Origin of the sequence: Burkholderia perseverans (genome assembly GCF_022870505.1) — a bacterium.
Lineage (GTDB): Bacteria > Pseudomonadota > Gammaproteobacteria > Burkholderiales > Burkholderiaceae > Burkholderia > Burkholderia plantarii.
This window is the reverse complement of sequence record NZ_CP045093.1, coordinates 1,283,577-1,340,617: the sequence shown is the minus strand read 5'-3', so window position 1 is coordinate 1,340,617 and position 57,041 is coordinate 1,283,577. Positions and strand designations below refer to the sequence as shown.

50 protein-coding genes and 1 pseudogene (2 of these 51 cut by a window edge) are annotated in these 57,041 nt (G+C 69.4%); 18 read left to right on the top strand and 33 right to left on the bottom strand.

All coding sequences use genetic code 11. The annotated features are described in order from the left end of the window. The 5 genes from BpN12_RS05635 to BpN12_RS05615 all read right to left on the bottom strand — a co-directional run. Positions 1–580, bottom strand: partial view of a TRAP transporter large permease gene (locus tag BpN12_RS05635; protein ID WP_246794305.1) — the beginning only. Its footprint begins 773 nt before the window's first position; only the first 580 of its 1,353 coding nucleotides appear in the window; the start codon lies at positions 578–580; the stop codon falls past the left edge of the window. A gap of 6 nt (positions 581–586) precedes the next feature. After that, on the bottom strand, positions 587–1,081 hold the full coding sequence (locus BpN12_RS05630; RefSeq protein ID WP_425306290.1) for a TRAP transporter small permease: 495 nt from the start codon (positions 1,079–1,081) through the stop codon (positions 587–589). An 85-nt stretch (positions 1,082–1,166) separates the two neighbouring features. After that, positions 1,167–2,159, bottom strand: a complete 993-nt coding sequence (locus BpN12_RS05625) for a TRAP transporter substrate-binding protein (protein WP_246794303.1) — start codon at positions 2,157–2,159, stop codon at positions 1,167–1,169. Between the two features lie 1,070 nt (positions 2,160–3,229). Continuing rightward, positions 3,230–3,853, bottom strand: coding sequence for a fumarate hydratase C-terminal domain-containing protein (locus tag BpN12_RS05620; protein ID WP_246794302.1), 624 nt, complete (start codon positions 3,851–3,853; stop codon positions 3,230–3,232). After that, positions 3,850–4,731 carry a fumarate hydratase gene (locus BpN12_RS05615; protein WP_246794301.1) on the bottom strand — a complete coding sequence of 294 codons (882 nt, stop codon included), beginning with the start codon at positions 4,729–4,731 and terminating at the stop codon, positions 3,850–3,852. The genes BpN12_RS05620 and BpN12_RS05615 overlap by 4 nt, the downstream gene beginning before the upstream one ends. A 156-nt stretch (positions 4,732–4,887) precedes the next feature. Here BpN12_RS05615 and BpN12_RS05610 point away from each other — a divergent pair, with 156 nt between their 5' ends. Then, a complete protein-coding gene (locus BpN12_RS05610; protein WP_246794300.1) occupies positions 4,888–5,952 on the top strand; it encodes a ketopantoate reductase family protein in 1,065 nt (354 codons plus the stop codon). A 203-nt stretch (positions 5,953–6,155) separates the two neighbouring features. Here BpN12_RS05610 and BpN12_RS05605 read toward each other — a convergent pair whose 3' ends face one another. The 4 genes from BpN12_RS05605 to BpN12_RS05590 all read right to left on the bottom strand — a co-directional run bounded on the left by BpN12_RS05605 (position 6,156) and on the right by BpN12_RS05590 (position 9,891). Beyond that, a complete protein-coding gene (locus BpN12_RS05605) occupies positions 6,156–6,992 on the bottom strand; it encodes a cupin domain-containing protein (RefSeq protein ID WP_246794299.1) in 837 nt (278 codons plus the stop codon). 27 nt (positions 6,993–7,019) lie between these two features. Next, the gene (locus BpN12_RS05600) at positions 7,020–7,646 is read right to left on the bottom strand and encodes a flavin reductase family protein (RefSeq protein ID WP_246794298.1); all 627 of its coding nucleotides are present in this window, start codon (positions 7,644–7,646) and stop codon (positions 7,020–7,022) included. Positions 7,647–7,677: 31 nt separating this feature from the next. Beyond that, the gene (locus BpN12_RS05595) at positions 7,678–8,631 is read right to left on the bottom strand and encodes an amidohydrolase family protein (RefSeq protein ID WP_246794297.1); all 954 of its coding nucleotides are present in this window, start codon (positions 8,629–8,631) and stop codon (positions 7,678–7,680) included. A 78-nt stretch (positions 8,632–8,709) separates the two neighbouring features. Then, positions 8,710–9,891, bottom strand: coding sequence for a porin (locus tag BpN12_RS05590; RefSeq protein ID WP_246794296.1), 1,182 nt, complete (start codon positions 9,889–9,891; stop codon positions 8,710–8,712). A 368-nt stretch (positions 9,892–10,259) separates the two neighbouring features. Between BpN12_RS05590 and BpN12_RS05585 the strand changes: the two genes are divergently transcribed. From BpN12_RS05585 to BpN12_RS05575, 3 genes are all read left to right on the top strand, one after another. Then, on the top strand, positions 10,260–11,627 hold the full coding sequence (locus tag BpN12_RS05585; RefSeq protein WP_246794295.1) for an MFS transporter: 1,368 nt from the start codon (positions 10,260–10,262) through the stop codon (positions 11,625–11,627). A gap of 32 nt (positions 11,628–11,659) precedes the next feature. Continuing rightward, positions 11,660–12,379, top strand: coding sequence for an HpcH/HpaI aldolase family protein (locus BpN12_RS05580; RefSeq protein WP_246794294.1), 720 nt, complete (start codon positions 11,660–11,662; stop codon positions 12,377–12,379). A 191-nt stretch (positions 12,380–12,570) separates the two neighbouring features. Next, entirely contained in the window at positions 12,571–13,332 is a 762-nt protein-coding gene (locus tag BpN12_RS05575; protein WP_042627705.1) for a DNA-binding transcriptional regulator, read from the top strand. A gap of 40 nt (positions 13,333–13,372) precedes the next feature. Here the strand turns inward: BpN12_RS05575 and BpN12_RS05570 are convergent, their stop codons facing one another. The 3 genes from BpN12_RS05570 to BpN12_RS05560 form a co-directional block, all read right to left on the bottom strand. Beyond that, positions 13,373–13,513, bottom strand: a complete 141-nt coding sequence (locus BpN12_RS05570) for a hypothetical protein (RefSeq protein ID WP_246794293.1) — start codon at positions 13,511–13,513, stop codon at positions 13,373–13,375. Positions 13,514–13,701: 188 nt separating this feature from the next. Then, complete coding sequence (locus tag BpN12_RS05565) at positions 13,702–14,304, bottom strand: NADPH-dependent F420 reductase (protein ID WP_246794292.1); 603 nt, start codon at positions 14,302–14,304, stop codon at positions 13,702–13,704. Positions 14,305–14,375: 71 nt separating this feature from the next. Beyond that, positions 14,376–15,110: an SDR family NAD(P)-dependent oxidoreductase gene (locus tag BpN12_RS05560; protein ID WP_246794291.1), complete on the bottom strand. Its 735-nt coding sequence runs from the start codon at positions 15,108–15,110 to the stop codon at positions 14,376–14,378. A gap of 86 nt (positions 15,111–15,196) precedes the next feature. Here BpN12_RS05560 and BpN12_RS05555 point away from each other — a divergent pair, with 86 nt between their 5' ends. Further along, entirely contained in the window at positions 15,197–15,556 is a 360-nt protein-coding gene (locus BpN12_RS05555) for a winged helix-turn-helix transcriptional regulator (RefSeq protein ID WP_246794290.1), read from the top strand. 200 nt (positions 15,557–15,756) lie between these two features. Here BpN12_RS05555 and BpN12_RS05550 read toward each other — a convergent pair whose 3' ends face one another. Then, positions 15,757–16,365, bottom strand: coding sequence for a TetR/AcrR family transcriptional regulator (locus BpN12_RS05550; protein WP_246794289.1), 609 nt, complete (start codon positions 16,363–16,365; stop codon positions 15,757–15,759). 114 nt (positions 16,366–16,479) lie between these two features. Here BpN12_RS05550 and BpN12_RS05545 point away from each other — a divergent pair, with 114 nt between their 5' ends. From BpN12_RS05545 to BpN12_RS05530, 4 genes are all read left to right on the top strand, one after another. Beyond that, positions 16,480–16,632, top strand: coding sequence for a hypothetical protein (locus tag BpN12_RS05545; protein WP_246794288.1), 153 nt, complete (start codon positions 16,480–16,482; stop codon positions 16,630–16,632). A 103-nt stretch (positions 16,633–16,735) separates the two neighbouring features. Continuing rightward, positions 16,736–17,677, top strand: coding sequence for an SDR family oxidoreductase (locus tag BpN12_RS05540; protein WP_246794287.1), 942 nt, complete (start codon positions 16,736–16,738; stop codon positions 17,675–17,677). A gap of 83 nt (positions 17,678–17,760) precedes the next feature. After that, positions 17,761–18,381, top strand: a complete 621-nt coding sequence (locus tag BpN12_RS05535; RefSeq protein WP_246794286.1) for an NADPH-dependent F420 reductase — start codon at positions 17,761–17,763, stop codon at positions 18,379–18,381. A gap of 86 nt (positions 18,382–18,467) precedes the next feature. Then, positions 18,468–18,884 (top strand): nuclear transport factor 2 family protein, encoded by a 417-nt coding sequence (locus BpN12_RS05530; protein WP_246794285.1) that lies wholly within the window; start codon positions 18,468–18,470, stop codon positions 18,882–18,884. Positions 18,885–19,040: 156 nt separating this feature from the next. On the opposite strand, the gene hpaI is transcribed toward BpN12_RS05530, so the two are convergent. Continuing rightward, a complete protein-coding gene (gene hpaI, locus BpN12_RS05525) occupies positions 19,041–19,835 on the bottom strand; it encodes a 4-hydroxy-2-oxoheptanedioate aldolase (RefSeq protein ID WP_246794284.1) in 795 nt (264 codons plus the stop codon). 610 nt (positions 19,836–20,445) lie between these two features. Here hpaI and BpN12_RS05520 point away from each other — a divergent pair. From BpN12_RS05520 to BpN12_RS05510, 3 genes are all read left to right on the top strand, one after another. Then, on the top strand, positions 20,446–22,200 hold the full coding sequence (locus tag BpN12_RS05520) for a S8 family peptidase (RefSeq protein WP_246794283.1): 1,755 nt from the start codon (positions 20,446–20,448) through the stop codon (positions 22,198–22,200). Between the two features lie 320 nt (positions 22,201–22,520). Then, positions 22,521–23,189 carry a cation diffusion facilitator family transporter gene (locus BpN12_RS05515; protein ID WP_246794282.1) on the top strand — a complete coding sequence of 223 codons (669 nt, stop codon included), beginning with the start codon at positions 22,521–22,523 and terminating at the stop codon, positions 23,187–23,189. Positions 23,190–23,440: 251 nt separating this feature from the next. Further along, the gene (locus tag BpN12_RS05510) at positions 23,441–24,397 is read left to right on the top strand and encodes an IS110 family transposase (RefSeq protein ID WP_246794281.1); all 957 of its coding nucleotides are present in this window, start codon (positions 23,441–23,443) and stop codon (positions 24,395–24,397) included. A 16-nt stretch (positions 24,398–24,413) separates the two neighbouring features. On the opposite strand, the gene BpN12_RS05505 is transcribed toward BpN12_RS05510, so the two are convergent. Next, positions 24,414–25,289, bottom strand: a complete 876-nt coding sequence (locus tag BpN12_RS05505) for an oxidoreductase (RefSeq protein WP_246794280.1) — start codon at positions 25,287–25,289, stop codon at positions 24,414–24,416. 246 nt (positions 25,290–25,535) lie between these two features. On the opposite strand from BpN12_RS05505, the gene BpN12_RS05500 reads away from it, so the two are divergent. Then, complete coding sequence (locus tag BpN12_RS05500; RefSeq protein ID WP_246794279.1) at positions 25,536–26,456, top strand: LysR family transcriptional regulator; 921 nt, start codon at positions 25,536–25,538, stop codon at positions 26,454–26,456. Between the two features lie 19 nt (positions 26,457–26,475). Here BpN12_RS05500 and BpN12_RS05495 read toward each other — a convergent pair whose 3' ends face one another. Continuing rightward, positions 26,476–26,769, bottom strand: coding sequence for a DUF1330 domain-containing protein (locus tag BpN12_RS05495; protein ID WP_246794278.1), 294 nt, complete (start codon positions 26,767–26,769; stop codon positions 26,476–26,478). A gap of 292 nt (positions 26,770–27,061) precedes the next feature. Beyond that, positions 27,062–28,102 (bottom strand): LacI family DNA-binding transcriptional regulator, encoded by a 1,041-nt coding sequence (locus tag BpN12_RS05490; protein WP_246794277.1) that lies wholly within the window; start codon positions 28,100–28,102, stop codon positions 27,062–27,064. 1,052 nt (positions 28,103–29,154) lie between these two features. Here BpN12_RS05490 and BpN12_RS05485 point away from each other — a divergent pair. Next, on the top strand, positions 29,155–31,242 hold the full coding sequence (locus BpN12_RS05485) for an arabinofuranosidase catalytic domain-containing protein (RefSeq protein ID WP_246794276.1): 2,088 nt from the start codon (positions 29,155–29,157) through the stop codon (positions 31,240–31,242). A gap of 97 nt (positions 31,243–31,339) precedes the next feature. Here the strand turns inward: BpN12_RS05485 and BpN12_RS05480 are convergent, their stop codons facing one another. From BpN12_RS05480 to BpN12_RS05450, 7 genes are all read right to left on the bottom strand, one after another. Beyond that, positions 31,340–31,564, bottom strand: a complete 225-nt coding sequence (locus tag BpN12_RS05480) for an oxidoreductase-like domain-containing protein (protein ID WP_246794275.1) — start codon at positions 31,562–31,564, stop codon at positions 31,340–31,342. Between the two features lie 87 nt (positions 31,565–31,651). Then, positions 31,652–33,145 carry an autotransporter strand-loop-strand O-heptosyltransferase gene (locus BpN12_RS05475; RefSeq protein ID WP_246794274.1) on the bottom strand — a complete coding sequence of 498 codons (1,494 nt, stop codon included), beginning with the start codon at positions 33,143–33,145 and terminating at the stop codon, positions 31,652–31,654. Beyond that, on the bottom strand, positions 33,135–35,375 hold the full coding sequence (locus tag BpN12_RS05470) for an autotransporter outer membrane beta-barrel domain-containing protein (protein ID WP_246794273.1): 2,241 nt from the start codon (positions 35,373–35,375) through the stop codon (positions 33,135–33,137). Before BpN12_RS05470 ends, BpN12_RS05475 begins: the two co-directional genes overlap by 11 nt. 208 nt (positions 35,376–35,583) lie before the next feature. Next, positions 35,584–36,606, bottom strand: a complete 1,023-nt coding sequence (locus BpN12_RS05465) for an alpha/beta fold hydrolase (protein WP_246794272.1) — start codon at positions 36,604–36,606, stop codon at positions 35,584–35,586. Further along, positions 36,603–37,982, bottom strand: coding sequence for an MFS transporter (locus BpN12_RS05460; protein ID WP_246794271.1), 1,380 nt, complete (start codon positions 37,980–37,982; stop codon positions 36,603–36,605). The genes BpN12_RS05465 and BpN12_RS05460 overlap by 4 nt, the downstream gene beginning before the upstream one ends. After that, positions 37,979–39,121 (bottom strand): alpha/beta hydrolase, encoded by a 1,143-nt coding sequence (locus tag BpN12_RS05455; protein WP_246794270.1) that lies wholly within the window; start codon positions 39,119–39,121, stop codon positions 37,979–37,981. The genes BpN12_RS05460 and BpN12_RS05455 overlap by 4 nt, the downstream gene beginning before the upstream one ends. A gap of 70 nt (positions 39,122–39,191) precedes the next feature. Next, positions 39,192–40,307 (bottom strand): porin, encoded by a 1,116-nt coding sequence (locus BpN12_RS05450; protein WP_246794269.1) that lies wholly within the window; start codon positions 40,305–40,307, stop codon positions 39,192–39,194. Between the two features lie 189 nt (positions 40,308–40,496). Here BpN12_RS05450 and BpN12_RS05445 point away from each other — a divergent pair, with 189 nt between their 5' ends. Further along, entirely contained in the window at positions 40,497–41,426 is a 930-nt protein-coding gene (locus BpN12_RS05445) for a LysR family transcriptional regulator (protein ID WP_246794268.1), read from the top strand. Between the two features lie 77 nt (positions 41,427–41,503). On the opposite strand, the gene BpN12_RS05440 is transcribed toward BpN12_RS05445, so the two are convergent. Then, the gene (locus tag BpN12_RS05440) at positions 41,504–42,217 is read right to left on the bottom strand and encodes a GntR family transcriptional regulator (protein WP_246794632.1); all 714 of its coding nucleotides are present in this window, start codon (positions 42,215–42,217) and stop codon (positions 41,504–41,506) included. A gap of 144 nt (positions 42,218–42,361) precedes the next feature. On the opposite strand from BpN12_RS05440, the gene BpN12_RS05435 reads away from it, so the two are divergent. Next, positions 42,362–43,891 (top strand): MmgE/PrpD family protein, encoded by a 1,530-nt coding sequence (locus BpN12_RS05435; RefSeq protein ID WP_246794267.1) that lies wholly within the window; start codon positions 42,362–42,364, stop codon positions 43,889–43,891. Between the two features lie 33 nt (positions 43,892–43,924). After that, the gene (locus tag BpN12_RS05430) at positions 43,925–45,457 is read left to right on the top strand and encodes an MmgE/PrpD family protein (RefSeq protein WP_246794266.1); all 1,533 of its coding nucleotides are present in this window, start codon (positions 43,925–43,927) and stop codon (positions 45,455–45,457) included. Positions 45,458–45,675: 218 nt separating this feature from the next. Here the strand turns inward: BpN12_RS05430 and BpN12_RS05425 are convergent, their stop codons facing one another. From BpN12_RS05425 to BpN12_RS05390, 8 genes and pseudogenes are all read right to left on the bottom strand, one after another. Continuing rightward, positions 45,676–48,330 (bottom strand): hypothetical protein, encoded by a 2,655-nt coding sequence (locus tag BpN12_RS05425; RefSeq protein WP_246794265.1) that lies wholly within the window; start codon positions 48,328–48,330, stop codon positions 45,676–45,678. Between the two features lie 380 nt (positions 48,331–48,710). After that, on the bottom strand, positions 48,711–49,088 hold the full coding sequence (locus BpN12_RS05420) for a PAS domain S-box protein (protein WP_246794264.1): 378 nt from the start codon (positions 49,086–49,088) through the stop codon (positions 48,711–48,713). Between the two features lie 35 nt (positions 49,089–49,123). After that, positions 49,124–49,813, bottom strand: coding sequence for a YoaK family protein (locus BpN12_RS05415; RefSeq protein WP_246794263.1), 690 nt, complete (start codon positions 49,811–49,813; stop codon positions 49,124–49,126). A gap of 14 nt (positions 49,814–49,827) precedes the next feature. Further along, the gene (yfdE, locus tag BpN12_RS05410) at positions 49,828–51,003 is read right to left on the bottom strand and encodes a CoA:oxalate CoA-transferase (RefSeq protein WP_246794262.1); all 1,176 of its coding nucleotides are present in this window, start codon (positions 51,001–51,003) and stop codon (positions 49,828–49,830) included. 79 nt (positions 51,004–51,082) lie between these two features. Then, complete coding sequence (gene oxc / locus BpN12_RS05405; protein WP_246794261.1) at positions 51,083–52,795, bottom strand: oxalyl-CoA decarboxylase; 1,713 nt, start codon at positions 52,793–52,795, stop codon at positions 51,083–51,085. A gap of 97 nt (positions 52,796–52,892) precedes the next feature. Continuing rightward, a complete protein-coding gene (frc, locus tag BpN12_RS05400; protein ID WP_246794260.1) occupies positions 52,893–54,143 on the bottom strand; it encodes a formyl-CoA transferase in 1,251 nt (416 codons plus the stop codon). 303 nt (positions 54,144–54,446) lie between these two features. Further along, on the bottom strand, positions 54,447–54,785 hold the full coding sequence (locus BpN12_RS05395) for an ArsR family transcriptional regulator (protein ID WP_246794259.1): 339 nt from the start codon (positions 54,783–54,785) through the stop codon (positions 54,447–54,449). Positions 54,786–54,909: 124 nt separating this feature from the next. Beyond that, positions 54,910–56,328 (bottom strand): annotated as a pseudogene (locus tag BpN12_RS05390) (aminotransferase-like domain-containing protein); the annotation flags it as partial. A gap of 165 nt (positions 56,329–56,493) precedes the next feature. On the opposite strand from BpN12_RS05390, the gene BpN12_RS05385 reads away from it, so the two are divergent. Continuing rightward, positions 56,494–57,041, top strand: partial view of an FdhF/YdeP family oxidoreductase gene (locus BpN12_RS05385; protein ID WP_246794258.1) — the beginning only. Its footprint extends 1,783 nt past the window's final position; the window shows 548 of its 2,331 coding nt (coding positions 1–548); it begins with the start codon at positions 56,494–56,496; the stop codon falls past the right edge of the window.

Here is a 57,041-nt window from a genome sequence, read left to right as displayed (position 1 = left end):
TCACCCACAGCACCGGCAGCAGGCCCGAGAACAGCAGGTCGCCGATCGACACGCCGCTCACCATGTGGCCGTTCAGCATGCCGGTGATCCCCTGCGCGGCGAACGCGTAGATGATCATGTTGGTCGAGGTCGGCATCAGCGCGCCGGCCAGCGAGGCATGGGTGGTCACGTTCACCGCGTAGGCGGCGCTGTAGCCTTCGCGCTTCATCAGCGGGATCACCACGCCGCCCATCGCCGAGGTGTCGGCGGTCGGCGAGCCGGACACGCCGCCGAACAGCGTGCAGGCCACCACGTTGGCCATGCCGAGGCCGCCGCGGAAGTGCCCGACGGCCGACTGCGCGAAGTTCAGGATCCGGTCGGCGATGCCGCCATGCAGCATCAGTTCGCCGGAGAAGATGAAGAACGGCACGGCGAGGAACGAGAACGCGTTCATCCCCGAGATGACGGACTGCATCGCGGTGGCCACCGGCAGCCCTTCGGCCAGGTAGGTCGCGACGCACGAGAGCCCGAGCGCGAACGACACGGGCACCCCGAGAAACAGCAGCAGCAGGAAGCTGATGGAAAGGATTGCGAGTTCCATGGTGGATCAGGTTCGGTTGCGCTTGCGCAGCGCAAGCAAGTGCTCGAGCGAGAACAGGATGATGGCGAGACCCGCCGGCATCGGGATCAGGTAGCGGACCGCCTCGGGCAGCCCGATGATCGGGATGCTGTCGTCGGCAGTGGTTTCGGCCATCTGCAGGCAGCCGATGATGATCGCGACCGCGAACGCGATCAGGCACAGATGCTGGAACCCGTGGACGACCGCCTGGCCCTTCGGGGAAAGCCGGCGCACGAACGAATCGAGGCCGATGTGGCCGCCGTCGCGGACCTTCATCGCGGCGCCGAACATCGCGATCACGATCACGAGCAGCAGCGCGATCGGCTCGACGAAATCGGGCGCGTCGTTGAACACGTAGCGCTTCACGACGGCGTAGAACACGAGCGCCGTCAGCGCGACGAGACTCGCGGACGCGATCACCGCCAGCGCCATGAAGAACACGTCGTTCGTGTGCTTGATGAACCTCATTGCTTCAATCCTCATCGGACAGGAAAGGCGGCCGGGCGCATCCACGCACGGCCGCCGGTTCGCGCATGCGGGCCGGCATCGCCGGACCGCACGCCGCGTCTTACTTGATCGCCTGGATTTCGTCGACGATCTGCTTCATTTGCGGGGTCTTCTCGTACTTGGTCCAGAGCGGCTGCATCGCCTTCACGAACGCGGCACGGTCGATCTGCGCGGCCGGCACGATGGTGGCGCCGCCCTTCAGCACGGCCTTGCGCGCATCGCCTTCACGCGCCGTCCAGAGCTGCACGTAGTACGGCACCGAGTCGGCGGCCGCCTTCTTGATCGCCGCCTGCTCCTGCGGGGAGAGCGTGTCCCAGATCTTCTTCGAGAACACCAGCACTTCCGGCGTCATGGCGTGCTGCGTTTCCGAGTACACGTTCGCCACTTCGTAATGCTTGGTTTCGTCATACGACGGCAGGTTGTTCTCGGCCGCGTCCACCAGGCCCGTCTTCAGGCCCGTATAGACTTCCGAGAACGGCATCGGGGTCGGCACGCCGCCCATCGCCTTGATTTCATCGACCATCAGGTCCGACGGCTGCACGCGCACCTTGAGGCCCTTCATGTCGGCCGGCGACTTGACCGGACGCTTCGCGTAGATCGAACGCGCGCCGCTCTCGTAGAAGGTCAGCGCGATCAGGCCTTTCGCCTTGAACGCGTCGAGGATCTTCTGGCCTTCCGGGCCGTACATCACGTTGCGGAAGTGCTCGATGTCGCGGAACAGGAACGGGAACGACGGGATCAGCGATTCCGGCACGATCTCGTTGAACGCGGCGCCGTTGGCGCGAACCATGTCGATCGCGCCGATCCGCACCTGGTCGATCGTCTCGTTTTCCGAGCCGAGCGCGCTGTTGCCGTAGACCTTGATCGAATCCTTGCCGCCCGTGGCCTTGCTGATCTCGTCGCTCATGAACTTGACGGCCATGTTCGTCGGGAAGTTGTCGCTGTGGACGTCAGCCGAGCGGAACGTGCGGGCCTGGGCCGACATCGTGGTCGCCGCGGCCAGCGCCGCGACGATCGCGACCGCGACGCGGGTGCGAGTGAAGATCGTTTTCATGGTCAAGTCTCCTCTGGGAATATCGAGTATTGGGTGGGCGGGCGCCGCCCCCGGCACGGCGTCAGCGCGAGGCCGGACGCGGGTTGTCGAGCGTGGCGGACGTCACCCCGGCGGACTTCGCGACGTTCGGCACGTATGCAATGGCACGCACCGGCAGGCTGTCGCCCTGCTTTCGCCGCATGTCGTCATATCCGGTCACTGCCATCCCCCTGTCGTCGGGCCGTTCGTCGTCGTTGTCGTCAGATCACCATCAGACAGCTCACCCGCTGTCTCACGTCGTACAACTAGGGAGCGAGTCTATCGGGGCGGAACCACGCTTGTACACTTGGTGCATACCCGCAGAGGGTCGATCGTCGCGTTTCTCGAAAAATCACATTTTCCATTTCCATTCAACGATTTATCTCTGTTTTTTGGATTCGTTGCGGGTCGCCGGGCGGCCGCCGCGCCGCAAATTCTTTCGCCTGCCGCGTGCTGGGCAACAACGTTATAAGACGACTGATCTTTGAGGGTTAACCTCGTTCGTTTTTCCGGCCCCGCGCGACGTTCGCTGGCATGGCCGTCAGCGAAGCGGCGTGCCGCACCGCCCGCCCGATCAATGACGTCCGATTTCCGGCTTTCCAAAAGCAATCGAATGCATTTCTGTTTGCCTTCATTGATATCGCAGCGGATGCGTGTGGGGGAGGCGCGGGACGGCCGGGAGGGAGACTGCGGCGTGCCGGCTGCGGCGGCGGTGCCGGGCCGGCATGCGCGCGGGAGCGGAAGAACAGGAGGTGGAGCGGCGCCGATTGGCCACGAGGGTATGGCCGTCAGATCGGCGGCCTGCCAGTCGCGACGCCTGGATTGCCACGATCATGCCACCCGCGTCGCGCTGGAAGACGACACACTTTCGGCACACTGCTCACGATCTCGCCACAATCCTGGCGGTCATTTCGTTACGATGCATTCAACGAGGGACCGCTTTGAACCTCGTTGTATTACGCCGAAAGGTGTTCGGCCGGTGGATCACCCCCTCCGATCCACCGGCATTTTTTTGAATTCATTGCCGGCTGCGCCGGCAGCCCGCGACCCGATCAACCGGCATCGACACGGCCATGCCCGAGCGCGCCGACGATGCCGGGCAGCCGCGCCACCGCCTGCTCGTGCAGTTGCGCATAGAGGCTTTCGCCGCGCGCGTCGATCGCCACCGTGGCCGGCCCGAGCTGCGCGACCTCGAGCGTGAGCAGCCGGAACTGCGAGATGTACTCGGTCCAGTGCTGCGCCGCCACGGCGCGCAGCGCGCGCGACAGCAGGTTCAGGCCGCCGCCCGGAAACGACAGGTAGGCGCAGCCGGCCTCGCGCAGCGCGGCGGCGCTGGCGGCGTCCAGGCCGCCCTTGCCGCCCACCAGGCGCACCCCTAGCCCACGGATCAAGGTTGGCATCCACGGGTTGTAGCGCGTGCTGGTGCTCGGGTTCAGGTACAGCGCGCGCGGCGTGCCTCCGGTTTCGTCCACGTAGGTGCTCAGGTGGAAGAACGCGCCGCCGGCGAGATCCACCGGCAGCGGCTCGCCGGCCTCGATCATCCGCGCCAGCCGCTGGTGGGTTGGCAGCCCGATGCTGACGGTCACGCGCCCCGACAGCCGCACCATGTCGCCGAGCTGCAGCGCGTCCACCTGCTCGCGCGCGAGCGGCAGGCTCAGGTCGTGGATCCGGCTCATGCGGTGCCCTCCAGGAATTCGACGCGGCCGTCGCCGTGAATGCGCGCGGCGGTGCGCCGGTTGATCCAGCAGTTGAAACAGACGGCCACCGGCACGAAGCCGTGGCTCGCCGCGTAGTCGATGTGGACGGCCATCGCGGTGGTGTCGCCGCCGGTGCCCATCGGTCCGAAGCCCATCGCGTTGACGGCGTCGAGCAGCCGCCGCTCCATGGCGGCCAGCACGGGTTCCGGGTTGGTGCGCCCGAACGGCCGCAGCATCTGCTCCTTGGCGAGCCGCGCCGCATAGTCGAAGGTACCGCCGATGCCCACCCCGATCACGAGCGGCAGGCACGGCTGCGAGCCGGCGCGCAGCATGGTGTCGAGCACGAAGCGCTCGATCTGCTCGTGGCTCGGGTAGACGAACGCCTCGATCGCCTCCCAGCGCCCGGTGCCCATCGCCTTCGGCGAGCAGACCACGTCCACGTAGTCGGCCTCGTCGATCAGGTCGAAGCTGACGATCGGCATGTCCTTGCCGGCATGGCCGCGTTCGTGCGTGAGCGGGTTCGTCACCATCTTCAGGATCGGCGGCGAGATGCGCGCGGCCAGCTCGGCGAAGCCGTCGCGGATCGCCGCGCGCACCGGCCCGTCGAAGTTCACGCGCGTGCCGATCTTGATGCTGTAGGTGGGAATCCCGACGTCGCTGCAGACCAGCGAATCGTCGCGCCGCGCGCCGTCGGCGCTGTCGATCAGGATCCGCAGCGTGGTGCGGCCGGTGGGATTCGACTCGCGCGCCTCGGCCCGTTCGAGGAACGCGCGCGTGTCGTCGGGGATCGTCTTCAGCGAGCGCTCGTAGAGCTGCGCGGTCACGCGCTTCAGGATCGAACTGTCGAGTGTGGACATGGGGAGAGAATCATCGGTTGAGGATCGTGCCGCGCGGCGGGCACGATCGCGATTCCGCCAGGAGAAAACCCGGCCAAAAGAGTTCGCCGCCGAATTGGCCGCGCGGCGACAATGCGTTGCACACCCTACGTTGCACATCATGACGCGGAGCCAGGCATGAGCCAGACCCCCTCGCGGCAGGCGCCGCTTTCCACCACCGGCGGCGGCGCGGTGCCGGCGCGCCGGATCGGCATCGTCGGCATCGGCGCGATCGGTGGCCATTTCGCGGCGCGGCTCGCGCTGGCCGGCCACCGCGTCTCGGCGCTGGCGCGCGGCGCGACGCTGCGCGTGCTCGCCGACACCGGCCTGCGCTACACGGGCGCTGGCGACGACGCCGAACGCGTGATCGCCATCGAGGCACACCAGCACGCCGAGGCGATGGGCGAACAGGACCTGCTCGTGATCGCGCTGAAATCGCAGGCGCTGCCGGGCCTGGCCGCCTCGCTCGCGCCGCTGGTCGGCCCCGGTACCGTGGTGCTGCCGGTCGGCAACGGGCTGCCGTGGTGGTTCTGCCTGCCGGCCGGCGGCCCGCTCGCGGGCCTGCGGCTCGCCAGCGTGGACCCCGACGGCGCCATCGAGCGCACGCTGCCGTTCGCGCAGGTGCTGGGCGGCAGCGTGATGGCCTCGTGCAGCTCGCCCGCGCCCGGCGTGGTGCGGCACCACAGCGGCAACCGCATCACGATCGGCGAGCCGGCCGGCGGCGTCAGCGAGCGCGCGGCGGGCTGGGCCGCGCTGCTGAGCGCGGCGGGCCTGACGACGGTGGCCAGCGACGACATCCGCCGCGACCTGTGGATCAAGCTGCTCGGCAACGCCTGCTCGAACCCGCTCAGCGTGCTGACGCAGGCCGGCACCGACCGCCTCGTCAACGACGCCGGCACGCTGGCCGTCTACGAGCGCCTGATGGGCGAATGCCTCGCGATCGGCCGCGCGGCCGGGCTCACGATCGAGATCGACATCGCGCAGCGGATCGCGCAGACGCGCCAGCTCGGCGCCGTGAAGACCTCGATGCTGCAGGACCTCGAGGCGGGCCGCTCGCTCGAACTCGACGCGATCCTCGGCGCGCCGCTCGAATGCGCGGCGCGGCTCGGCATCGACGCGCCGTGGCTGCGCGCGATCGAGGCGCTGGCGCGGCTGCGCGCCGACGTGGCCACGCCGGCTGACGCGGCGCACGCGGCGCCCTGACGGGCGGCCCGGCGCGGCGGCGGTCGAGGCGGCGCGCGCTTGCGCCGGACCTTCCGCATTGCCCGCATGTTCCGCAGTTCCCGCGCGGCGCGTTGCCCAGCTTCGGGCTGCCCCGCTGGCCGAGCAACTGGCCGGGCGCCTCCGCGCACCTCCCGCCGCCTCGCCCGCCCTCGCCCTCGCGGCACGCATCGCCAGCCTCCGCCTCAGCCGCGCGCGTAATCGGCGGCGTTCGCGATCCAGCCCTTGCCGATGAAGTCCTCGCGCGGCGGCGAGAACACGTCGATCAGCAGATGCCGGCCCGCGCCCACGCCTTCGGTGGTGTGGATCAGCTGCACGGGGATCGCGATCATCGAGGCGGCGCCCGCGTGCAGGTGCTCGTCCTCGCGCCACTGGTTCGCATCCGCGCCCCACTGCACGCGCAGGTGGTGGATGAACTCGCCCGCGATCGCGAGCGACCCCTGCTCGAAGTTCGTATGGCTGTGCGGGCTCAGCTTCGAGCGGTCGCGCGCGTCCTGGTACTCGACCCAGTTGATGCTGAGCGTGTCCGACTGCAGCATCTTCAGGCGCGGCTTGTCGGCGGGCGGCACGATCTCGTCGATGCGGATCACCTGCAGCTCGCCGCCGCCGCGCGTGCGCCGGTAGCCGGCGTCGCCGGGCGCGATGCGCGCGTCGGGCGCGGCGTAGTCGCCGTCGTTGCAGGCCGCGCCGGGCGCGAGATCGGCGCGCGTGGAGGCGATCAGCACCGCGCGCCCGCCCGCGGCCGGGCGCACCGCCACCTCGCCCGCCGGCAGCACGCAGACGCTGCGGCCCGGCACCTCGCGCGCCTCGCCGTGCCCGATCCGCACCTGCGCACCGGTTTCCTCGGGCAGCAGCAGCAGCAGCTCGTGTTCGCTCGCGGCGGCGAATTCCGGGCTGGCGGCGCCATCACCGCCCTCGCCCTCCAGCCACTGCACGAAGAAATTCTGGCCGCGCGCGATCGCGCCGGGGCCCAGGTCGTAGACGGCCGTGCGGCGCACGCCGGTTTCGGTTGCCATCGTCATGTCGTGATCCTCTCGATTTCCTTGATATCAGTCGCGGCGCGGGCTCGGCCGGCCCAGCTCGGCGAGGCGCTCCACCACGCCGTAGCGGTTGCCGTCCAGGCGCGTGAGCGGCTCGGCGCGCACCGTGTCGAAGCGGCCGTCCTCGCCCACGAAGCGCGGGTCCAGATGCACGCCCACCACGCGGCCGAACACCACCTGGCTGGCCGTCTCGCCCGGCCCGGTCGGCTCGATCTCGACGATCCGCAGCAGCCGGCATTCCATGCTGGCCGGCGAGGCCGCCACGCGCGGCGGCCGCACCATCACGCTCGGAGCCTTGGCGAGGCCCGCCAGCTCGAACTCGTCGGTGCCGTAGGGCGCGTCGATCGAGCTGTGGTTCATCGGCTCGCGCAAGTCCCAGCTGACGAGGTTCGTCACGAACTCGCCGGTCTCGCGCACGTTGGCGATGGTGTCCTTCTCGGCGCGGTCGGCCGGCGTGTTGCACGAGAACATCACCACCGGCGGCGCGGTCGAGACGAGGTTGAAGTGCGAGAACGGCGCGAGGTTCACCTGGCCGCGGCCGTTGACGGTGCTGATCCAGCCGATCGGGCGCGGCGCGACGATCGCGTTGAACAGCGTGCGCTTGAAGCCGGGCGTGGCGGCCGGATCGATGAACATGGCGAGTGCCCGCGCGGGGTCCGGGTTGTGCTCAGCCACGCGCGCCGCCCTTCACGAACACGCGCTTGCCGGTCTCGTAGAGCACCGCGTGGCGCTCGGCATCGGTCAGCAGCGTGGTGGCCTCGAGCATGCGCTGCACCATGTCGAGATAGGTGCCCGACGAGGTGCCGATGTCGGAGCCCCACATGATGCGGTCCGCGCCGAACAGGTCGACGGCCGCGCGCAGCACCTCGTGCGCGGGCGTGCCGGTCTCGCGGTAGATGTCGAGGTTGATCGAGGTGAACTTGAAGAAGATGTTCGGCTCGGCTGCGAGCGGCGCGAAGCGCGCGTCGAAGCCGAAGTTGTCGTCGTCCACCTCGGGTTCGAGCATGTGGTCGAGTACCACGCGCAGCTTCGGGAAGCGCCGCGCCAGCTCGATGATGACCGGCACCGACGGCCCGCCGCCGCCCAGCGCCAGCACCTCGATGTCCATCACGATGCCGTGTTCGTTGGCCACCGCCCAGGTCTCGAGCGCGCGCGGCGAGTTCAGCCACGGCATGCTGCCGTCCGGCTCGCGCCCGCCGAACAGGCGCACGCCGGCCAGCCCGTGGCGCTCGATGTAGCCGCGCACCAGCCCGGGGGTGGCCGCGTCCTCGGCGTCGAGGATCACGACGGCCGAGAACGTGTCCGGATGCGCGTCCGACGAATCGAGGATGTAGCTGTTGTCGTAGCGGTAGATCATGCGCTTCTGCACGGCCACGGCCGCCTCCACGCCGGCCTCGGCCATCCACGGCAGCATCCGCGCCACGTCGGGCACCTCGTTGATCGGGTTCGGGCCGTGCTTGCCGCCCGGCAGGCCGATCACGCCGGGCAGGCGCGGCGGCGCGTTGGGCGAGCGCTTCATCGGGTTGCGCGGATAGCGCGCCTGATCGTCGGCCACCAGGTGAGCGTGCGAGTCGAACAGCGTCACGCCGGCATGTGGCGGTCGGGCTTGGGTGGAATCCATCATGTCTCCAGTCGGAACGAAAGCGGGTGATTCGTTGATGCGGGTGATTCAGCGGCGCGGCGCGCGGGCCGCGCTGCCTCAGAACAGATGGCGGATGCCGATCGTGAAGCCGGTCTGCGCGTCGCTCGCCGACGGCGTCGCGAAGGTCAGCGCGGCCACCGCGCGATGGCCGGTCGAATCGAAACCGGCGGCCGTTTCGTGCAGCAGCACGCAATACAGATCGGTCCGCTTCGACAGCGCGTAGTCGGCGCCGAGGTTCCATTGCTGGTAGCTCGCGCCGCTCAGGCCCTGGTACGAACTCACGCGCGTGTAGGCATAGGCCACGCCGAGCAGCAGCGCGGGCGTGAGCCGGTACTTGAGGTTCGCCTCGGCGGTGTTGAAGCTGGCGGTCTTGCCGAGTTCACCGGCCGGCGTGACGAGCCCCGCCACCGGCGTGCCGCCGAGGTCGGTGAAGCGCGTGTTGGTGTAGATCAGCCCGGCCGTGAGCTTGCCGAACTCGTAGGACGCGCCGGCGCCAAGCTCGCGCTGCGCGGCGGCGCTCGCGTAGCCGCTGAAGATCGGGCTCGCGAAGTTGTTGCCGGTCGCGCTGCTGGTGGCGTTGTTGCCGAACAGCGCGAAGTTCGGATTCTTCACGTACAGGTAGGCCAGCGCCGCATGGAACGGCCCCTGCAGATAGTCGATGCCGGCCGAGATCATCTCGTTGCGCGTGACCTGCCCGGCCACGCCGCCGAGGCTGTAGGTGGCACCCACCTGCACGCCGCGATAGCGCGGGCTCACGTACTTGATCGCGTTGTTGGCGCGCTCGGTGCCGTCCACGTCGTCGAGGCCGGCCGGGTGATAGCCCCAGCCCGCGCCGCGCGCGGCCCAGTCGGTACCGGACGCGAACGCGCCGAGATAGCTCGACAGCGTCAGGTACTGGCGGCCCAGCGTGACGGTGCCGTAAGGCGTGCCAAGCCCGACGAAAGCCTGGCGGCCGAACAGCAGGCCGGCTTGCAGCGCGCCGGTGGTGGTGGTGAAGCCGTTCTCGAGCGTGAACACCGCCTTGTAGCCGCCGCCCAGTTCCTCGCTGCCGGTCAGGCCGAAGCGCGAGGCGCTCTCGTTGCCGCCGGCGATCGCGGACTGCGTCTTGCCGCCCGCGTTGCTGTTGTAGCTATAGCCGGCATCGACGATGCCGTACAGCGTCACGCTGCTCTGCGCGTGGGCCGTCGTCGTGCAGGCGATCGCGGCGGCGGCGGCGATCAGCGACAGCGAAGTTTTCATGAGGTCTCCTCCGATGATTTGGCCCGTTCGTGGACGGGCGACGGATCGCCGAGCGGAGCGGCTCGTGGAATCGTCCACTCCGTCTCGACGCCTCGTATGGTTCCATGCGAGGCGCCGCGAACCCAAGCGCGTTTCCGGAACATTTCGCAGAGCGAAAAGCGCCGGGCGCGACAGGCCGCATGCAATTGGGGGACGATGCAACGGATTCCGCACCGCGAAATCCTCGGGATTCGCGCTGGAGGGCAAAATCGACGCGGCGTAGTATTGCCCGCCGTGGTCCTGCACGCAGTCAGGCATGACCCCGATAACACGCAGCCGGCCGACGCGCGAGAATGCGCGGCCCGCCCGGCGGGACCGATGGAGGAGACATGGAAATCACCCTTGCCGCGACCGGGAGCGTCGCGGCCGCGAGCGACGAACGCCTGATCCGGCGCGTCTGGTGGCGCATCATGCCGCTGATCCTGATCACCTATCTGGTATCGGTGATCGACAAGATGAACGTCAGCTTCGCGAAGCTGCAGATGGTGCATCAGATCGGCCTGACCGAGACCGCCTACGGGCTCGCGTCGTCGCTGTTCTTCATCGGCTATCTGATCTTCGAGATCCCGAGCGCGCTCGGCGTGCATCGCTTCGGCGCGCCGAAGTGGATCTTCCGCATCGTGCTGAGCTGGGGCGTGGCCACCGTGCTGCTCGCCTATATTTCGTCGGGCTCGATGTTCGCGGCGCTGCGGTTCCTGGTGGGCGCCGCCGAGGCCGGCCTCTATCCCGGCATCGTCTATTACCTGACGGTCTGGTTCCCGCGCCGCTACCAGGTGCGCGCGATCGCGCTGCTCACGCTCGGCAGCGCGCTCGGCAACATGCTCGGCTCGGCGTTCGGCGGCGCGCTGCTCTCGCTCGACGGCGTCATGCACCACGCCGGCTGGCAGTGGGTGTTCATCGTCACCGGCGTGCTGGCGCTCGCGCTCGCGCCGGTGGTACTGACCTGTCTACCTCGCTCGATCGAGACCGCGCCGTTCCTCGACGCCGCCGAGCGCGCGCGGCTCGCGCGCATGGTGGCCGACGAGGCGCCCGCCGCCCATCACGAGGGCAGCGTCTGGACCGTGCTGCGCGACCGCCGCGTGCAGGTGTTCTCGTTCGCCTACACGCTGATGCTGACCTCGCTGTACGGGCTCATCTACTGGCTGCCGACGGTGATCAAGGGCTTCGGCGTGTCGAGTTCGCTCAACGGGCTGTTGACGATGATCCCGTGGGCACTCACGGCCGTGCTGCTGCTCACCGTGCCGCGCCTGCTCACGCGCGAGAGCCGCGTGCGCGTCGCGGCGGCCGCGATCGGCACGATCGGCTGCCTCGCGTTCATCGCCAGCGTGCTGCTGAGCGACCCGGCCGCGCGCTACGCGGCGCTCGTGATCGGCACGCCCTGCACCTCGCTGCTGCTGCCGTGCTTCTGGTCGCTGCCGTCGAAATACTTCAGCGGCCGGCGCGCGGCGGCGAGCCTCGCCGCGATCAGCAGCATCGGCAACTTCGGCGGCTTCCTCGCGCAGAACGCGATGCCGTGGCTCGGCCGCGCGCTCGGCCATGCCGGCTACGCGATGCTGCTGCCGGCGCTGTGCCTGCTCTCGCTCGGCGTGGCCGCGTTCGCGATGGAGCTGGCGAGCCGGCGTGCGAACGCCCACGCTGTCGCTCGCGACGGCGCCGCTTCGGCCTCCCGTCCGCAACAGCCTGATCAGCCGCGCTGATCGCGCGCCGCCCCGTTCAATCGAGACCCGACATGTCCGACACTTCTTCCCGCCGCATCGGCACCTTCGTCAAGACCGGCGCACCGCAGATCGTCGAAATCCTCGGCGGCGCCGGCCTGCACTTCGTGGTGGTCGACGCCGAACACGCACCGTTCGATCGCGGCACGCTCGACCTGCTCGTGATCGCCGCGCGCTCGGTCGGCCTGCCCCTCTTCGTGCGGATTCCCGACATGCAGCCGGCGACGATCCAGTCCGCGCTCGACCTCGGCGTGAGCGGCCTGCTGGTGCCGCACGTCGATTCGGCCGACGACGCGCGCCGGCTGGTGGCACGCACGCGCTTCCTCGACGGCGAGCGCGGTTTCTCCAGCTCGCCGCGCTTCGCCGCCTACGGCGCGCTCGGCATGGCCGCCGCGGTGGCGGCCGGCAACGGCACCACCGTGATCTGCCAGATCGAGAGCCGCGCCGGCTGCGAGGCCGCGCGCGAGATCGCGGCCGTGGACGGCGTGGCCGGCCTGTTCGTCGGGCGCGCCGATCTCGCGCTGTCGTTCGGTCTCGCCGACGCGCGCGCGCCCGAGGTGATGGCCGCCACCGTCGCCGTGCTCGACATCGCGCGGCAGGCCGGCAAGATCCCCGGCGTCGCGCTCGGCGACGCGCGCGAATGCGAGGAGTTCGAGCGGATGGGCGCGAACTGGTTCGTGATCGGCTCCGACCAGGCGCTGCTGCGCAAGGGCGCGCTGGCGATGATGGCGTGACGCGGCGCGAACCCGGCGCGCGTGGCGCCAATTCCGGTGGTGACGCGGGCGGCCGGACAGGAGCCAGCCCCCGGGCGGGCCTCGCGCGAACGCGCGAGGCGGCGGCCGGGCCGGAATGCGATAATCCGCGCGATCGCCGGCCGGCGGCGCGCGTGGTGCCCGCGGCCGGCCCTTCTCGGGAAGATCCAGCGATGCCGGAACGCGATTCGTCGATCCGCGCGGTCGAGCGGGCCATCGCCCTGCTGCGCGCGCTGAACCAGATGCCCGTCTCGACGCTCGACAGCCTGCATCAGTCGACGTCGCTGCCCAAGCCGACACTGATCCGGCTGCTGCGCACCTTCGAGGAACTCGGGCTGGTGGCGCGCGGCGCGCGCCCCGGCGAATACCGGCTGCTCGACGGCGTGAACGCGCTCAACTCGGGCTATCACCACGTCCCGCGCGTGGTGGAGATCGCCGCGCCGCTGGTGCGCGCGCTGACCGAGGAGATCAAGTGGCCGATCGCGGTCGCGATGCTCGACGTGGACGCGCTGGTGGTGCGCTACAGCACCATTCCCTACTCGCCGCTGTCGCTGCTGCATTCATCGATCAACATGCGGCTGAGCCTCGTCGCGCGCGCGATCGGCCGCGCCTATCTGGCGTTCTGCTCGGCCGACGAGCAGGAGATGCTGCTGGAGGTGGTGCGCCAGAGCCATCATCCCGAGGACGCGCTCGCGCACGATCGCGAGGCGGTGCGGGCGATGCTGGACGAGACGCGGCGGCGCGGCTACGCGCTGCGCGATGCGAAGGTGCGGCCCGTGTCGGGCACGCTCGCGGTGCCGGTGATGAAGAACGAGTTCGTGGTGGCGTCGATCGGGCTGACCTGGTTCTCGTCGGCGCTGACGGTCGACAAGGTCGTCGAACGTTATCTCGGCCGCCTGCTCGATGTGTCGCGGCGGATTTCGGAACAGTTGTAGGCGGCGCGGCGCCTTGCGGGCGGCGGGTGGGCGGGCCGCCTCAACCGCCGCCGCCGAGAAAGCGCAGCAGCCAGAGCAGGAAATGGAACACCATCACGAGCAACGCCCACAGGCGCTCGAGCAGATCCCACAGGCCGGCTCGCCAGAGCCCGGACATCGTGTCCGTCCACCATCCGTTCATCGGTTTTCCGTGGTGCGCCCGAAGCGGGCCGGGTTGCTATCTTCGCACGGCGCGGGGATGGCGCTCAGGTTGAGCGGCGGCGGGCCCGACGGCGCGGCCTCGACTCAAAGCCGACGGCCAGGCGTCAAGTCGAATACCGGCCGTCCTTTCTCACGAGGCGGGACCGGATCGGGATTCACGATCTCGGCCTAATCGTCGAACTTCACCAAGTCCTTGAAAATGAGCGGGCCCCAGCGGTTTCCGCGTGCCTGAACCAGCAACCCGCCTTCCGAAAGGCCGCCAAGTGTGACTGGAGCAAATCCAAGTCGTTCGGCAAGCGCACCGACGTCGGTAGCGGCGCCGTCGTCGTCGCTCGCCAGGAACACGACTCTCCTGCCCCGATGAACGGGCGGGTCCTGGGCAAGGACCGCGGCGACCAGGTGGTTGAATCCCTTGACCAGTCGTCCCCCGGCGAAGGCCTTCGCGACAAACCGGGACGACGGCTGCCCTTCCAGCGTTTCAGGAGACACGCCGTAGGCATTGGTCACATCGACGATGGTCTTCCCCTGCCAGGAAGGCAGCGACTTCGCGACATCCGCGTGCGATTCGAAGCGGACCGCCAGAAAGATGATGTCGGCCTTGACGGCTTCCGGCAAGGTTTCGGGCATGATGGTGGGGCCGATCGCGGCCGCATCGGCGGCCAAGCTTGCGGGCTCGCGCGTGGTTGCAACGGACACTTCGATGCCGCTGCGGGCAAACGCCCTGGCCAGGGCCTTGCCGATATTGCCAAAGCCGATGATTGCATATTTCATCAGTATTCCTTCATTTTGATCGCACCCTATGGCGCTCCCGGGAATCGAACGGCGTTATCCGGCGTGACTCGTCAGAGTTGCGCCAGGCCGCCGTCCGCGGCGACTTCGCTCGCGGTCATGAAACTGCTGTCCGGCGACGCCAGAAAAGCGGCTACCGCTCCAATTTCCGCCGGATCGGCCATGCGCTGGAGCGGCGTCATCGCACCGTAGGCCTTCTGGCCTTCCTCGCCCAGCGCCGCCTTGGCGAGTTCAGTCGCGGTCGCCCCGGGCGACAGCACGTTGACGCGGATGCCGGTGCCCTTCAAGTCTTCGGCCCAGGTCCGCGCAAGGTTGCGCACTGCCGCTTTACTCGCGCTATAGGCCGTGAATCCCGGAGCCCCCGTGGTGCCGGCGCTCGAGCCGGTCAGGATGATCGAACCACCGGGACCCATCAGCGGAAGCGCCGCCTGGACCGTAAAGATCGTCCCCTTTACGTTGGTGTCGAAGGTGTCGTCAATGTGCTCGGCGGTGATCCTGCCGAGCGGAAGCGGGCTTCCCGCCCCGGCATTGGCGAAGACGATGTCAAGCGTTCCACGCTCGGCTTTCACCGCCTCGTACAGTCGCCCGAGGTCAGCCGGGTCGGAGACCGAGCCCCTCACTGCGCGAGCGTTGGGGCCGAGCCTGGACACGGCGTCGTCGAGTGCGTCCTGCCGCCGGCCGAAGATGAAAACGAAGGCGCCTTCGTCGATGAAGCGCTTTGCCGCGGCAAAGCCGATGCCGGTAGCACCGCCAGTGATCACCGCGGTCTTTCCGTTCAGTCTGGTCATTTTTTTAAATCCTGAGTTGTGGTTGCGCCAGTATCCAGACCCGGTTACCTTTAAACAAGTATGCACTTTTTGGTAAGTACCTCGACATGACGACACCGCGCGAAATCTGCGATACCGGCTGCGGGCTTAACGCCACGCTCCGAATCATCTCCGGCAAGTGGAAACCGCGGATCCTGTTCTTTCTGCGCGACGGCGCAAAACGCTACGGCGAACTCAAGCGCCTGATCCCTGGCGTCAGCGACAAGGTGCTGATTCAGCAATTGAAGGATCTGGAAGCCGATCGGGTCATGGCGAGGACGGACTACAAGGAAGTGCCGCCACGTGTGGACTACGCGCTGACTCCGCTCGGTCGCAGCCTGGCCGATGCAATTGTCCCGCTCTGCACCTGGGGAACGGAGAATGCGGAGGAAATGGCGCGCATATTCGCGGACCGCGACGCGGCGTAGATGAATCCCGACATCCCGGCTTGATCTCTTGCCCGGATTCATCGAAGGCGGAACGCTCCCATCAGCGATGCGTCATGCTTTGCGACAGCCGGGCTCATTCAGGTTTGCACTACTGATTCACTTGACGCTGAACTTCCCGGCTACGCTTCCGACGCCGGAAAACGCACCTGGGTCAGGTTCAGCTGATCTCCCCCATCCTTTTATTTCGGACCAACCCGGCGCACCGCCTTTGGGACGCCCTTCTTTTTGACGTCGTTGCCGGACCGGTTCGTCAGGATGGCGCTCGTCACCAGGTGAGCAAGATGATCTGCGCGCGGCGCGAATGAGGGCAGATCGGCGAGCCAGCCGAGCGCCGCCATCAAGCCGAACATGTCGTCCCCATTCATATCGGCGCGCGCCGTCCCTTCGGCTTGAGCACGCAGCAACAGTCGCGCACTCGCGGAATGCACTGCTGCGCACGAAGCGTAAAGCGCGGAGTCCGGGTTGGTATGCGCTGCCGCCATCAGCGCGACGACGCCCTTATAGCTTCGGGCAAACGTCATCCATTCGCGGAACCAGGACAGGATCGCTTCGCCAGGTGAACCGGATTTTTCGAGTTCGCCCGCCTTCTGCGTCAGCGCATCCAGATTCGTACATAGCAGCGCTTCGAACAAGGCTTCCCGCGACGGGAAGTGACGAAGCAGCGTTGCCAGTCCGACATTGGCCCGACGGGCGATATCGCGCATCGAGACATCGGCGCCGTCCTCGACAAGCGCCTCACTCGCGATCGTGAGGATGTGACTGTAATTTTTTTTCGCATCGGCTCGCATGGGTGCCTCTTGACATATGGATCAGTGATCCATATATTTGGATCACTGATCGACATAGTACCTCAACCCATCCGAGCCGGAGAGTATGGCGTCCCTCCATGCAAGAGGCTGCGCATGAACGATGCCGGCAGCATCGGGGCCGGCGGCACGACCGCGGCGATTGGCGGCCTTGCCGTCAAGACCGGATGCACCGTCGAAGGGATGAGTCGCGACGTCGGGACGGCGCGCACGCCGGAACACGCCGGGATGTGGTGGCGGGCCTCATGACCCGCGCCGTCGAACGCGCCAGTTTCTCGCCCGGCGTCGGCCTGCCCGGCTGAACGCAGTACCACCACGTCTTACAGCACGGCAACCTGCAAGGAACCACGACATGCACGTTTTAGTCACTGGCGGGACCGGCCATTCCGGTCCGTACATCATCTCCGAACTGATCGCCGCCGGACACGAGGTCACCGGCCTCGCCCGGTCGGACTCGGCCGCCGCGGCGGTGTCCGCGCTCGGCGCGAAGGTGCGCCGCGGCAGCCTGGAGGATCTCGACGGGCTCAAGGCGGCGGCGGCGGACTCCGACGGCGTCATCCACGTCGCGCACCGGCAGGACCTGCTTCCGTCCGGCGGCATCGACGCCGTGGCCGCCGTCGAGCGCCGGATCATGCTCGCGTACGGCGAGGCGCTGGAGGGAACCGGAAAGCCGCTCGTCGTGTCGGGCAGCATCGGATCGCCCGGATGGGAAGGCTTGGGCCGGCCAGCCACCGAGGACGATCCGCCCCTTCCCGGCGGCGATGCGTACAAGGGCACCCTGCGGGTGCGCAACATCGTGGAAACCACCGTGCTCGGCCTCGCCGCGAAGGGGGTGCGATCGTCGATCGTGAGGATTCCGACCATCATGCACAGCACGACCGACAAAGCCGGCTTCCTCCCGCTGCTGATCGGGCTCGCGAAGGAGAAGGGCGTGATGGGTTATCCCGGAGACGGTACGAACCGGTGGCCGGCCGTGCATGCCCGCGATCTCGCCATCCTGTTCCGCCTGGCACTGGAGAAGGGTACGGCCGGCAGGAACTGGCACGCGATTGGCGACGACGGGATTCCGTTCCGCCAAATCGCCGAGGCCATCGGCAGCCGCCTGAATCTGCCTGCCGTGTCCATTCCCGCAGACGTATTGATGTTGCCTGGATATTTTGGATTCCTCTCGAATCTGGTCACGCTGGATCTCCCGGCATCCCATGCCATCACCCGCCGGACCCTCGGCTGGAAGCCCGCCCAGCCCGGCCTGCTCGCCGATCTGGACAACGGCCACTATTTCCCTGCCGGCTGAGTCGATCCGAGGCCGTGTACCGGGCCACAACAGGCCCGGTGGCGAGACGAAGAGCAATCCACCAACTTGCGAGGAAACAACCCATGAGCACGATCAGCATCATCGGAGCAGGCGGCATGGCGGCAGCGATCGCTGGCCGTATCGCCGGGGCTGGCTACACCGTCGAGGTGGCCAGCCGCAACCCCGCCAGCGCGCAGGCGCTGGCCGACCGGCTCGCGGCCGGAGCGACCACCGGGACATACGGCACCGCGCCGGCGGGCGATATCGTCATCCTTGCCGTGCCGTACAGCGGTGCGGCGGCGGCGGTGGCCGATTACGGGGACGCGCTCGACGGCAAGCTGATCATCGACATCACCAACCCGGCGGCCCCCGACCTGTCCGGCCTCGTTACCCCTCACGGCAGTTCCGGCGCGCAGGAGATTACCAGGCGCCTGCCCGCCGGCGCGCATGTCGTGAAGGCGTTCAACACCATTTTCGGCCACGTGCTTGCCAAGGGCGAACGCCTGGACGCGTTCATCGCGGCCGACGATCCGGCGGCCAAGGCGCGTGTGTCGACCCTCCTCGAGAGTCTCGGGCTGCGCCCGCTGGATGTCGGCGGGCTACACATGGCCGCAACGCTCGAATCGCTCGGCCTGATGATGATCGGCCTGGCCAAAAACGGCGCCGGCACCTGGGACTTCGCCATGAAAGCCGATATCGGATGAATCCGCGGCGCCCGGCCCTCACCGGCAGGTCGCCGCTATCCGGGCGGATCGGACTCGTTCCGACGTTGGAAAACGGAGAGATTTGGATGCGCGCCCAGGACAACGTCCAGGTTGTGAAAGACTTTTTCGCGGCAATGGCTCGCGGCGACAGGCAGGACGCGCTAGCGCCGTGTGCCGAAGATATCGAGTGGATCATTCCGGGCGAGGGCTGGCCGCTTGCCGGTTCGCACCGCGGGCACGCGGGATTGCGGGATCTTCTTCAGCAGGCTTCCGAAACGGTGGAGACCGATTACCGGGGCTCTCTCGAGTTCGTGGCGCAAGGTGAGCGGGTTCTGATGATCGGCTCTGCCGGGGGCAGGAGCCAGGCCACGGACAGGTTCCCGGCTTCAGCGCCGCCCTCCCCCCACAACCCAAAAAAATGCCTCGGCCCGGAGGGGTCCGGAGCCGAGGCCAACCGCGTTTCGATAACACTCTTTGGGGAAAGAGTGCGCTCCACTGTATGAATTTGCGCGCGCAGATGCAATTTCGGCGTCTTACCGGATCTTTCCGAAGCGGCGCCGCCTGCAGCGCGAGCCTTGCCGGGCGCCGCATTCACGCCGTTACGGCGGTAACAAGCAGCCCGCACGCAAGCGCCCTCTCGCCCCGGCTTTCGCGCGCTCTCAGGCGCCGGCCGGCCCCACGCCGAACGCGTCCGCCACCGCGCGCACGGCGTTCGCGTAGAGCAGCACGTCCACGCCGACCGCCACGAACGTGCAGCCGAGCGCGAGGTAATGGCGCGCGAGCGCCGCGTCGCCGGTCAGCGTGCCGGCCGCCTTGCCCGAGCGCACGATGCGCGCGATCGCGTCGTCGATCGCGAACTGCACGTCGGCATGGCCGGGCTCGCCGCGATGCCCCATCGAGGCGGCCAGATCCGCCGGCCCGATGAACACGCCGTCCACGCCGTCCACCGCGCAGATCGCCTCGAGATTGCCGAGCGCGGTCGCGCTTTCCGCCTGCACCAGCAGGCAGACTTCCTCGTCCGCGATGTCGAGATAGTCGGCGCGCAGGTTCCAGCGCGAGGCGCGCGCCACCGCGCTGCCCACGCCGCGCACGCCGCGCGGCGGATAACGGACCGCCGAGACGAGCTCGCGCGCCTGCTCGGCCGTCTCGACCATCGGCACCAGCAGCGTGCGCGCGCCGGCGTCGAGCAGCTGCTTGATCAGCGCGGTGTTGCCCTCGACCGGGCGCACCACGGCCTCGGCGCGGTACGGCGCCACCGCCTGCAACTGCGCCACGATGCTGCGCACGTCGTTCGGCGCGTGCTCGCCGTCGATCAGCAGCCAGTCGAAACCGCCCGTCGCGGTCACCTCGGCCAGATACGGCTCGGCCATCGACACCCAGAAACCGATCTGGCGCCGGCGTGCCGCGAGCGCGGCCTTGAAGCGATTCAATCCATGGGGAGAGCTTGCGATCATCGGTCGGTCCTCGTGGTGGAGTCGGTCGGAATTGCCGGCACCGTGGCGATCGGCGCCCGCCCCCATGATCGCATCCGCACGCCCAACGCGGCGCCAGACAGCACCGGGCGGCCCCGGCCCGGCGCTTCGGCAGCGCTCGCGCGCCGCGCTTCGCCCGTGCTTCGCCGAAGGGTTTTTTTGGCCTGTCCTTTAGCAATGGCAATTCCGGAAATGTTCTATTCGTCTGCCGAATCTCGCCCGTTTTCGGCCGCCGGCTGGGCCTCCGGACGCGTTTCGTCGCTGCCCCGAATCCCATGATTAGCCATGCTTTTATGGCTCTATTCGAGCGATTCAATAGGACCCTCTAGTACCCGCCTGCGTCTGCGTTCCGTCCCCCGAATGTCTGGAGGAAACCCAGGGTAAAACTCGATATTTAACGGTTAAGAAATGTTAAGGACCGCCGTTACCCGGAGTAGCAGTCACTGCCGCGCGCGTCAGCGCGGCGCGAACAGGATACGAGCCGCTTTCCAGCAGGACGATGGCGGCGGACGCGACCGGGGTGTCGCGCCGCCTCGTCGGAAACCGGCCGCCCAGACCGCGGGCTTGCGGTTGCACTGTCAGGATCGAGAACATGAAAATCGAGCGTTTCCACTCCGCCAATCCGCGTGCGGGTCAGCTTCGTACCCTGGCCTCCGTCGTTTCGATGACGCTGGTCGCCTCCGTCATAGCCGGTTGCGGCGGCGGCGGCGGTGATTCGGGCTCCGCCGCGAGCACGGCCGCCGGCACCAGCAGCGGCACCAGCACCTCGACCTCGGGTACCTCCACCAGCACCTCGGGGACCTCCACCAGTTCCAGCCAGCTCTGCACCACCGCCCTCGCCACCGCGCAGGCCAACACCGCCAGCACCAGCACGACCGCCACCACCTCGAGCGGCAACGGCAACGCCACGCCGAGCCCGGCCACGGTCGGCACGCTCGACGCGCCCGTCGATCACCTGATCGTGAAACTCACGTCGGCCTCGTCCACCAGCCTCGCGAACGGCGCCCGCACGCTGGCCGCCAGCTCCGACACGACGCGCGTCGGCGACGTGATCAGCCGCGTGCTCACGCAGTGGAACGCGCAACGCCTGCAGGCCCGCGTGCTGGCCTCGACGGCCGCCGCCCCGGCGCTGCCGAGCTTCGACAACGTGCAGCTGGAACGCACCATGTCGGACGGCGCGGCGGTGGTCTCGCTCGGCAAGCGCGTGGCCTCGGCCGACGCGGCCACGCTCGCGCAGGCCTTCGCGGCCGACAGCGAGGTGGCCTACGCCGAGCCGGACCGCCGCCTGTTCGTCAGCACCGCGCCGACCGACCCGGACTACTCGCAGCAGTGGAACGACTTCGACCCGACCGCGGGCGTGAACATGCCGGCCGCCTGGAACCTGAGCACCGGCGCGTCGAACGTCGTCACCGCGGTGATCGACACCGGCTACCGCCCGCACGCCGACATCTCCGGCAACCTGCTGCCCGGCTACGACTTCATCACCGACGTGAACACCGGCAACAACGGCCACGGCCGCAGCTCCGACGCGACCGATCCGGGCGACTGGGTCACGCAGGCCGAACTCAACGACTCGTCGGGCCCGTTCTACAACTGCGCGAGCGCGCCGAGCAACAGCACCTGGCACGGCACGGAAGTGGCCGGCCTGATCGGCGCGAGCGCCAACAACGGCATCGGCATCGCCGGCGCGAGCTGGTTCGGCAAGATCCTGCCGGTGCGCGCGCTCGGCAAGTGCGGCGGCACGACCAGCGACATCGCCGACGCGATGCGCTGGGCGGCCGGCATCTCGGTGGCGGGCGTGCCCGACAACACCACGCCGGCCAGGATCATCAACCTGAGCCTCGGCGGCAGCGGCCCGTGCGGCAGCACCTTCCAGTCGGCGATCAACGACGTGATCGCGCGCGGCGTGACGGTGGTGGTGGCGGCCGGCAACGACGGCCTCGCCAACGCGCAGGACCGCCCGGCGAACTGCACCGGCGTGATCGCGGTGGGCGCCACCGACTCCACCGCCAAGCGTGCCTATTACAGCAACTTCAGCAGCGAGATCACGCTGAGCGCGCCGGGTTCGAATATCCTCTCGACCAGCAACACCGGCACCACCACGCCGGGCAGCGACACCTATGCGCTCAACAGCGGCACGAGCCTGGCCGCGCCGCAGGTGGCCGGCGTGGCCGCGCTGATGCTGTCGCTGAACCCGAGCCTGACGCCCGCGCAGATCGCGCAGAAGCTGGCCGCCACGGCGCGCCCGTCGCAGATCACGGCGTCGAGCACCTCGTCGTGTACGGCGATGGCGCCGGGCGCCGGCCTGATGGACGCCGGCGCGGCGGTTGCCTCCGCAACCCACTAAGCTTCCTCCCCTGGCCCGCTCCCCTCGGGCCTCACCACGGCTCGCCCGTTGCCGCCGTTGCGGCGGGCGGGCCGTCCTGCTTTGCGCTTCCCTGTTCCGCGTCGCGCGTGGCGTGCGCCGCTCCGGCCACCTGCTCGACGGTGTCGACCACCGCTCGAACGCCGATCCGGGCGGCCCGTTGATGACATCCCTGTGACATCGCCGCGCTTGCCACCCCGTGGACTCCCGTGCCGGACGCAGATCCGGCTTGTCATCGGTCTGCCATTTACCGCCGATAAAGTCCGGCTTCAACCAGCAGAACAGACCATCCCCACGCCTCCATGCCGAGCTCAGCGCGCGCGTCACAATCCGTCCATGCGATCACCAGCCGGGTGCTGACGACGAGCCTCGTCGTCAACCTGCTGCTGATGACCGCGCAGGCCGGCGCCGCCTATGCGACGCATTCGTCGGGAATCTTCGCCGACACGATCCACGCGGCGATCGACCTGCTCGCCGACGCGCTGCTGCTGCTCGCCTGCCGCCTCGACGCGAAGCTGCCGCCCGAACAGCGGCCGACCTACGAGCCGCTCGCGCTGGTCGGCCTCGGCCTGCTGCTGCTCGCCACCGGCGCGCAGATGATCTGGCAGGCCGCCACCCATCTCTCCGCACCGCCCGACATCTCGCCCGACCTGCTCTCGTTCGCCGTGCTCGGCATCGCGCTGGCCGGCAAGGCATCGCTGTCGCGCTGGATGCTTGGCCGCGCGCGCGCGATCGGCGGCGCCGCGCTGATCGAGGCGAGCGCGTGGCACATCCGTGTCGACGCGCTGACGCTGCTGCTCGCCACGCTGGCGCTGGCCGGCGCGCGCTTCGGCCTGCCGCGCCTCGACCAGCTCGCGGCCACGCTGATCGGCGTGATGATCCTGCGCACCGGCTATGCGTTCGCGAAACGAGGGCTTCAACTGCGCGCCGATCACGGCGGCTGGGCCAACCGCGCGACGCCGCCGCGCTGAGCGGCAGCCGCACACCGTCCCTCCCCGTCACCGGATACAGCGGCTTCGCGCTCGATCCGGCCAGCGCGCTCGCCGTCGCCAACCTTGTATCTTTAAGCCTCGGACCAACTCGGGTAGCCCGAGCGGCCTCTGGGTTGAAACACCAAGCCCGTGACTGAGCACTGGGCGCCCGGGTTGGACCGTCCTTTCTTGCAGCCCGAACGGTTGTAGGAATTCAGAGTTCGCATAAACAAGGATGGGAGCGAAGGGACGTGTCCGATACGACTTTTGTGGGAATCGATGTCTCGAGCCAGACGCTCGAAATTGCAATCAGCACGCAAACTGCGACGTGGCAAGCGGCCAACGATGCCGCAGGTATCGAACAACTGGCCAGTCAGTTGCGTGAACTTCAGCCGGCGCTGATCGTGCTGGAGGCCACCGGCGGCTACGAGTTCGAGGCCGCGTGCGCGCTTCAAGCCGTGGGCCTGGCCGTCGCCGTGGTCAACCCTCGCATGGCGCGCGACTTCGCGCGTGCCATGGGCGCGCTTGCCAAGACCGACGCGCTGGATGCAAAAATGCTGGCTGCATTCGCTCGCGTGCTTCACCAGCATCCCGAGCGCGAACGTTTCGTCAAACCTCTGGCCGATGCCGAACTCCAGCGGCTCCAAGCCCTGGTGCTGCGGCGTCGGCAACTGGTCCAGATGATCACCGGCGAGCGACAACGCCTGCGGCTCGCCCATGCCGCAGCCCGGCCCAGCCTCGAACGCGTCATCGATTTCCTCAAAAAGGAACTCGACGACAGCGATAACGAGGTTGCCCAACACGTCGAGCATCACCACGCAGAACTGGCGCGGACGTTGCGTAGCGTGCCCGGCATCGGCTCGACCAGCGTCGCAGTGCTGCTTGCCGAGCTGCCCGAACTGGGAAAACTGGATCGCAGGCGCATTGCCGCATTGGTCGGTGTGGCGCCACTGAACCGGGACTCGGGGCTCATGCGCGGCCAACGCTGCATCTGGGGTGGACGGGCCGACGTGCGGCGCACCCTGTATATGGCCACGCTCACCGGCGTGCGCTACAACCCGGTATTGCGCGATTACTACCAGCGTCTCGTCCAGGCGGGCAAGCGAAAGAAAGTCGCTCTGGTAGCCGCCATGCGCAAGCTGCTGACCATCGTCAACGCCATCGCAAAACACCGCCTCGACTGGAATCCCGACTTTCATATCGCTTGACTCACAAGACGGTTGCTCAGTCGTTCCTGAGTACCGCGTCTGCCTCCGCGTCGAAGTCGGTCGACGCCGACACGTCCTTCCAGCGTTCGACCTCCGTGGCCAGCTGCGCGAGCCGGTGCCGCGCGGCCAGCAGCGCGTCGTTGCCGAGCAGCAGATGCACGGGCGGATCGTCGTGCCGCACGAGGTCGAGCAGCACGCGCGCGGCGCGGGCCGGATCGCCGGGCTGGCGGCCGTCCTTGCGCCGGCGCGCCGCGCGGACCGGCTCGAACACGGCGTCGTAGTCGGCGATGCTGCGCCCCGTCCGCACCAGCGAACGGCCGGCCCAGTCGGTGCGAAACGCGCCGGGCGCGAGCGCCGAGACGCGGATGCCGAAGCCGCGCAGCTCCTGCGCGAGCGACTCGCTGATCCCTTCCAGCGCGAACTTGCTGCCCGCGTAGTACGGGATGCCCGGCGCGGCAACGAAGCCGGCCAGCGAGGTGACGTTGACGATGTGGCCGCGGCGGCGCTCGCGCATCGACGGCAGCACCGCCTTGATCATCGCGACCGCGCCGAATACGTTGACGTCGAACTGGTGCCGCAGCGCGTCGAGCGACGATTCCTCGAGCGTGCCTTCGTGGCCGTAGCCGGCGTTGTTGACCAGCACGTCGACGGGGCCGGCCACGCGCGTGGCCGCCGCCACGGCCGGCCCGATCGCGTCGAAGTCGGTCACATCGAGCAGCACGCCGTGCGCGCGGCCGGGCAACAGCCGTTCGAACGCGGCGCGCGCCTCGTCGGTCCTGAGCGTGCCGATCACGGTATGCCCGTCGGCCAGCGCCGCCGTGGCGAATGCACGGCCCAGGCCGGCGCCGACACCGGTGATCAGAAATACTTGTGGGGAAGCGGTAGGTTCCAAGTGGGTCTCGCCAAGCGAAAATCCGCGCGGTGCAGCGGCGCGCGGGTGGACGCGGCCCACTCGAGGGCCGGCCGCGTCCGGGTCATGTACGGGTGCCTCGGCAATACCGGGGCGTCGGGATCGAACGGCACGACATGCGGGTTCCTCCCTCGGGTCCGGCATCACCGGCTCCCATGGTGCCGCGCCTCGCGGCGCTGTTGAATCCTCTAGAATCGGCGTTTCCCTCCCCGGAAAATGACGAAACGAATGGACCGCTTCGAAGCGATGACCATGCTGATCACGGCGGTCGAACAGGGCAGCTTCTCGGCGGCCGCACGCGAGCTGCGCGTGCCGGCGGCCACGCTCACGCGCAAGATCACCGACCTCGAGGCGCGCCTCGACGCGCGGCTGCTGGTGCGTACCACGCGCGGGCTCACGCTGACCGACACCGGCATCGGCTATCTCGCCGCCGCACGGCGCATTCTTGATCTGGTGGACGAACAGGAGCGCGAGGCGTCCGGCGAATTCACGACACCGCGCGGCGAGCTGGTGGTGACGGCGCCGGTGCTGTTCGGGCATCGGCACGTGCTGCCGCACATCGCGGCGTTCCTCGCGCAGTTTCCCGAGATCAACATCACGCTGGAGCAATCCGATCGCAACGTCGATCTGCTCGACGCGCAGGTGGATCTGGCCGTGCGCATCGGCCGGCTGCCCGACAGCAGCCTGATCGCCACGCAGGTGGGCACGATGCGCACGGTGGTCTGCGCGAGCCCCGCGTTTCTCGACCGCCATGGCACGCCGCGGACGCCGGCAGACTTGCCGCGGCTGCCGTGCATCGTCGTGAACGGGCCGCTGCTCGCGCCGCACTGGCACTTCCGCGCGCCGGGCGCGCCGGACGAACGCAGCACGCTGGCCATCACGCCGCGGCTGCGCGTGTCGGCAGCGGCCTCGGGCGCCGAGGCCGCCGTGCTGGGCGTGGGCCTCACGCGCCTGCTCCACTACCAGGCGGCCGACGCGATCGAGGCGGGCACGCTGCGCGTGGTGCTGAGCGACTACGAGATCGAGCCCACGCCGATCCATCTGGTGCATGTCTCGCGAGGCCAGATGCCGCTCAAGCTGCGCCGCTTCCTCGACTTCCTGGTGCCGCGGCTGCGCGCGTCGTTCGCGCATCTCTCCGGCCCGGCCTGAAGCGGCGCGGCGGCGCCGCTCATTCGGTGCCGTCGACGATGCGGAAATCGCGTTCGGCGGCGCCGTCGAGCACCTTGACGGCAGCCTGATAGGCGTCGCTGTCGAAGGTGGCCCTGGCCGCCTCGAGGCTGTCGAATTCGGTCACCACGGTGCGCTCCAGCAGCCCCGCCTCGAACGCATACTTCGCGGTGCCGCGCGCGATGATGCGGCCGCCGCCGGCCGCGATCGCCGGTGCCGCCAGCTTCGAATAGGCGGCCATCCGGTCCGCGTTCAGGATCTTGCGGATCGATACGACCCAATAGGCTTTTGCCATGCTCTGCTCCCGGAAAATCGGTTGGCGGCGCGCCCGTGAATCGATGCGGCGGGATTGCCGGCACGACGGGAGCGCCCGATGCGCCGGGGCGGGGGCAAGCCGCTCCGGCACGTTCGGCGCACAGCATGCCGGGACGCGGCGGCGGATTGAATAGGCGAAAAACGGTGGCCGCGTCCCCGTAAAACGGCGAGACGGGCGATGACCCGATGACGCGATGGGATAGCGAACCATGCCGGGCTGGCGTCCAGCCGCCATCCGCCTCCACGATCAGGCAGGACGCGCCGTGCGCTGCTCAGGCATCGGTGGAATGCGGCGCCGTCACGACCGCGCGCACCGAGCCGCGCTCGACGAGCGGCCCGTCGAGCTTGATCGCATGGCGGCGCACCGGCACGCCGAGCGCGCGATGCTGCGCCTCCTGCATCAGGATCTCCACCGCCCGGCGTCCCAGCTCGTAATTCGGCAGCACCACGGTAGTGAGCGGCGGATGCGTGTGGCGCGCGATTTCCTGATCGTCGTAGCCGTGTATCGACACGTCGTCGGGCACGCGCAGGCCGAGCTGCTTGACGGCCTCGATCGCGCCGAGCGCCATCAGGTCGTTCGCGCAGAAGATCGCCGTAGGCGGGCGCGGCTCGCGCAGCAGCGACAGCGCCTGCTCGAAGCCGGCGCCGGAACTCCAGTCGCCCTCGCGCACCAGTTCGGGCGCGAACGCGATGCCCGCCGTGGCGAGCGCGGTGCGATAGCCGCGCAGGCGGTCGCGCGCCGCGTCCTGCCACGGTTCGCCGTTGATGTAGCCGATCCGCCGGTGGCCCGCGCGCAGCAGGAAACTGGTGGCGGCCTGGCCGCCGGTGACCTCGGCGGGCACCACCGACGACAGCGGGCTGTCCGGCGCGTAGCAGTTCAGCAAGACGGCCGGCACGCCCAGCAGTTGCGGCGGCGGCGCGACCTTGCGCGTGTAGACCGTGGCGTAGACCACGCCGCGCAGGTTCGGCATCGCCAGCACCGCGTCCAGCACGCGGCGCTCGATGTCGAGGTTGCCGTGGGTCGAATACACGGCGAGCGTCCTGCCGTTCGCATAGGCGGCGTCGCGCGCGCCGTCGATGCTGACCACCGGATGCGGGCTGGTGGAGATCTCGTCGGCGAGATAGACGATCAGGTCGCGCTCGCCGTCATGCACGGTCGCCGGTTCGCGCGGCAGGAAACGGTAGCCGAGCTCGTGGGCGACCTTCAGCACCTTCTCGCGCGTGGCGTCCGAGAACTTCGTGCCGCTCGCGTGGTTCAGCACCAGCGAGACGGTGGATTGCGACACGCCGGCGAGCTTGGCGATGTCGGTCATCGTGGGGCGGCGTCGGGTCGGGCGTGTCACGGTAGCGATCGCGGCAGGAACGAAAAAAAGGCAGCGGACCGGTGGCTCCGCTGCCGGCAGTATCGCCGGCCGGGCGTGCGGGAAAATAATATATTAGTGATATTAATTTCCTGAACGACTCGCGAAGCAGTGACATGGGCTGCGGCTTCCCGAGCGTAACTCAACCGGCTCGGCGCCGGCAGCACGCGATGCGCACGGCCGAGCACCGCATGATGGAGCGACGGCGGCGTGCTGACGGCGTGGCAGCCCGATCCGGCTCGGCTCATGAGCCGCTTTGCCGCGCCCCGCCAGCGTTGTGTCGAATTTCTCGCGATTCGCAGGTCCCCACGCCGCCGGCCCGCCGATCCATGCCGCCACCCCGCCAGTCATCGTCTCCGAGCATGCCGATCCCGCCGCTTCGCACCCCACCGGACACGCTACGGGATTGCCCTAGCTCGTAAATCCGAGGCATGAGGCAATATTATTAGTAAGCAATATCACTAGCCTGTATGCCCAATATGATCCACGCGTCCGACCGGACAGGGAGACGATGATGGCAAGCCGTGGCAAACGATAACGCGTCAAGGCGGCACCGGTCGGTGCCGTAGCCGCACCGGCGCCCGACACGCGCCCACCCGATCTGATTTCGATACACGTCGTGGCCGGCGGCTCGCCCGCCGGCCACGACGCCCAGCACATGGCACGTCCAGGCCCGGGGGGGCCGCGCGACGCGCGTGCCGATGTGCGGGACAGCCGTCCGCATTTCCCTGCCTTTCCCGAATCCGACGAATCCGCCCGGCATGGTGGCCACCGCCGCGCGGCCCCGCGAACGCGCCGTGCCGGGCGTCCGCCGTTCGCCGGGCTCGCACGGCAAGGCGCCGCGGGCGGCGGCAACCCGGACGAAGCGAACCGGCAGATGAAGGCGTTTCGTTTGCTTCGTCCCAATTAGTAAGCATTGCTATGCAAGTCCGCCGTTGATTCATCCGTCAGATAGTTCGGAACACTGATTATTTACACGACTGAAACAAAAGGAGCAGCTGGCTATGTGGAAACAAAATGAGCTGACCATGGCGCTGGCCGCCATGACGATGAGCCTCGCCGCGTGCAACGGCGATTCGGGTAGCGCGGGATCGCAGTCGCTGCGCGAAACCACGCCGCAGAACACCCAGGCAACCACCGGCGGCGCCGCGGCGACCGGCAGCGCCGCGGCCGCGGCGGCCCTGCCCTGCGACGCGCTCGCGGCGGCCGGCACCGCGTGTTCGGCCGCGCACAGCGTGACGCGCCTGCTGACCAGGAACTACACCGGGCCGCTGTTCCGCGTGTTGAACCTGACCACCAACGCGCGGACCAACATCTTCCCGTACACGGCCGGCTCCGGCGTGGCCGCGAACCTGGTCGGCACCACCAACCTCGACGCGATCAGGCAGGCCTGCGGCAGCGACGCGAGCGGCTGCGTGGTGGACGACATCTACGACCAGATCGATCTGGTCGCGCCGCTGCAGAGCGCCGGCCAGTTCGGCAACGTGGCCGCGACGCTGAACGTCGTCAACAACCAGGCGAAGACGCTGACCATCAACGCAACGGGGCAGACCGTGCCGGTAACGGGCGGCTTCGCGCAACTGAGCCTGCCGAACGGCAACACCGTGACGGTGCAGGTCCACCGCCCGTCGGTGAATTTCCCCGCCCTCGTCAACAATCCCACGCCCACCAACCAGGCGATCACGATCGGCAACGACCTGCCGTTCGCGGGCGACAAGTCGCCGTCGAAGATCCGCTTCGTGCCGGTGCCGGGCGGTCGCACCACGGTGGCGCTCGACATCCTGGCTCACCAGTCGTACCGCAACCGGATCGGCACGGTCAACCAGTCGATCGGCGACACGGAAATCGCCGAATACATGGTGGCCGGCACCAACCTGCCCGCGGGCTCCACCTCGGCCTGCTGCGGCACCTACGGCAACATGGAAGACAATTCGAGCGGCACGTTCCAGGGCTCCGGCACGGTGCCGCCGTCGGGCGCGTCGATCCCGGGCGACCCGGTGATGGTGGACACCAACGGCGCCAAGGGGCAGATCGAAGGCATGATGTTCGGGCTCGCCTACGCCAGCGGCAACGCGGCCGTGTTCGGCTACGGCCCCGGCTACAAGAACGGCGGCCCGACCTACTCGGCCAACGACACCGGCGTGAACTGGCCCGGCGTCGATGCCGAGGCCGGCGTCTATCTTTATGGACCGAGGCAGCCGCTCACGGAAAGCTTCGTCACGGTGCTCGCGAAGTACTCGCCGCAGACGCAGGCCAACCACTTCGCGGTGAAGGGCGGCGATTCCTCGCAGGCGGTGCTGACCTCGGTGTACTCGGGCGTGCCGCCGGAAGCGGTCGACTTCTTCGGCGACACCGGGCACCGCTTCCTGGGCCGCTGGGAAGGCGGGCTGTCGCTCGGCGAGGGCGGCGACGAATCGGATGCGCCGATCGAGTTCTATGAAGGCGCCATCATCACGAAGATGAGTTCCGACGCCGCCGACAACGCCGTGCAGGGCAGCATCCAGACCTTCTACGGGCCGCCCACCGACACCACGGCCGCCGCCTGCCAGGCCGGCAACCTCGCCACCCAGCCGCTCGCGCTCGCCAACACCTCGGCCTGGCATCCGGGCGCGCAGGGTTCGGTGATCTCGCTGACCACGGACATCTCCGGCACCACCAACTACGCGGCCGTGATCGGCAACGCCAGCGGCAGCCCGTTCTCGGAAATCGACCAGTGGGTCAAGATCCAGGGCGGCCAGACCTACACGTTCACGGACTACCTGCCGGCCAGTTCCGGGCAGACGATCTTCCCGGCCTTCTCGGTGCAGACCGACGACGGCAACCAGACCGAGTTCGCGGGCGTGCTCAACACCAACAACGGCGTGATCGTGCCGGGTACGTGGGGCGCGGGCGGCTCGACGCTGTCGGCGAGCAAGGTCGGCAACTGGTGGAAGGTCAGCATGAAGTTCACGGCACCGGCGGGCGCCTCGAACGCGCACGTCTTCCTCGATCCGCGCACCTCGAACGCCTCGGGCGCGCGCAGCACGCAGAGCACGAGCCTGAACCTGTCGGCGACGCACTACTGCCCGAGCCTGACGATCGCCGGCAGCTAAAGGCGAACGGCCGGCGGCGCGTCGGGCCGTATTCGATGGTGATGGCCCGCGTCGCCGGCGTTACGGCGGCGCGGGCCGCGCGATCGATACAACCCGCTCAATACGGCCCGGCTTCCGGATGCCGTTCGCGCCACGCGGCGAGTTCGGCCTGGTAGCGTTCGAGCGCGTCGTCGTAGAGATCGAACACGCAGGGCGAGCAGCCGGACTGGCAGCAGTCCTCGAGTTCGGGCGGCACGGGCGGCTGCGGACGCGGATCGTCCTGGCCGGATGAGGATGCCGGTTCGTGGCCGGCGGCGGCGGGAGTATGGGGCGGCGTGGGCACGGCTGGGTTCGGCGGGACGTCACGTAAAGGGTAAAGGCAGGCCGCCAGTATACGGCGCCCGGCGCGCGAGCGCCGGACGCGCCGCGTTCAGGCAGGCGCCGATGCCGCCCGGCGCGGATCGAGATCGAGATTCGTCATCAGGCTGCGCACCGTGCGGATCACCTGCCCCGGCGTGATCATGCGCGAGCATTCGAACTGCCGGTCGGTGCCCGCATGGCGCGGACACCAGGCGAAATCGCGATGGTCGAACTCGATCGACGTATCGTTCCAGCAGCTGTTGCAGACGTGATGGTTGATCACGCGCCACGGCGTTTCGAACTCGTTGAGCGGATGCGTGAAGCCGCTGATCATCACCACCGGCTTGCCGAGCGCCCAGGCCAGCCACGACAGCCCGCTCGACAGCCCGATGAAGAAATCGGCGTGCAGCAGCAGGCTCGCGCGCTGCTGCAGCGGCAGGTCGCCCGTGAAATCCTCGCTGCCATACGGGATCAGATTCCACATCAGCTTCTCGCCGTGCGCCGGCTGCCGGTCGATGCAGAGCACGCGGTAGCCGCTCGCCTTCAGGAACTTCACGAGCTCGTACCAGCCGGTCGGATGATTCCAGTACTTGCATTGCGACGACGACTGCGCCGCGATCACCACATACGGCTCGGCGATGGTGCGCGTCGTGTCATGCACGGCGATCCGCGGCCGGCGCTCCACGGCCATCAGCCCGAGCAGGTACGGAATCGTCTTCTGCAGGCCGCTCACGCGGAAGTCGGTCGGCTGATGGGTGCGGTCGTCGCACGGGAAGAAGATGCCGAGGTAGTAGCTCGCGTAGCTGCGCGCGAGCAGCGTCGGCTCGTCGTCGGGCGGCACGTATTCGAGTTCGGGATAGGCGTCCTCGAACAGCGTCCAGAGCGCCGCGCCCATCGACACCGAGACCTCGCAGCCGTGCGTGCGGCGAAACTCGTCGACGTAGGGAAACCACGCGAGGATGTCGCCGAGCGTGCCCACCGGCAGGCGCATGTAGACGCGCTGGCCGCGCGCGTCGTAGTCGTGTTCGAACACGCGCTCGCCGTCGCGCAGCACCTCGATGCGGAACCGCACGAAATACTTCTTGGTGCTGCTGACGATGCCGTCGTCGACGAGTTCGTCGAACAGCACGACGTCGGCGTCGAGATCGAGCAGCCGCACGCGCCACGATCCGGCCGGCACCTGCACGCGGCAGCCGTAGTTGAAGTCGTAGCGGATGCCGTGCGGGCCTTCGATCACCGGCGGCCCCGGATCGACGATCGCGGCCGGCAGCGCGCCGGCCCCGTCGGCCGGGGCCGGCGCGGGGTGCGCATCAGGCGCGGGGCTCACGGCCAACGCATGCACCGCGTCTACCGCCGAAATCCCCTGCGCCGGCGCGGCGAGCCGGCCGGCCGGCACCGCCACCACCGGCATGCGCGGATCGCCGGTCAGGCCGGCGCCGGCACCCGCGCCGCCGGGCGACGGCATGGCCGCCGCCGCGCCGGCCACCGACGCGGAGACGGCCGACATCGCCGCCTCGATCACCGACGCGGTCCGGCGCCGCGCCGCCAGCGACTCAGTCGACATAGCTGATCCCCACCGTCACGGCCCACGGCTGCGAATAGTCGTGGCCCTTGCCGTAGCCGAACGCGCCCCAGGCGCGCACGTGGCGCGTGAGCGACGCGCCCACGCCGAGGTCCGCGTTGACCCAGGTCTTCGGCAACGTGGTGTTGAGCGCGGTGCCGCCGATCGTGTCGCCGAGCCCGGCGTTGAACACGTGCATCGCCTCGACGCCGACGTAGGGGTCGAGCTTCAGGTCGCCGACCGCGAGCGAGGTGCCCACGCGCGCGCCCGCGCCGCCGAACACGAGCGACTTCGACTGCAGCATGACCGGCGTGCCGAGCGAGCTTTCGTAGGCGATCGCGCCGGCATGCTGCCAGGTCACCTCGAGCCGCGGCTCGGCCCACCAGCGCTGGCCGAGTTGCCAGCGCTTGCCGGCGTCGAGCGAGACAGCGAAGCCGGACTGCGCGTAGTCGCCGCTCGCCTGGTTGCCGGCCGTGCTGACGCCGAGCGACTGCTTGAAGCCGAGGTAGCGCACCACGGTGTCGGCGAACAGGCCCGAGGGCGTGTCGAAGCCCGCGTAGGCGCCGATGTTCCAGGGCCGCGCGGTGCCGTTGCCGATCCCGTCGAAGCTCTCGTTGGCCTCGGCGTAGCCGCCGGTGGCGCCCACGTGCAGCGTGCCGGCGTGGGTGGCGATGCTCCAGTCGCGGCCGATCTGCGCGCCGTACAGCGTCAGCTCGGTGGCGGTGCCGCCCGGGCTCGTCTTCATGCGCTGGTCGTAGGCGCGCACCCAGAGCTGGCCGCCGCCGTCCGCGCCGTTGCGCAGGTCGCCGAGATACGAGAACGCGGTTTCGAGCTGCTGGTACCAGAGCAGCGACGCGGTGGCCGCCGCGGCCTGCGCGACCGAGGCGATGTCGCTGGTCTGGCCGGTGTTGGCGAGGAAGTAGTCGCCGTTGTCGTTCTGCAGCGCGAACTTGTAGGCGCCCACGTCGATGCCGTTGCTGCCCGCCAGCGAGAACGTCGCGCCGGTGCCGGCCGCCTGCACGAGTTCGAGGCGCGTGCCGGCCGCCGCGGCCGTGGTGCTCGCGTCATGCACCGACAGCGTGTAGGCGCCGGTGCCCTGCTCGACCACCAGTCGGTCGGCCTGGCCCGCGCCGACGTTGGTGTTGAGCACGAACTGGCCGCTGCCCGAGAGCTGCGTGACCGTGACGGTCTTGAAGCCGCCCGTGCGCGGCGCCGCGAACTGCACGGTGCCGCCCTGCATCGCGAGCTGGTCGACGCTCAGCGCCGCGTTGCCGGTCAGCGCGTCGGCCGCGGCCTCGTCGATCGTCAGCGTGCCGGCCAGCGCCACGCCCGCGAGCGTCTGCGCCGCCACCGGGCCGGCCGCCGTCGTGCCGCCCACGTCCACCGTCAGCGTGCCGCCGGCCGCCACCGTGCTCTGCGCGGCCGAGCCGCCCAGCAGCACCGTCTGCGCACCACCGGCGTTGACCTGCGTGCCCTGCGCGAGGCCGCCGCTCGACACCAGCTGGATGCCGCCGTTGACCACCGTCGCGGTGGTGGCGCCGCCCGTGAACACCACCTGCGAGCCGGCGCTGACCACCGTGCCCACCGCCGAGCCGCCGGCCGACACGTACTGCTTGCCGCCCGCCACCAGGCTGCTCGACACGAGGCCGCCCGAATAGACGCGCATCAGGCCGCCCGAGCTGACCACCGAGTCGATGCCGATGCCGCCGCGCGACACGCCGAAGCTGCCGCCCGACACCACCGTGGTGCCGGTGGCCGTGCCGCCCGCCGAGACGTACTGCGTGCCGCCCGATGAGACCACCGTGCTGACCGTCGAGCCGGCCGAGAACACCGTGAGCAGGCCGTCGTTGCCGACCGTGGTGCCGCTCGCCAAGCCGCCGCGCGAGACGATCTGCCGGCCGCCGGCGAGCAGCGTGTTGCTGGCCGCGCCGCCCGAGGAAATCGTCTGGGTGCCGCCCGACGACACGGTGGAGGCGACGGCGCTGCCGCGCACCGTCTGCGAGCCGCCGTTGTTGATGGTGGTGCCGGTGACGGTCTGGCCCGCCGCGATGGTCGAGACGCAGGCCGCCGCGCCGGGCAGCGCCTGGTTATCGCAGCTGGCCGCCTGCACGGCCGGCGCGACCAGCGGCAGCGCGAGCGCGACCAGCGCGGCCGGGGCACGCGCCGCGCGCGCGACCGTCGCGCCGGGCACGGCGAGCCGGCCGCCCGACAAGTTCGGATGAGGTGATTTCATACGGTCTCCTGATTGTTTTGAATGGTTTCCGGACCGTGGCCCGGACTGCTTTCTTTCGCCTGCCTGCTTTCGCCTGTCGGCTCGATCGGGGTAACGGCACGGCTTCGCTGGCGACGCGGCCGGCGGCAAAGGCGGCGGCCTCCTGCATGGTCACCGCGTTCGCGGCATCGCCAGCGTCCCCCGGTTCTACCGCTTCCCGCCCGCTCCGTTACGCCGGCTCGCCGAACAGCGCCGCGATGCCGGCCGGCGAGCCGAACACGGCGTCGGCGTCATGGCCCGCGCCGGGAATCCGGTGCGTCTCGTGCGTGCAGCCGGCCGGCGCGCGCGCCGCGATGTAGCGCGCATAGGCCAGCCCGCGTTCGAGCCGGTGCGCGCCCTGCGCCATCGCCGCGCACGAACGGTCGAGCGCCGGATGCCGCGGGTCGCAGTCGCGCTCGCCGAGCAGCATCGTCACGTCGCGCTTCAGGTAAGCACGCTCGAACGCGCCCGGCTCGGCCGCGGCCGGCTGCTCGCCGGCATAGGCCGGCAGCGCCTCGAGCCCGTACTTCCAGGCATTGAAACCGTCGCAGCGCGCCGCGTCGTAGGCGGAGAAGCCGCCGTCGGCGTCGGGGCGCAGCGTATCGAAATACACATACGAGGACGGATTCGCGATCACGTAGCGCAGCGCCACGCCGCGTTCGGCCAGCGCCGCCTCGCCGCGCGCGAGCACGGCATAGCGCTGCGCGACCTGGCCGCCGCCCGAGTGGCCGGCCACCACCACCTCGCGCAGCGCGGGAAAGACGCGCGTGTCGGCCAGCCCGGCCAGCAGCGCGTCGAGCACCTCGAACGAGCTGACCGGCGCGGGCGCGAGCGCCTCGCCGCCGCCCATCCAGCCGGTCCACTCCCAGGCCAGCGTCGAGGCCGGCAGGCGGTGCGCCTCGACGTCGGCCTGCGCGAGGAACTGCGGCACCAGCAGCACCGTGTCCTCGGAATTGCGGCCGGCCGCGGCGCGCGCGCGATGGGCGAACTTGAAATAGGCATCGGCGTTGCGCAGCCGGCCATGCAGCAGGATCACGGCGGTGCGCACGCCCGGTTGCGACGCGTTCCACTCGCCGGTGGCGAACAACGGCACGGTGCCGGTGCCGGCCGGCGTGGAGACGGTCAGGTGCTGCGGAGCGACGACGTCGACGGGCCGTTCGTTCGGCGCGCGTTCGTCGTGCGCGCCGTCGAGGTTGGGGGGCACGGTGCTCAAGCGGGGGTCCTCGTGGTGGCCGGCGCCTCGATGCCGAGCTCGGGATGTCCGCGACGGGACAGCCCGACCAGCGCGAGCGAGACGAAGCCGGCAAAGATCAGATAGAACGCGGGAGTCAGGCTGCTGCCCGTCAGCGAGATCAGCCAGGTGACGGTGAACGGCGCCAGGCCGCCGAACAGCGTGACCGCGATGTTGTACGACAGCGCGACGCCGGACGAGCGGCTCTGCACCGGGAACAGCGTCGCGAGCATGCCGGGATGCGCGCCCGACATCGCCGCGAGGAACACCGTCGAGACGATCTGCGCGATGAACAGGCGCGAGGCCGACGGCTCCGTGACGACGAACAGGTAGAGCGGATAGGCGCAGATCATCCAGGCGATCGTGACCGGATAGAACAGCCGGTACGCGCCGAAGCGGTCGGCCAGGCGCCCCGACAGCGGGAACAGGAACAGGTTCAGCAGGCCCGAGAAGAACGCGCCGCGCAGCGCGACCTGCAGCGGCAGGTGCAGCTGGCGCTCGACGTAGACGGCGATGTACGAATGCCAGACGTAGTTGGTGGCCGCCCCCACCGCGATCACGCCCATCGCGCAGAGCGCGGCGCGGCCGTTGTCGCGGAAGAACGCGGCGAGCGGCACCTTCGGGCGCCTGCCCGCTGGCTGCTCGCGGCTCAGTTGCTGGAACTCGGGCGACTCGGCCACCTTGTGGCGGATGTAGAAGCCGAGCGGGCCGGCCAGCGCGCCGCACAGGAACGGCACGCGCCAGCCCCACGCCACCAGCGCGTCGTGCGAGAGCCGCGTGGTGAGCAGGTAGCCCGCGCCCGACGAGAGCAGCAGCGCGAACGACTGCGCCGTCATGTTGAAGCTGCCGTAGAACATCTTGCGGCCCGGCGGCGCGTACTCGACCAGCATCGCCGAGGCGGTCGCGAACTGGCCGCCCACCGAGAGCCCCTGCAGCACGCGCGCGAGGATCACCAGCGCGGGCGCCGCGTAGCCGATCCGCGCGTAGCCGGGCGTGAGGCCCATCAGCAGCGTGCTGGCCGCCATCGAGATGATCAGCAGCGACAGCGCGCGGCTGCGGCCCGCGCGGTCGGCGTAGACGCCCAGCAGGATGCCGCCGATCGGCCGCACCACGAAGCCGATCGCGAACGTCGCCAGCGTGAGCAGCAGCGAGACCAGCGCGTTGCCGGCCGGGAAGAACACCTGCGCGATGATCTTCGAGAAATAGCCGTAGATCAGGAAGTCGAACCATTCCAGGCCGTTGCCGAGCACCGAGGCGAAGATCGCGCGGCGCACCATCGACGGCGACAGGCGCGCGGGGGCTTGCATCGCGCCTTCCGGCGACAGCGACGGCGACGGCGCTTGCGTGGCGCGGCTCATGATCCGCACCCCGGGGTGTCGTAGATCGCGTGGAGCGCGCAGGCCGAGGTCAGCATCTTCGCGCCGTTGTGGCCGACGCCGGGCACCACGTGCAGGCTCTGGTTCAGCCCCTGCGGATGGCGCGCGCGCAGGTAGCCGAAATACGCCTCGGCGCGCGCCAGGCGCTGCGGGCCCTGCGCTTCGGCCGGGCAGCTCTGGTCGAGCGCCTTCTGCTGCGGATCGTCGTCGTTGCCGCCCACCAGATAGGTCACGCGGCGCGCCGCGTAGGCGGCCTCGAGCTGCGCCGCGGAGCGGTCGGCCAGATACGGCGGGCGCCTGGCCATGCCGTATTTCCAGTCGTCGAAGCCGGGGCACGCGGCCGCGTCGAACGCGGCCGGCTGGCCGTCCGCGCCGGGGCGCCCGGCGTCGAAATACGCATACGACGACGGGCTCGACACCACGTAGCGCAGCGCGATGCCCTCGCGCGACAAGGCTGCCGTCTCGCGCGCGGCCACCGCGTAGCGCTGCACCACCTGGCCGCCGCCCGAATGGCCGGCGAACACCACCGTCTTCAGGTTCGGAAAGCGCTGGCGATCGGCGAGCCGCGCGACGATCGCGTCGAGCACCGCGTAGGAACTGACGGGCACGGGGCCCACCGCGTCGTCGCCGGCCATCCAGCCGTTCGCATCCCAGCGCAGCAGCGCGGCCGATTCATCGCGGCCGGCCAGATCGAGCGTGGCGAGGAACTGCGGCGCGATCAACAGCGTGCCGGCCTCGTCGGCCGCCACGGCGCCCTGCTCGCGCGCCGCGGCGCGGGCGGCCTGCGCGCTCTTGAAATAGCGGTCCGCGTTGCGCAGCTTGCCGTGAATCACGATCACCGCGCGCGTCACGTCGGGCGCCGGCTGGTCCCAGTCGCGCGACAGATAGAGCGGAAACTGCGCGGCGCCGGCCGGCGTGTCGATCCGCATGCGCGTGGCCGCGATCCGCGCCACCGGCCGCAGATGCGGGTTGTACACGTGCGGCGCGCTGGCGCCGGCGGCGCTGGCCGCGTCGGTGCCCTGCGCAGCTTCGGCCGCGGGGCCGCCGGCCAGCGCGAGCGCCAGCGCGCAAGCCGCGCCGGCGCCGCGCAGCCTGCGCGGAAAGGACGATTCGAAAGGCATTCGGACTGCTCCTGGTGGGCCGTCGCCGCACGGCGCGCGGCTTCGGCCCGACGTCAAACGGGTAAGGCGCTCAGAACCGGTGGAACATGCCGATCGTCACCCCGGTCTGGTTCGGACCGAACGCGGTCTCGTCGGTGGTGCCGACCGGCGTGTAGCTGCCGTTGTTGCCGCGCGTGGCCTGCGCGTAGGCCACCGTCGCATAGAGCGAGGTGCGCTTGGACAGTGCGTATTGCGTGCTCAGCACGCCCATCCAGGTATTCGACTGGCCCGGCGTCTTGTCCTGGTCGTAGTAGTAGGCGGCCGTCACCTTCAGGTTGCGCATCACCGGATAGCGGATGCCCGCGAACCACAGCGCCTGCGCCGACGACGCCGTCTTCACGCTCGACGGATCGGTCAGGAAGTGTTCGTAGCCCGCCATCAGCTGGCCGCGGCCCACGTCCTGGCGGAACGCCAGCGAGAGGTTGCGCGACTTCGTGAAGTTGCCGGTCGAGGTGATCGCGCCGTTGCGGTAATCGTAGGCGAGACCGACGCCGAACGTGCCGCCGTCGTAGTCGAGGCCGCCGCCGTAGGCCGCGCTGCTCTGGAACGAGGCCGGATCGCCGCCGAAGCTGTAGCCTGCGATCGCAGTGACGCCACCGAAGCGGCCCACGTACTTCACCATGTTGCTGTTGCGCGCGCGGAACGAGAACGAATCGGACGAGCCGGTGGTCGGGAACCACGTGTATTGCGGCGAGAACGACATCGGGTCGTAGCGCAGCATCACGTCGTACATCGGCGTGTACTGCAGGCCGAACGACAGCGAGCCGAACGTGCGGTTCGACAGGCCGACGGCCGAGGTGCGGTTGAACAGCGTGCCCGCCGTGGCCTGGCTGCCGTCGTTGGTGTTGAAGCCGGCCTCGAGCACGAACCAGGCCGAATTGCCGCCGCCGAGGTCTTCCGAGCCGCGCACGCCGAACCGCGAGTTGTGGACGCCGCCGGAATTCTCGCGCACCAGCGCGCCGCCCGTGGTGCTGGCGTGGGTCAGGTATTCGACGTTCGCGTCGATCACGCCGTACAGCATCACCGAGCTGCCGCCGCCTCCGCCGCCCGTCGCCAGCTGCAGCGCTTCGTCGATCTCATCCTGCTGCGCGTAAGCGGACGCGCATCCGGCAAGCAGCACGGCGGCTGCGGCATGGTGCTTTTTCACAACGGTCTCCTGGACATTGTTGTCGTGTGGCGCCGGGTTCCGTTTCCCGGAAACCCTTGCCACCTATGGGCTGACGGGTCAGGCGCAATCCTAGGGAGTCCCGAGCCAGATGTAAAATATCCATTTTCTAGTAGTGCCATATTTGTAGAATATGGGACATTTTTCGCGCCCCGCCCGGAGCCTTCCAGCATGGAATTGCGACACCTGCGGTACTTCCTCGCCGTCGCCGAGGAAGGCCAGTTCACCCGCGCCGCCGAGCGGCTGGCGATGCAGCAGCCGCCGCTGTCGCAGCAGATCCGCCTGCTGGAGGAGGAAATCGGCTTCGACCTGTTCGTGCGCCAGCCGCGCGGCGTGGAGCTGACGCCGGCCGGCCGCGCGTTCGCGCAGAACGCCGGGCTGGTGCTCGACACGCTGCAGCAGGGCATCGCGCACGCGCGCCGGATCGCGCGCGGCGAACTCGGCGCGATCGCGGTCGGGCTGACCAGCTCGGCCGGCTTCCACCCGCTCACCACCGACGCGATCCGTGCGTTTCGCGCGGCCAATCCCGGCATCGAGATCTCGCTGTCGGAGCGCAACGCGGCCGAGCTGATCGAGGGGCTGTCGAACGGGCAGCTGCAGGTGGCGTTCCTGAGAAAACCGGTGGATACGCCATCGGGCGTGGCGTTCGAGCAGATGCTCGACGAGCCGATGGTGGTGGTGCTGCCGGTCGGGCACCGGCTGCTGGAGGGGATGGGCGACGCGCCGCCGGCGATCTCGCTGAAGGCGCTCGAACACGAGGAGTTCATCCTCGTGCGCCGGCCCGGCGCGCCCGGCATGTATGCGGATTTCCTGGCCGCGTGCCGGCGCCAGGGGTTCGTGCCGCACGTCGCGCGCGAGGTGCCGCGCATGCTGACCGGCATCCACATGGTGGCGGCCGGCCTCGGCGTGACGCTCGTGCCGGCCTCGATGCGCCGCTACGATCACCGCAGCGCGGTGTTCTGCCCGCTCACGGACGGCGCCGGCTTCTCGGCGCCGCTGCATCTCGCGTATCCGGTCGAGATGCGCGATCCGGCGGCGGCGCGGTTCGTGGAGTTCGTGCTGGCCCAGCGCGGCGCGCTGGGCGGCCCGGCATCCGACTGACGCGGGCGCCCTTGGCCTGGGCGCGTTCACGATCGGGCAAGGGACTCGACGCATTAAGCGTCGATTGAAGCAACGCACTAAGCGTCGATGGCCGCGGCGCCGTCGAGCGCGCCCCGTTCCTGCCATGCCTGCTCGATCGCCCGCAGCGCGCCCGTCACGATCGACTGGTTCAGCGCCGCGGCCAGTCCCGCATCGCGGTCCGCATACGCTTCGCAGAGGCGCTGATGATCGGCGCAGGACCGCTGCATGCGGCCCGGCAAGGCGGTGCTGAAACGGCGCAGCCGGTTGATGCGCAGGCGCATCGAGTCGAGCACTTCGCGGAAGATGCGATTGCCGCAGACCTGCAGCTCCTCGTCCCGGAACGCGACGTTGGCCCAGAAATACCCGTCCACGTCGCCGCGCGCGGCGGCCTCGGCGAGTTGGCCATGCGCCGCCCACAGGCGCGCGATGTCGTGCTCCGTGGCGCGCTCGACGATCGCGCCGGACACCTGCGCATACAGCACCGCCCGCAGCTGGTACAACTCGCGCACGTCCTGCAGCCGAATCCCCGACACGCGCGGACGCCGCCTCGGCGCCCAGTCCACCAGCCCTTCGCGGCTCAGCACGAACAACGCTTCACGCACCGGCGTCCGGCTGACCTGGAAGCGTCTGGCCAGTTCGACCGAATTCAGGTCGGCGCCGGACGGCAGGCGCCCCTCGATGATGCCGCGCGCGATCCAGTCGATGATCTCCGCCACACGCGACGATTCCCCATCGGCATCGGATGCAAATGTGTCGACACTTTTTCCCATTCGCTTTTTGACAATCTCTGATAATGTGCAGTTTACGCGGAAATTTCTGATTCCCGTCGGATTCTTCACGCCGCAGCCCATAAAACTGTCGACATTTAAAGGATCGGGGACGATCGGCCCCGCATCATATCCAGGAGACGCGCCATGTCCGATCGTTACCGGCCGCAACGCCGGCGGGTTCTTCAATCCGCCGCCGCGCTGGCCGCGCTGTCGCTCGGCGGCATGCGCGGCGCGCTGGCCGCCGGCGAGTCCGCCGCTTCCACCGCTTCCGCCGCCGATGCCGCCACTGCCCCCGACACCGATGCCGCCAGCGGCGCGGCCGCCGGCCAGATTACCGCGCAACTCGCCCGCTACATGGCGAGCGCACGCTCCACGCCCCTGCCCGAAGCCGTCGTCCTGGCCTGCAAGCATCGCATTCTCGATACCTTCGGCGCGATGGTATCGGGCTCGCGCCTTCCAGCCGGCATGCAGGCGGCACGCTATGTACGCGAACTGGGCGGCACGCCACAGGCGAGCGTGATCGGCACGCGGATGCGAACCCAGGTGGTCAATGCCGCGCTGGCCAATGCGATGTGCGCGCACGCCGACGAAACCGACGATTTCGAGCCGGTCACCAAGGCGCATCCGGGCAGCTCGGTGGTGCCGGCGGCGCTGGCGATGGCCGAGCACGGCGCGCAAAGCGGCGCAACGATGATTCGCGCGGTCGCGCTCGGCTACGACCTAGCCTGCCGCCTGCTGATGGCGCTCGGCCCGGATCAGGTCCGCGCGTCGCACCGCAGCGCCGAAGGCACCGCCTCGACCTTCGGCGCGCTGGGCGCGGCGGCGGCGCTCGCCGGCCTCGACGAGACCGCCATGCGCTACGCGATCTCCTATTCGGCCCAGCAGGTGTCGGGATTGTGGAGCTGGGTCAAGGACCGCGACCATGTCGAGAAGGCCTTCGACTTCGCCGGGATGGGCGCGCGCAACGGCGTGATGGCGGTGACCATGGCGCAGGCGGGCATGACCGGTGTGAGCGACGTGCTCGACGGCACGCACAACCTGTTCATCGCGCTGTCGCCCCGGCCCTCGCCCGAGGCAATGCTCGACGGGCTCGGCACGCGCTTCTACGTGACCGAAACGGCGATCAAGACCTACTCGGTCGGCTATCCGATCCAGTCGCCGCTCGATGCGCTGCTCAGCCTGCGCCGGCAGTACGGACTGACGCCGGCGAACGTGCGCGGCATCGTGGTACGGATTCCTCCCGACGCCGAAGGCATCGTCGGCGACAGCGCGATGCCCGACGTGAATTGCCAGCATCTGGTGGCGCTCGCGCTCGTGAAAGGCGCCGTGTCGTTTCGCGACAGCCACGACGCGGCGCTGATGCACGATCCGGCGATTCTCGCGGTGCGTGCCAAGGTGAGCCTGCAGCCCGATCCCGCCCTGCACGATCCGGCCGCGCCGCGCGGCGCCCGGGTCGAGGTGACGCTCACGGACGGCCGCACGGTCTCGCATCTCACCCGCTTTCCGCCCGGCACCCGCGAGAATCCGCTGACGAGCGAGGCCGTGGCCGCGAAGGCGCGCGACCTGATGGCGCCGGTGCTGGGCGACGCTCGCACCACGGCGCTGATCACGCGGCTCGAACGGCTCGAGACGCTGAAAGACCTGCGCGAACTGCGCCCATTCATCACCGCATGACCTTCCCGCATCTCATGTCGAGGAGACGAACCGATGCCGCTGCTTGACCGTCGCAACTTCCTCAAGACGAGCGCCGCCGGCGCCCTGGCCTCCGCGACCGCCGGAACCGCGTTCGCGCAAAGCCGCCCCGCCGAATCGGCGGCTGCAACGGCTTCGGCGGCTTCGGCGGCTTCGGCGACCGAAGCGCCGGTGCCGGCCGCAACGACCACGCCTCCCGCCGCCAACCCGCCGCGCGTCACGCGGATCCTCGCCGAATTCATCCAGCGCACGAGCTACCGCGATCTGCCCGCCGCGGCGCGTCGCGAAGGCGTGCGCACCTTCATGAACTGGGTCGGCGTGGCGGTAGGCGGTTCGCACGACGAAACCGTGGACCGCGCCGTGGCCGCGCTCGCGCCGTTCTCGGGGCCGCCGCAGGCGAACCTGCTGGGACGCGCGGAGCGCTTCGACATCATGAACGCGGCGTTCGTCAACGGCGTCAGCAGCCATATCTTCGACTACGACGACACGCACCTGAAGACGATCATCCACCCGGCCGGCCCGGTGGCGTCCGCGATCCTCGCCTATGCCCAATATCGGCCGGTGTCGGGCGCGGATTTCCTCAATGCGCTGGTGCTCGGCGTCGAGACCGAATTGCGGATCGGCAACGCCGTCTACCCGAATCACTACGACGTGGGCTGGCACATCACCGGCACCTGCGGCGTGTTCGGCTCGGCGGCGGCGATGGCCAAACTGATGGGCCTGAGCGTGCAGCAGACGGTCTGGGCACTGGGCCTGGCGGCCTCGCAGCCGGTCGGCCTGCGCGAATCGTTCGGCTCGATGAACAAGAGCTTCAATCCCGGCCGGGCCGCCGCGAACGGCATGTTCGCCGCGATCCTCGCCAGCCGCGACTACACCAGCTCGGACGGCATGATCGAAGCGAAGCGCGGCTGGGCCAATGCGATCAGCACCAAGCAGGATTACCGCGAGATCACCGAAGGCCTCGGCACCCACTACGAATCGACGCTGAACACCTACAAGCCGTTTGCCTGCGGAATCGTGATCCATCCCGCGCTCGACGCGGCCATCCAGCTGCGCAACCAGAACCACCTGAGCGCGGATCAGATCGAGCGCATCGACCTGCGCGTGCATCCTCTCGTGCTCGAGCTGACCGGCAAGAAGACACCGCGCACCGGCCTCGAGGGAAAGTTCAGCATCTATTACGCGGTCGCCATCGCGATCATCGACGGGGCGGCGGGGGAAAAGCAGTTCAGCGACGCGAAGGTGCGCGACCCGCGCGTGGTCGCGTTGCGCGACAAGGTCGATGCGATCGTCGATCCGGCTATCAAGCCCGAGCAGGTCGACATGACCATCACGCTCAAGGACGGCCGCAAGCTGCACATGTTCATCCGGCACGCGATCGGCAGCACCGAGGTGCCGATGAGCGATGCGCAACTGGAGAAGAAGTTCGCCGACCTGGCGGACGGCATCCTGCCAGCCGATCAGACTCGTGCGCTGATCGAGCGGTGCTGGCAGGTCGAACGGCTGGATAGCGCGGCAGAGATTGTTGCATTGGCCGTGCCGCGCTGACGGGGCGCCCGGCCGCGAAGGCCGGGCGCTGTTCGCGAGGTGGAAGTGCCTCGGGATGGCCGCGCCCGCTCCGCTCCCGGTCGGGTTCCCAAGGCACCGTGCGTGTGCTCGACGGAGTCACGACCGGGATGAAGGCCGGATAGCGGCGACCCGCCATCGCCGCCCGGCCGGGCATGGCGCAGCCACCCCGCGCCATGCCCGGCGGCGCGGGCGGCGATTCACCGGTAGCCCGGATCGTCGTCCTCGGAGCGACGCGAACGCTGGCTGCGATTCGAGCCGCCCGGCGTGTAGTACCTGGACTCGGCGGACTCCGATTCGAACGAGTAGAACGCCGTCGAATCGGAATGGTGCGAGCGAATCGACGGGTCGCGTTGTTGCTGCATGTGCGGCGGCAGCGGCGGCCCCTCGAAGCCCCCGCCCCCTCCGCGATTGAAGCGATCGCGCAACCGGTCGGCCGGAGGCTGAGGCGGCATCTGCGGCGGATACGGGGGGCCAAAGCCGCCACCGAATTGTCCGGGCGGCGGTGGTGCCAGGAACTGAGGCTGCGGGGCAAACGGGTTGTCGGAAAGGCCTCGGTCGTCGAAGCGCTCGTCGCGCGGCGGCGGATAATCGCGTCTCATCGACGGCGGCCGGCTTCCGCCATACGACGACGGCGCCAGGCCCTGCACCGAGGACGAGCGGCTACGCGTGCTTGGCACGCGCGTCGAGGGCGGCAAGGCCCGGATCGAACTGCCGCCGCCCAGGCCGACGTTGCCGGTGAAGCCCGAGCGCGTGGAGCGATCGTCGAGCGACAGCCGGTCCATCCCGAACGATTCGCCGCCGTCGCCCGACACGCGGATTCGCGGACGCCCGCTTTCCACGTCCTGCGTCGAGGTCGCGGCCGGCGGCTCCTGGTGGATGTGCAGGAACGCCGAATACAGCACGCCGAGCACGGCCGCGCCGAACAGGTTGCCGAGATTGTCCTGCGCCGTGGCGCTCAGGTTGGTGCGCGCGAGCGCCGCACCGACCACGGTGCTCAACATCGCGTCGACGGTGCTGAGCGTCGCGCGCGCCGGCGACGTCGTCGTGTAGGTCGATCCCAGCTGGCCGAGCGTCGGCACCGCGCCCGACAGCGTGAGCCGCAGCGACTGGCCCACCTCGCGCGAAGCGAACGAGTTGTACGTCACGTCGTCGCCGCTCTCGGCGGCGCCGTTGATGACGCCGCGCAGGAAGCCGTTCAGGGCCTCCAGGGGCATGCCGGCGGCCCCCGCGCCCGACGGCGACGCGAGGTAGGTCATCATCGCGCCCGCGATAGTCTGATTCGCGACATAGGCGCCCGCGCCCTTCATCGTGGTGGCGAGCCGCATGTCCGGATTGGCGTCCGGGTTGTCGAGCTTGATGAACTTCTGCCCGAGGTCACGCATCGCGGCGTAGGTGAGATAACCGATCAGCGCCGGCCCGAGGCTCGCCATGTTGCCGGTCGACACTGCCGCGGCGATCGCGCCGAAGCTCACCAGCGCGAGCGTCGCGCGCGAGATGTTGCTGGCGGTGGTCGCCTTGTCGCGATCGACATAGGCACCGATGCTGAGCAGCAGCGGCGGGATCAGCGCGGCCGTCAGCGACAGGCCGAGCTGCTCGTGCTCGGTGAGCCGGTCCATCCGCGATGCGATGCCCTGGTCAAGATATTGCCGCAGCATGGTCGGCACCATCACCGTGGCGACGTTGCGCATGAGCGAGTTGGCCGTGGAATACGCACCCCGGCGGAAGGTTCCACCGCCCTCGTTGTTCATGACCTGCAGCAGCATGCGCGTGACCACATTGCGACGCGCCGTGGTGGCGTCCGCTGCGTCCACGATGTCCGGGAGACGGGGCGCCAGGCCCCCCGGACGCGAATGCGGCGACCCGCTCGGCGATCCGGCCGGCGAAGTCTCGCGACTGGCGACCTCGATGATGCGCGCGGTGTCCTCGTCCATCCCGTAAGGGATCTCGCCGGTTTCGATGAACCGGTTGATCTGATTCGCCGCCCTGCGGGTGTCCGGATCGGCGCCGCGCATGGCGACCTCCGCCATCCAGTCGGCCATGGTGCTGGTTTCCTCGACCACCAGGTTCACGTTCGACGGCAGGCCGGTCTCCCGGTCGGGCGGTCCGAGCACCTCGTTCGGATGCACGCCGAGCAGATCGCTCAGCGCCAGGAACATGACGTTCTGGCGATCCACCTGGGTGCTCTCGCGAGCGAGACCGCGCTGCATGATGTCGGCGATCGGCCGCATCGGCGATCCCGACGGAGGCCGCGCGCCACGCGTTTCGAAGGCCAGCATCTCGTCGATCAGCGCCCGGGTATCGCCATCGACCTCGCCCTGGCCGAACAGATGGCTGTCGATCGCACCGGCCACCCGGCGATGGGCGTCGGGGGCCACCGCGGGCGGCGGCGCGGATGGCGCCGCGCCGAGATCGATCATGGTTTCGGCGATGGCCTCGGTCCGGTCCGCGACCGTGCCTTGCGTCACCTGTGGCATGAACCTGCGGGAACGCCGCATGATCTCCACCGCGACCGGATGCTGGGGCCGCGTACCGCCCATCCGATACGCCTCGACCTCGGCGTGGATCTGCCGATCGTTGGACGACAGATCGTTCCTGCGCAAGTGCCGGACATGCTGCGCCAGATCCGCCGAGGGCTCCGCGTTCGACGACGACCCGCCCGCGCGCGACGATCCCTCCGCCCGGTGGTGCTGCCTGGGAGAGGGCACCAGCGACGAATTGTGATGGCTGCGCTGACGCGGCTCGCCGCGGTTGCGGTCCGATCGGTCCGCGCCATGGCCGGATTGCTGGCCGAAATCCTCGGGCGCGTAACCGCCCCGAGTACTGCCGGACCCCTTGATGCCCTTCGGTGCCATGGTCTTCCTCGTTGAATACGATAGGGAGCCCCTGCCGACGGGCCGGGGCGGATGACCACGACTCTAGGACTCGCATGAAAGGGCTGCTCCCGGTTTGCGAACCTCGAAGCTGAAAAACGAAGCCGGAAGGTGGTGCGAACGATAACGATATGAACCAGTCGAACGGCCGCCGTTTGCTTCGACCCCGTCATGCCTCGCCCGGCCGGCCCGGCCTCGGGGCAGGTCGGCTGCTGCCAGCTGGCGCCGACGGATCGGTCTCGGGTGCGATTTCGGGCATGGCAGCCGGCGTCGAAGCCGGCCTCCCGATACGCCATCCGATTGCCGCGCTCCCGACCCGGCCGGCAGGCCTCCGGATGACGCCCGCGCCCGGACCTCGCCGCTCACCCCTCGCGCCGCTTCGGCCGCGCGATCGCGAGCGCGCCGGCGATCCGCCCCTCGCCGTCACGGATCAGCGAGAACGCCACCTCCGCATAACGGCGCGTGCCGTCCTTGTGCGTCGCCGCGGTCAGCACGGCCTCGCCGTGATGCCTGGTGCGGCCCGTGCGCATCGCCTGCTCGAAGCCGCGCCAGTGCGCGGCGCGCAGATGTGGCGGGATCACCAGGTCCAGGTTGCGGCCGAGCGCCTCGTCGGCGCGATAGCCGAGCAGCGCCTCGGCCGCGAGATTCCAGCGGATGATCGTGCCGCTCGCGTCCGAGGCGATCAGCGCATCGGGGGCCTGGTCGATCATGAGCCCGTTCAGGGAAGACGTCTCCGTCATGTCCGCTCCTTTGTCAGTGTGGGGTAACGCGGCGCTCACCGGTCCGGCATGCGGATCAGGTCGACCGTCACGAGCACCAGGATCAGCGCCGGCACGATCAGCGGCATCGCGATCCACGCCGAGACGATCGCCCCGGCCGCGGCCGACAGGCTGTAGGTCAGCCAGGCCAGCCCCGGCAGCAGCACCTCGGCCAGCGCCGGACGCGGCGCCTTCGCGTGCCGGCCGCCGAGATAACGCCCGACGAAGGCATCGCAGAACTTCACGATGTTGTTGGTGACCACCAGCGTCTGCAGCGAGACCGCGCCGAAGCGGCTCACCGTCTCGCCCTGCATGCCGAGCGCGAGCGCCAGCACCGGCAGCTCGACCGGCACCCGCAGCGCCGGCTGGCCGCGCACGACATCGGCCGCCACCAGCAGCGCGGCCATGATGCAGAGTTCGAGCGCGGGCCGCTTCAGGTGGCGCCGGATCAGGCTGGCCACCAGGCAGCCGACGAAGAACGCGCCGATCGCGAAGGCCAGCAGCGCGAAGCGCGCGCCCGTGCCCTGCGCGAGGCTCCAGCCGAGCTGCACGGTGTTGCCGGTCATGATGGCCGGATAGATGCCGCCGGCGTCGCGGAACCCGATCACCTCGACGAAGCCGCACACGGTGGTCAGCGCCACCACGCGCCGCACGTTGACGCGCAGCGGCGGCGCGGCGGGCCGCTCGCGGGCGGATTCGGTCGCCATCGCTCGCTCCAGGCTCACCAGGCCGGCTTGCGCGTCGCGAACTCGCTGCGCAGCGCGGCGCCGTGCTGGTCCAGCGACGGCGCGCCGGGGCGCACCGCCGGATCGTCGTAGCCGCTGAGCTTGAGCGGATTGCCGGGCATCCGCACGCCGCCCGCCTCGATCAGCATGTTGCGCGCGGCCGTCTGCGGCAGCGCCGCCGCCTCGGCGATGTCCAGCAGCGGCCCCACCGGCACGCCGGCCTCGTGGATCACGCGCAGCCAGTGGGCCGCATCCTGCTCGCGCAGGCTCGCCTCGAGCTCGCGCCGCAGCGCGTCGGCGTGCTCCATGCGCTCGTGGTTGCCGGCGAAGCGCGGATCGGCGGCCAGCCCGGGCCGGCCGAGCGCTTCGCACAGCTTCAGGAACAGCGCGTCGTTGCCGGCGCAGATCACGAGCGGGCGGTCGCGCGCCTCGTAGATGTCGAACGGGGCCATGTAGGGATGGCGGTTGCCGATCCGGCCCGGCGCGCGGCCGGTCGCCACGTAGGACATGAAGCCGTGTTCGAGGAACGCGAGCGTCGCGTCGAACATCGCCACGTCGACGTGCGTGCCCCGGCCCGTGCGCTCGCGGTCGTAGAGCGCGCTGGCGATGCCGCTGAACAGGTAGAGGCCGCCGCACAGGTCCGACAGCGAGGTGCCGACGCGCGTGGGCGGCCCGTCGGGAAAGCCGGTGGCGTCGACGATGCCGCTCATCGCCTGCACGATGGTGTCGTAGGCCGGATAGCTGGCCATCGGCCCGGTCTGGCCGAAGCCCGACGACGAGGCGTAGATCAGCCGCGGATTCAGCGCCGACAGCGTCTCGTAGGAAAAGCCGAGCCGCTGCATGGTGCCCGGCCGGAAGTTCTCGGCCAGCACGTCGGCGCGGCGCACCATGTTCAGGAAGATGGCGCGATCGGCTTCGTCCTTCAGATCGAGCACGATGCTTTCCTTGCCGCGATTGACGAAGCTGAAGTAGAGCGACTGGTCCTGCACGAACGGGCCGTAGAGGCGCGTGTCGTCACCGTGGCCGGGCTGCTCCACCTTGATCACGCGCGCGCCGAGATCGGCCAGGATGCTGGTACCGAACGGGCCGTTGAGCACATGCGTGAGATCGATCACGAGCAGGTTGGAAAACGGGCCGGCCCGGCGGCCGGTGTTGTCGAATGAGAATGTCATCGGGTCGTTCCATCGGGACGGGAACCGCCGCGGCGCAGGCGCGCCGCGACGTGGAGCGCCGCCGCGCGGCAGCGCGGCTTCACTTCGCCGCCGCCAGCGCGCTGCGCGGGTTGAGGTTCTTCAGGTGGCCGCTTTCCGTGCCGGCATGCGGATCGATCACGCAGTCGATCAGCGCCGGGGTGCCGGCGGCCAGCGCCGCGCTCAGCGCCGCGGCCAGTTCGGCCGGGCGCTCGACGCGGTAGCCGGTGCCGCCGAACGCCTCGATCAGCCGGTCGTGGCGGGCCGCGCCCATCAGCACGGTCGGCCCGGGGTCGGTGCCGCCGCCGCGGTTCACGTCGTCGCCGTGATAGATGCCGCCGTTGTTGAAGACCACGATCACCACCGGCAGCCGGTATCGGCAGATCGTCTCGATCTCCATGCCGCTGAAGCCGAACGCGCTGTCGCCTTCGAGCGCCACCACGGGCTGGCCGCTCGTGACGGCGGCGCCGATCGCGTAGCCCATGCCGATGCCCATCACGCCCCAGGTGCCGGCGTCGAGCCGCCGGCGCGGCTGCCGCATGTCGATGATGTTGCGGGCGAAGTCGAGCGTGTTCGCGCCTTCGTTGACGAGCAGGACCTCGTCGTGCGCGGCGAGCACGTCGCGCACCGCGCGCAGCGCGCTCTGGAACGTCATCGGGCTCGGATCGGCCTGCAGGGTCTCGGCCATGCGCGCCTCGTTGCGGCGGCGGCGCCCGGCGATCGCCTCGATCCAGTCGCGCGGCGCCTGCACCGGCGTGGCGGCGAGCCCGGCGCGCAGCGCCGTCATCGCGGCGCCGACGTCGGCGGCCAGCGGCGCGGCGATCGCGCGGTTGCTGTCGAACTCGGCCGGCTCGATGTCGATCTGGATGAAGCGCGCGTCCTGCGCCCACTGCGGCGCGCGGCCGTGCCCGAGCAGCCAGTTCAGGCGCGCGCCCACCAGCATCACGACGTCGGCCTGCCCCAGCGCGAGCGAGCGCGCCGCGGCGGCCGACTGCGGGTGGTCGTCGGGCAGCAGGCCCTTGGCCATCGACATCGGCAGATAAGGGATGCCGGTGGCTTCGAGGAACGCGCGGATCTCGCCTTCGGCACGCGCGTAGGCGGCGCCCTTGCCGAGGATCACGAGCGGGCGCCGCGCCTCGGCCAGCAGCGCCAGCGCGCGGCTCACCGCTTGCGGCTGCGGCGCGCGCGCCGGGGCCGCGTCGACCACCGTGACGAGCGAGCGCGCCGCCGCCTGCGCGTCGAGCGTCGCGGCCAGCGCGGCGGCCGTCAGGTCGAGATAGACGCCGCCGGGGCGCCCCGACACCGCCGCGCGAATCGCCCGCGCGATGCCGATGCCGATGTCCTCGGGCCGGTTGACGCGGAACGCCGCCTTGGCAAACGGCCGCGCCGCGCTGAGCTGGTCGAGTTCCTCGTAGTCGCCCTGCTGCAGGTCGACGATGGCGCGATCGCTCGAACCGCTGATCTGGATCATCGGGAAGCCGTTGGTGGTGGCGTTGGCCAGCGCGATGAGCCCGTTCAGGAAGCCCGGCGCCGAGACGGTCAGACATACGCCCGGCCATTGCCGCAGATAGCCGGAGATCGCCGCCGCGTGGCCGGCCGACTGCTCGTGGCGAAACCCGAGATAGCGGATGCCCTCGGCCTGGGCGAGCCGCGCGAGATCGGTGATGGGAATGCCGGCGACGCCGTAGATCGTGTCGAGGCCGTTCAGCTTCAGCGCCTGCACGACCAGATGAAAGCCGTCCGTCGCGGCCGGCCGGGTGGAAATGTCCGCCATGTTCTGCTCCGATGCGGTGGGTCGGCGCCGTGGCGCCGATGCAGTCAGATATCCGTCAGGTACCAGCCTGATGTCGGTTCAACACCGGCCGGACCGGTCAGATGACCTGCTTCTCCCGCAACGCATCGATCTGCTGTTTCGAGTAGCCGAGCGCGGCGAGGATCTCGTCGTTGTGCTCGCCCAGCAGCGGCGCGCCGGCGATCTTCGGCGTGAACCCGGAGAACTTGATCGGACTGCCGACCGTCAGGTACTTGCCGCGCTTCTTCTGCTCGACCTCGACCACGGTGCCGCTCGCGCGCAGCGAGGCGTCGTTGGCGATTTCCTTCATCGTCAGCACCGGCGCGCACGGCACGTCGAACCCGCTCAGGTAGTCGACCGCCTCGAACTTGGTCTTGTCGGCGAGCACCTTCTCGATCTCGGCGAAGATCTGGAAGATCACCGACTGCCGCGCCTTGGCCGTGTTGTAGGCCGGATCGTCCTTCCACTCCGGCTTGCCGATCGCGTCGCAGGTCGCCGGCCAGTTCTGCTCCTGGATCGTGAAATAGATGTAGGCGTTCGGATCGCTCTGCCAGCCCTTGCACTTGAGGATCCAGCCGGGCTGGCCGCCGCCGCCCGCGTTGCCGCCGCGCGGCACGACGTCGGTGAACGTGCCGTGCGGGTATTGCGGATATTCCTCGAGGTAGCCCACGCGCTCGAGCCGCTGCTGGTCGCGCAGCTTCACGCGGCACAGGTTCAGCACGCTGTCCTGCATCGAGATCGTCACGCGCTGCCCGCGGCCCGTCTTTTCCCGGCCGATCAGCGCGGTGAGCAGGCCGATCAGCAGGTGCATGCCGGTGTTGCTGTCGCCGAGCGCGGCCGCGCTGATGATGGGCGGGCCGTCCCAGAAGCCGGTGGTGGAGGCCGCGCCGCCCGCGCACTGCGCGACGTTCTCGTAGGCCTTGATGTGGGCATAGGGCGAATCGTCGTTGAAGCCCTTGACCGAGCCGAAGATCAGGCGCGGGTTCAACTCCTGCAGATGCTCCCAGGTGAAGCCCATGTGATCGAGCGCGCCCGGATGGAAGTTCTCGACCAGGATGTCGGCCTCGCGGACCAGCTGCTCCATGATCGCCTTGCCCTCGGGCGTCTTCGTGTTCAGCTCCAGCGAACGCTTGTTGCTGTTGAGCATCGTGAAGTAGAGCGCGTCCAGATCGGGAATGTCGCGCAGCTGATTGCGCGTGACGTCGCCCACGCCGGGCCGTTCGACCTTGATCACGTCGGCGCCGTACCACGCCATCATCTGGGTGCAGGCCGGGCCCGATTGCACGCCGGTGAAATCGATGACCTTGATGCCGCTGAGCGGGAGTTCCATGATGCGAACCTCGGAAAAGGGTGGACACAGTCAAAATTAGGCGCTCTCGACTGACGGCCAGTATTGATCGGCGTCAAGTGCCTTTTCGGCTTGAATCCCCTGCTTCCGCGTGCCGCCATCCCCGCTCGCGACGGCGTTTTGGACGCAATTCACATCATCGATACGGTGTCCTGACGATATTGCGAACCGCCTCCGGCATGCCCTCTCCGAGCCCGCCGGATGCCGCGCGAATCACGCGTGGCACGACACCGACGCCGGCATCGCACCCGTCGCCCGCCCTGCGCCGACTGCCCCGCCGCGCCGTCAGTCGTTGGCGCCGAACAGTGCCTCGCAGAGCGCCACGCCCTCCTGCGTCAGCACCGCGTGCCCGATGCCGTCCTCGCCGAGTTCGGTGGCCGTGAGACCGGCCGCGTCGAGCTGCGTGAGCGTGCGCCGCAGCGTGCTCATCGGCACCTGCGAGCGCTTGCTCAGCTTCGCGAGCGACCAGGCGCGGCCCGGCGTTTCGATCAGCGCGTCGCGCAGCTGGCGCAGCACCGCGGCGATGGTCGGGTCGAGCCCGCCGGCGTCGTTGGCAGCGTCGCCGGCCGGGCCGTCGTAGTCGTGCGGCGCGTCGGGCGTGCCGTCATGCGATCGGTTCGTCATCGTGTCTCCTCCTGGTTGGTCGGTCGTTTGCGCGGCTTCGCGCCGCCCTGCCCTTGCCATGCCCGTCCTGCCCGCCGGCGCGGGCGCTCCCGCCATCGCCGCCGCCATCACCACCACCCGCGCCGCGGTCCGAGGCGAACGCCACCAGCCGCCCGAGCCGGCGCACCGCGTCCTCGATCTGCGGCGACCACGGATAGCTGTAGTTGAGCCGGATGCAGTGCCGATAGTTGCCGGTGGTCGAGAACATGTGTCCCGGCCCGATGGTGATCCGCTCGGCCAGCGCGAGCCGGTACAGCGCGATCGCATCGCACGCGGGCGGCAGTTCCACCCACAGCACGTAGCCGCCCGCCGGCTGCGAGATTCGCGTGCCGTCGGGAAAGAAGCGCCGCACCATCGCGGCCATCAGGTTGGCCTGCTGCGCGAAGGTCTTGCGGATCCGCCGCAGGTGGTGGTCGTAGCCGTCGTGCCCCAGGTACTCGGCGATCGCGAGCTGGTCGAGCGCCGGCGTGCCGAGCGTGTTCAGGAACTTGAGCTTCTCGACCTGATCGCGGTAGCGGCCCGGCATCGCCCAGCCGATCCGGTAGGCCGGCGACAGGCTCTTCGAGAACGACGCGCAGTGCAGCACCAGCCCGCGCCGGTCGAACGACTTCAGCGCGCTCGGGCGCACCTCGCCGTAGTAGAGCTCGTGGTAGACGTCGTTCTCGATGGCCGGCACGTCGTGGCGCGCCAGCAGGTCGACGAGCGCCGCCTTGCGCGCGTCGCTCATGCGAAAGCCGAGCGGGTTCTGGAAGTTCGGCATCACCATGCAGGCGGCGATCGGCTCGCGTTCGAGGATCCGCGCCAGCGCATCGAGGTCGATGCCGTCCACCGGATGCGTGGCCACCTCGATCGCGCGCATGCCGAGCCGCTCGATCGCGTGCAGCATCGCGTAGAAGGTCGGCGATTCCACCGCGATCGTGTCGCCGGGCCGCGCCACCGCCTGCAGGCACAGGTTGATCGCCTCGGTCGCGCCGATCGTCACGACGATCTCGTTCGGGTCCACGGCGATGCCGCGCTCGCCGTAGCGCCGCGCGATCTGCCGGATCAGCTCGGGGTTGCCGGGCGGCAGGTCGTCCACCACGCCCCAGCGCGTGCGCCCGCGCGCGATCGCGTGCATGTGGCGCGCGATCCGCTGCGACGGGAACAGCGCCGAGTCGGGATACGGCGAGCCGAGCGGCACGGCGTCGTCGCGCGCGATGCTGCGCAGCGTGGACAGCACCAGCCGGCTCACGTCCACCGTGGACGACACCGCGATCGGCGTGCTCGCGTTCAGCGCCGGCTCGCCGGCCGCGGCCTCGCGCGCGCGCACGAAGTAGCCCGACTGCGGCCGGCTCTCGATCGCGCCGCGGCTCTCCAGCACCAGGTAGGCGCGCACCACGGTGGTGATGCTGAGGTCGTGCTGGCGCGCCGCCTGCCGCACCGACGGCACGCGCTCGCCGGGCCGGTAGACGCCGCGCCGGATCATCTCGTCGATCTCGTCGGCCAGCTTTTCGTAGCGCGTCATGCGACGCCTTTCAGGGAGGTGGGAAGCACAGTTGATGGCCGTCAGGCGTTCTGGAAACGAAACTGTACTCTTTTTGCGATAGATCAGGTGTGTACCCATGAGGCATGAAGCCGCGGGTACGCTCTGTCCATCGTCGCCAGAGGCGGCCCCGTAACGGCTTCAGCCATGAAGAAGAAAGCTCCGATTCCGCGCATCGAACCCTATCACCACGCCGCCGCCGGTTGGGGCGCGGTCAAGCAGGTGGCGATCAACCTGATCAAGGAACGCGTGGCGGGCGGCAACTACCGCACGCTGTTCAAGCAGAACCAGCCGGATGGCTTCGACTGCCCGGGCTGCGCCTGGCCGGACCGCCAGCACGCGTCCACCTTCGAATTCTGCGAGAACGGCGTGAAGGCGGTGGCCGCCGAGGCCACCTCGAAGCGCGTCACGCCCGAATTCTTCGCCGCGAACACCGTCACCGCGCTGCTCGAGCAGTCCGACTACGAGCTGGAGCAGCACGGCCGCCTGACCGACCCGATGGTCTACGACGCCGCCAGCGACCGCTACGTGCCGATCGCCTGGGACGACGCGTTCACGCTGATCGCGCGCCACCTGAACGCGCTCGACGATCCGGACCGCGCCGCGTTCTACACCTCGGGCCGCGCCAGCAACGAGGCCGCGTTCCTGTATCAGCTGCTGGTGCGCCGCTTCGGCACCAACAACTTCCCCGACTG

Coding starts and splice junctions, on each gene's coding strand:
- BpN12_RS05425 (WP_246794265.1), bottom strand. CDS start 48,330: ATGGCACCGAAGGGCATCAAGGGGTCCGGCAGTACTCGGGGCGGTTAC.
- BpN12_RS05605 (WP_246794299.1), bottom strand. CDS start 6,992: ATGACGATGGCAACCGAAACCGGCGTGCGCCGCACGGCCGTCTACGAC.
- oxc (WP_246794261.1), bottom strand. CDS start 52,795: ATGGCGGACATTTCCACCCGGCCGGCCGCGACGGACGGCTTTCATCTG.
- BpN12_RS05540 (WP_246794287.1), top strand. CDS start 16,736: ATGCACGTTTTAGTCACTGGCGGGACCGGCCATTCCGGTCCGTACATC.
- BpN12_RS05440 (WP_246794632.1), bottom strand. CDS start 42,217: ATGGGAAAAAGTGTCGACACATTTGCATCCGATGCCGATGGGGAATCG.
- BpN12_RS05530 (WP_246794285.1), top strand. CDS start 18,468: ATGCGCGCCCAGGACAACGTCCAGGTTGTGAAAGACTTTTTCGCGGCA.
- BpN12_RS05575 (WP_042627705.1), top strand. CDS start 12,571: ATGCCGGAACGCGATTCGTCGATCCGCGCGGTCGAGCGGGCCATCGCC.
- BpN12_RS05545 (WP_246794288.1), top strand. CDS start 16,480: ATGAACGATGCCGGCAGCATCGGGGCCGGCGGCACGACCGCGGCGATT.
- BpN12_RS05600 (WP_246794298.1), bottom strand. CDS start 7,646: ATGTTCATCGATCCGGCCGCCACGCCCGGCTTCAAGCGCACGCTGTTC.
- BpN12_RS05615 (WP_246794301.1), bottom strand. CDS start 4,731: ATGTCCACACTCGACAGTTCGATCCTGAAGCGCGTGACCGCGCAGCTC.
- BpN12_RS05515 (WP_246794282.1), top strand. CDS start 22,521: ATGCCGAGCTCAGCGCGCGCGTCACAATCCGTCCATGCGATCACCAGC.
- BpN12_RS05610 (WP_246794300.1), top strand. CDS start 4,888: ATGAGCCAGACCCCCTCGCGGCAGGCGCCGCTTTCCACCACCGGCGGC.
- BpN12_RS05485 (WP_246794276.1), top strand. CDS start 29,155: ATGTGGAAACAAAATGAGCTGACCATGGCGCTGGCCGCCATGACGATG.
- BpN12_RS05455 (WP_246794270.1), bottom strand. CDS start 39,121: ATGCCTTTCGAATCGTCCTTTCCGCGCAGGCTGCGCGGCGCCGGCGCG.
- BpN12_RS05460 (WP_246794271.1), bottom strand. CDS start 37,982: ATGAGCCGCGCCACGCAAGCGCCGTCGCCGTCGCTGTCGCCGGAAGGC.
- BpN12_RS05420 (WP_246794264.1), bottom strand. CDS start 49,088: ATGACGGAGACGTCTTCCCTGAACGGGCTCATGATCGACCAGGCCCCC.
- BpN12_RS05430 (WP_246794266.1), top strand. CDS start 43,925: ATGCCGCTGCTTGACCGTCGCAACTTCCTCAAGACGAGCGCCGCCGGC.
- BpN12_RS05495 (WP_246794278.1), bottom strand. CDS start 26,769: ATGGCAAAAGCCTATTGGGTCGTATCGATCCGCAAGATCCTGAACGCG.
- BpN12_RS05565 (WP_246794292.1), bottom strand. CDS start 14,304: ATGAAATATGCAATCATCGGCTTTGGCAATATCGGCAAGGCCCTGGCC.
- frc (WP_246794260.1), bottom strand. CDS start 54,143: ATGGAACTCCCGCTCAGCGGCATCAAGGTCATCGATTTCACCGGCGTG.
- BpN12_RS05395 (WP_246794259.1), bottom strand. CDS start 54,785: ATGACGAACCGATCGCATGACGGCACGCCCGACGCGCCGCACGACTAC.
- BpN12_RS05560 (WP_246794291.1), bottom strand. CDS start 15,110: ATGACCAGACTGAACGGAAAGACCGCGGTGATCACTGGCGGTGCTACC.
- BpN12_RS05570 (WP_246794293.1), bottom strand. CDS start 13,513: ATGAACGGATGGTGGACGGACACGATGTCCGGGCTCTGGCGAGCCGGC.
- BpN12_RS05630 (WP_425306290.1), bottom strand. CDS start 1,081: ATGAGGATTGAAGCAATGAGGTTCATCAAGCACACGAACGACGTGTTC.
- BpN12_RS05520 (WP_246794283.1), top strand. CDS start 20,446: ATGAAAATCGAGCGTTTCCACTCCGCCAATCCGCGTGCGGGTCAGCTT.
- BpN12_RS05625 (WP_246794303.1), bottom strand. CDS start 2,159: ATGAAAACGATCTTCACTCGCACCCGCGTCGCGGTCGCGATCGTCGCG.
- BpN12_RS05555 (WP_246794290.1), top strand. CDS start 15,197: ATGACGACACCGCGCGAAATCTGCGATACCGGCTGCGGGCTTAACGCC.
- BpN12_RS05550 (WP_246794289.1), bottom strand. CDS start 16,365: ATGCGAGCCGATGCGAAAAAAAATTACAGTCACATCCTCACGATCGCG.
- BpN12_RS05590 (WP_246794296.1), bottom strand. CDS start 9,891: ATGAAAACTTCGCTGTCGCTGATCGCCGCCGCCGCCGCGATCGCCTGC.
- BpN12_RS05445 (WP_246794268.1), top strand. CDS start 40,497: ATGGAATTGCGACACCTGCGGTACTTCCTCGCCGTCGCCGAGGAAGGC.
- BpN12_RS05475 (WP_246794274.1), bottom strand. CDS start 33,145: ATGTCGACTGAGTCGCTGGCGGCGCGGCGCCGGACCGCGTCGGTGATC.
- BpN12_RS05620 (WP_246794302.1), bottom strand. CDS start 3,853: ATGAGCCGGATCCACGACCTGAGCCTGCCGCTCGCGCGCGAGCAGGTG.
- BpN12_RS05500 (WP_246794279.1), top strand. CDS start 25,536: ATGGACCGCTTCGAAGCGATGACCATGCTGATCACGGCGGTCGAACAG.
- BpN12_RS05470 (WP_246794273.1), bottom strand. CDS start 35,375: ATGAAATCACCTCATCCGAACTTGTCGGGCGGCCGGCTCGCCGTGCCC.
- BpN12_RS05535 (WP_246794286.1), top strand. CDS start 17,761: ATGAGCACGATCAGCATCATCGGAGCAGGCGGCATGGCGGCAGCGATC.
- yfdE (WP_246794262.1), bottom strand. CDS start 51,003: ATGACATTCTCATTCGACAACACCGGCCGCCGGGCCGGCCCGTTTTCC.
- BpN12_RS05595 (WP_246794297.1), bottom strand. CDS start 8,631: ATGGATTCCACCCAAGCCCGACCGCCACATGCCGGCGTGACGCTGTTC.
- BpN12_RS05585 (WP_246794295.1), top strand. CDS start 10,260: ATGGAAATCACCCTTGCCGCGACCGGGAGCGTCGCGGCCGCGAGCGAC.
- BpN12_RS05415 (WP_246794263.1), bottom strand. CDS start 49,813: ATGGCGACCGAATCCGCCCGCGAGCGGCCCGCCGCGCCGCCGCTGCGC.
- BpN12_RS05490 (WP_246794277.1), bottom strand. CDS start 28,102: ATGACCGACATCGCCAAGCTCGCCGGCGTGTCGCAATCCACCGTCTCG.
- BpN12_RS05435 (WP_246794267.1), top strand. CDS start 42,362: ATGTCCGATCGTTACCGGCCGCAACGCCGGCGGGTTCTTCAATCCGCC.
- hpaI (WP_246794284.1), bottom strand. CDS start 19,835: ATGATCGCAAGCTCTCCCCATGGATTGAATCGCTTCAAGGCCGCGCTC.
- BpN12_RS05580 (WP_246794294.1), top strand. CDS start 11,660: ATGTCCGACACTTCTTCCCGCCGCATCGGCACCTTCGTCAAGACCGGC.